The sequence below is a fragment of the Modestobacter lacusdianchii genome (genome assembly GCF_054177765.1).
On record NZ_JBJJTJ010000025.1, the window covers coordinates 1 to 55486 of the forward strand.

Genomic DNA, 55486 nt, shown 5'->3' on the forward strand with positions numbered 1-55486 from the left:
GGGCGGGGGCGCCGCGCCCCCGCCGCCGCCCCCGGCCCCCGCCCCCCCCCCCCCCCCCCCCCCCCCCCCCCCCCGGTGCGTCGCTGGTCAGCCGGGCTGACCGTCCCCGTTCAGGTCGGGCTGGGCCGCTCCGGGGTCTGCCGGCGGTGCGGCCGGCGTGGACGACTCGGGCGCCGGTGCGGACGACGAGCTCGCCGCGCCACCGGTGTTGCTGCGGGTCCGGCTGCTGGAGCTCCCGCCCTCGTCGTCGTCGTCGGACGACGACCGGGTCGGGGTGGGGGTGGCGTCCACACCGCGCCCGGCGTACTTCGGGTCGGCCGGCGGGAACTCCGCGGTCGCCTGGTTGCTCAGGATCGGCAGCATCGCGTCGCGCCAGATGGTGGCCGGCTTGCCACCGCCGTAGCCGCCGACGCTGTCGATGCCCAGCGGCCGGAAGACCATGACGCTGGCGGTGTACTCCGGGGTGGAGCCGACGAAGGTGACCGAGTCGTTGTTGTTCACCGTGCCGGTCTTGCCGGCGATCTGGTGGCCGGAGATGTAGGCGTTGTCGCCGGTCTGCAGCCGGTTGCCGGGCTCGACGTCCTTGCGCAGCATCTGGCTCAGCGTGTTCGCGATGCCCGGGTCGATCACCTGGCTGCACTGGTCGCCCTTGACCAGCGGCTGGCCGTCCTCGCCGGTCAGCGGCTCACCGTTGGTCCGGGTGATCGCCAGGACCGGCGTCGGCTCGCACTTGACCCCGCTGGCCGCGATGGTCGCGTAGGAGTTGGCCAGGTGCAGCGGGCTGACCGGTTCGGGGCTGTAGGGGAACGAGGCCTGGTTGCCCTCGATCCACTCCTCGGCCGGCTTCTGGTTCGGTGCGTCGAAGCGCATGCCGAGCCGCTGGGCCATCTCCACCGCCGGGGCCACCGAGCCGAGGGCGTCCTCGAGGGCCAGGAAGTAGGTGTTCGAGGACATGTACAGCGCCTGGGTCATGGTCAGCGTGTTCGGGTAGGAGCTGCCCACGTTGCCGACCTGGTACGGGACCTTCCGGCCGTCCTCGTAGGTGGTGTAGATCCGCGACCGGTAGGGCTCGGGGGTGGTGATGGTGTGGCTGGCCGGCAGGCCCTTCTCCAGGGCGGCGGCGGCGACGTAGGTCTTGAAGGTCGACCCGGAGCCCTTGCTGGGCGTCACGGCGAAGTTGACCGACTCGCAGCCGGCCGCCGGGTCGCCGCACCCGAAGGTGCGGTTGACGCTGAGCGCCAGGACGTGCCCGGTGCCCGGCTCGATCACGTCGTAGGCGCCGATCAGGTCGCTGGTCAGCCCGACGGTGTTCAGCACGGCCTGGTCACCGGCGGCCTGGACGTCCGGGCGCAGCGTGGTCTGGACGGTGTAGCCGCCGTTGTCCAGCTGGGTCTGGGTCATCCCCAGCGTGTTGATCAGGTAGCCCTGCAGGTAGTCGCAGAAGAACCCGCCGGTGACCGCCTGGGCGCAGCCGTTCGGCGGGTTGCCGCCGACGGCGAGCGGGATCGGCGCCGCCGTCACGTCGGCGAGCTCCTGGTCGGTGATGTGGCCGAGCTCGTGCATCCGGGCCAGCACCTGGTTGCGCCGGGCCGTCGCCGCGTCCACGTTGTTGATCGGGTCGGTGTTGCCCGGGCTCTGCACCAGACCGGCCAGCACGGCCGCCTGGGGGAGGGTCAGGTCGATCGCGTTGACGCTGAAGTACTTCTGCGCGGCGGCCTGGATGCCGTAGGCGCCGGCCCCGAAGTAGGCGATGTTCAGGTACCGGGTGAGGATCTCGTCCTTGGAGTAGGTCTCCTCCAGGGCGAGGGCCAGCCGCACCTCGCGCAGCTTGCGGCCCACCGTCTGGTCGTCGGCGGCCTCGCGCTCCTCGGGGGTGTCCGCGGTCTGCAGCAGGGTCTGCTTCACCAGCTGCTGGGTGAGCGTGGAGCCACCCTCCTCGACCTGACCGGCCGCGATGTTCTTGACCAGGGCGCGCATGGTGCCCTCGACGTCCAGGCCGTTGTGCTGGTAGAAGCGCGAGTCCTCGATGTCGACGAGGGCCTGCTTCATCACGTCGGAGACCTGGTCGGGGGTCACCGGGGTGCGGTTGTTCGTGTAGAACTCCGTGATCAGCGACCCGTCGGCGGCCAGCACCTTGGTGTTGCCGTTGGGCGTCTCGTCGGTGAGCTCGACCGGCAGGGCGTCGAGCAGGCTGGTGGAGTTGCGGGCGACGAGGCCCGGACCGCCCACCCAGGGCAGCAGCATGGCGGCGACGAGGGCACCGGCGACGACGATCGTCACGGCCAGCTTGACCAGGGCGCCCAGACGGGGGTTCGCAGACTCGGACATCGCAGGCCAAGGTACCTGTCCGCGGGCCCGGCGTCCGGTGCCTCCGACGCCGACGCGCGGGCGTGCCCGGCGGGGCCCGGCGCGTCGTCCGGGGCGTGCCGGGGAGTGTCCCCGATCACGCCCCGGACGAGGTCAGCCGTTGTACCGGTTGGCCCGCTTGAAGGTGCCCATGTCGTTGAAGCGGACGCCGTTGGCGGCGAGCACCGGGTGGATGTCCCGCTCCATGAGCTGGCGCACGTAGAACGGGTCGGCCACGTAGAAGTGGTGGATCGGGTGGGTGCTGCCGAAGTTGAGGCAGAACACCTGGAACGGCACCAGGTACCAGCGGTTGAACACCTGGGTCTGCTGCAGCACGTTGCCCTGCTCGACGTCGCCCTGGTAGTGCATGTTGCTGCTGATGAAGTGCAGGCAGAAGCCACGCCACACGTTCGGGCCGACCCAGACGACGGTCAGCACGGTGAGCGCGTGCAGCCAGCCCGCCGGCACGTCGGCGCCCAGCCAGGAGGCCACGTGCAGGCCGAGGAAGGCGTACCAGATGGTGATCGCCACCGGGGTCAGCCCGATGCTCGCCTTGAGGATGGTCTTCCGCCAGAGGGCGTCCTCGGCGTCCTGCGGCCGGGTGGTGACGATGCGGACCAGCGCCGGCACGTACGGGTCGAGCAGGCTGTAGAGCCGGACGGCGCCCCACGGCTTGCCGTTGGTGATCGACACCTCCTCGATGTCGTCGGGCAGGCCGGAGTACGCGTGGTGCCGCAGGTGCAGCCGGATCCGGTAGACCGGGTTGATCGTGTAGGGACGGATCGCCCAGACGCCGAACAGCAGCGCGTACCGCACGGCCTTGCGGCGGCGGAAGTAGAGGGCGTGGATCAGGTCGTGCTCGACCTCGTGCCCGACCGCGGCGAAGGCGGCGGAGACGAACAGCGTCACGTACCAGGGCAGGACGCCGGTCAGGTAGAGCGCGCCGCTGCCGACGAAGCCGAGGACGGCGACGCCGAACGCGGTGAGGCCGAGGGCGTCCTGGTGGCGGAGGACCGGGTGATCCCGGCGCAGCTCCTGCGACCGGCGGCGGATCGCCGAGGTGATGACCTTGGTGCGGGCCTTGTCGTCGGCGTCCATGCCGGTGAGGTCGACCGGGATCTCGACCGGCAGCTCGGCGGCGGGCGGGACGTCGACGGGGACGGCGGTGCCGGTGCCGAAGAGGCCGGCCGGCGACGTGGTCGCCGCGGTGCTGCGGTCGAGCTCGGGTGCGGTGCTCATGCCTGGTGTGTCATCCCTCCGACGGAACGGTCGGGCGGACGCTAACGGTGCGTCACGACCGGGACCAGGCCCCGGGCGACGCGGACACGAACGGGTGACGCACGGGACCTCCTCCTGTCCCGTGCGCCCCTCCCACCCCAGGGACGAGGAGGTCAGCCGGCCGCGGGTCGCAGCGGCAGGACGCGGCTGCGCGGGGTGCCCGTGCCGGTGTCGGCCTCGGCGGCGAGCAGCGCCTCGCCCATCAGCCGGAGCCCGTCGAGGTCGTGCACGTCGCCGGCCGCGGCCGGGACCGCGCGGATCGGCACCTCCGGGTGGGCGCTGGTGAACCGGTCGGCCAGCCGCTGCTCGCGCGCGGCGACCGTCATCCGCTCGGCGTGCACCCGCAGCGCCCCGGCGGCCAGCTCCGACCCCGGCCCACCGGCCTCGGCGACCGCCTCCGCGGCGGCCTCGGCGCGGGTGGCCGACAGCGCGGTCGTCGCCGGCGGGTGGGTGCGGTTGAGCACCAGCCCGGCCAGCGGCATCCCCTCGGTGGAGAGCCGGTCGACGAAGTAGGAGGCCTCCCGCAGCGCGTCCGGCTCCGGGGCGGCGACCACCACGAACGACGTCCCGGGCTGGCGCAGCAGCTGGTACGTGGCGTCGGCGCGCTCACGGAACCCGCCGAACATGGTGTCCAGCGCGGAGACGAAGGCGGAGATGTCGTTCAGCAGCTGCCCGCCGAGGATCTTGCTGATGATCCGGCTGAACAGCGAGAAGCCGGCGCCGACCAGTCGCACCCCGGCCCGCCCGCCGGCCCGCGCCGGGGCGGTGAGCAGCCGGATCATGGTGCCGTCGAGGAAGCGGGACAGCCGGTTGGGGGCGTCCAGGAAGTCCAGCGCCGAGCGGGACGGCGGGGTGTCCACGATGACCAGGTCCCAGTGGTCGCTGGCCCGCAGCTGCCCCAGCTTCTCCATGGCCATGTACTCCTGCGTCCCGCCGAAGGAGGACGACAGCGCCTGGTAGAAGGGGTTGTCGAAGATCACCTGCGCCCGCTCGGGCGTCGAGTGCGCGGACACGACGTCGTCGAACGTCCGCTTCATGTCCAGCATCATCGCGTGCAGCTCACCGGCGGCACCCGGCGTCTCGACCAGCCGCGGCTCGTTGTCCAGCTCCACCAGGCCCAGCGACTGGGCCAGCCGGCGGGCCGGGTCGATGGTCAGGACGACGACCTCCCGGCCGGCCTCGGCCGCGGCCAGCGCGAGCGCCGCCGACGTCGTGGTCTTGCCCACGCCACCGGAGCCGCAGCACACGATGATCCGGGTCGCCCGGTCCTCGACCAGGGCGGCGAGGTCGAGCGCCGGGGCCACCGCGGGGCGCCGCGGGGCGCTCACGCCGCCACCCCGGTCTGCAGCTGGCCCTCGAGCCGCTCGGCCAGCTCGAACAGGCAGCCCAGGTCGATCGGGGACGACGACAGCGGCAGCTCCACCACCGGGCGGCCCAGCGCCTCGACGTCCCCGCGGAGCGCGTCCTGCGCCACCCAGCGCCGGGCGTGCTCGACGGCCTCCGCGGCCAGCCCCTCGGCCACCTCCGGAGCGGCGGGGACCCCCGCGGCGGTCAACGCCGGCAGCAGGTCGGCGGCGGTCAGCCGGCCCTCGGCCGTGCGGGCGGTGCTCGCCGCCGGCAGCAGCGGCTCGGTGGCCATGTTGACGATCACCGACCCCACCGGCAGCTGCGCGGCGGTCAGCTCGGCGATCGCGTCGGCGGTCTCCTGCACCGGCATGTCCTCCAGCAGGGTCACCAGGTGCACGGCGGTCAGCGGCGAGCGGAACACCGCCATCACCCCGTCGCTCTGCGCCTTGATCGGCCCCGAGCGGGCCAGCCCGGCCACCTCGTTGGTCACGTTCAGGAAGCGGGTGATCCGCCCGGTCGGCGGAGCGTCGACCACGACCGCGTCGTAGACCGGTCGGCCGTCCTTGCCGCGACGGGTGACCGCCTCCTTGATCTTCCCGGTCAGCAGGACGTCCCGCAGGCCCGGGGCGATCGCGGTGGCGAAGTCGACCGCGCCCATCTTGCGCAGCGCGTAGCCGGCGCGCTTCAGGTTGTAGAACATGTCCAGGTACTCGAGGAAGGCCGCCTCGACGTCGATCGCCAGGGCCTTCACCTCACCGCCCCCGCGGGCGACCGCGACCCGGCGCTCCTCGTAGGGCAGCGGCGGGGTGTCGAAGAGCTGGGCGATGCCCTGCCGGCCCTCGGTCTCCACCAGCAGCACGTGCCGGCCGTCGGCGGCGAGGGAGAGCGCGAGGGCAGCGGCCACGGTCGTCTTGCCGGTGCCCCCCTTGCCGGTCACGACATGGCAGCGCACGGACGGGGGAGCGGAGGTCACCCCGCCGAGCCTACGAGCGGTGGACGATCCCGGCCTGTCCCGGCTGCGCTAGCGTCGCGGCATGAGCGAAACCACCCGCCGCACCTGGGAGTACGCGACCATCCCGCTGCTCACCCACAACACCAAGGCGATCCTGGACTCCTGGGGCGTCGACGGCTGGGAGCTGGTGACCGTCGTCCCGGGCCCGGGTGGCGGCGACCAGCTGGTGGCCTACCTCAAGCGCCCCACCAACTGAGGCCGACGACGATGAGCGCCCCCACGAACAGCTGGCACGCCCGCCTCGCCGAGCTCGGTGTGCGGCTGCCCCCGGTCGCGGCCCCGGTCGCCGCCTACGTGCCGGCCGTCCGCACCGGCCAGCTGGTGTTCACCTCCGGCCAGCTGCCCTTCGTCGACGGCGGGCTCCGCCGCACCGGCAAGGTGGGCGGCTCCGTGGACGCCGAGGACGCCGCCGCCGACGCCAAGGTCTGCGCGCTCAACGCGCTGGCCGCCATCGACGACCTCGTCGGGCTCGACTCCGTCGCCCGGGTCGTCCGGGTGGTCGGCTACGTGGCCAGCGCCGAGGGCTTCTCCGGCCAGCCGCGGGTCGTCAACGGTGCCAGCGAGTTCCTCGGCCGGGTGTTCGGCGAGGCCGGGCAGCACGCCCGCAGCGCCGTCGGCGTCGCCGAGCTGCCGATGAACGCCCCCGTCGAGGTCGAGCTCACCGTCGAACTGCGCTGATGGCCGTCCTCCGGACGGCACCGCGGCCACGTACCGGTGCCGACGCCGACGAGCGTGTCGCCGTGTCCCCGGCGGGGAGCCTCCGGCCCCCGCGCCGGGGCCACCGCCTCCTCCGTCGGCGTCCGTACCGGGGGTCCCCGGTCCGATGACCGGCGCGGTGCCGATCCGGCAGGCGGCGACGGTGTTGTTGCTGCGGGACGCCGCGGTCGGGCTGGAGGTCTACCTGCTGCGCCGCACCAAGGGCATGCCCTTCGCCGGGGGGATGAGCGCCTACCCCGGCGGTGGGGTCGACGAGCGGGACGGTGACACCGACCTGGCCTGGACCGGGCCGCCGCCGGCCGACTGGGCGGCCGCCTTCGGCTGCGACGAGCGGCTGGCCCGCGAGCTGGTCTGCGCCGCGGTGCGCGAGACGTTCGAGGAGGCCGGCGTGCTGCTCGCCGGCCCGGCGGACGGCGCCGGCGTCGTCCCCGACGTCTCCGGCGAGGACTGGGAGGCCCAGCGGCAGGCGCTGATGGCCCACGAGATGTCCCTCGCCGAGCTGCTCGCCGGCCGCGGCCTGGCGCTGCGCGCCGACCTGCTCCGCCCGTTCGCGCACTGGATCACCCCACCCCCGGAACGGCGGAGGTACGACACCAAGTTCTTCGCCGCTCTGCTGCCCACCGGCCAGGAGGCGCGGGACGTCTCCGGCGAGGCCGACGAGGCGGTGTGGACGACACCCGGAGCGGCGCTGGACGAGCACGCCGGCGGCACCCGCCCGATGCTGCCGCCGACGATCCACACCCTCGGTCAGCTGGCGGCCTTCCCGGACGCCGCCGCGGCCCTGGCCGGCTCGCCTCCGGCCCCGCTGGAACCGATCATGCCGACGTTCGCCGAGGGCCGCGACGGCCGCTGGGCGCTGCTGCCCGACGGCACCAGGATCCGGATGGTCGTGCCGCTCTCATCGTGATCCTCCGGATCACAGTGCGGCCAGGAGCCGGTGCCGGCTGCGCTGAGCCGTTTCCGTCGTCCTCGGCAGGACCCTCCGGGCCCGTCCCGAGTCCGCCCTCGCTGCGCTCGGGGTCCGTACCTGTGGCCACCTGGCAGTGAACGCGAGAGGCCCGGGACCTGATCGGTTCCGGGCCTCTGACGTTCAGTTCTGTGTCACCGCGCGCGGCGGCGGAGACGGTCCTCATCGAGGACGACGACCGACTTGCCCTGCAGCTGGATCCAGCCGCGGTGCACGAAGTCGGCCAGCGCCTTGTTCACCGTCTCGCGGGAGGCGCCGACCAGCTGGGCCAGCTCCTCCTGGGTGAGGTCGTGCTTGACCCGCAGGCCGTCGGTCTCCCGGCTGCCGAAGCGGTCGGCCATCTGCAGCAGCGCCTTGGCCACCCGGCCGGGGACGTCGGTGAAGATCAGGTCGGCGACCGAGTCGTTGGTGCGCCGGAGCCGCCGGGCCAGCACCCGCAGCAGCTGCTCACCGATCTCGGGGTGGGCGGTGATCCACGGCCGCAGCATCGTGTTGGGCATCTTGGCCAGCCGCACGTCGGTGACCGCGGTCGCCGTCGCCGTGCGCGGGCCCGGGTCGAACACCGACAGCTCGCCGAACTGGTCGGAGGGGCCCATCACGGCCAGGACGTTCTCCCGGCCGTCGGGTGCCCGGCGGGAGATCTTCACCTTGCCGGACAGGACGACGTAGAGGCTGTCGCCCGACTCGCCCTCGTTGAAGACCACGCGACCGCGGGGCAGCGTCACCGTCTCCAGACCGCTCGCGACCGGCTCGGCAGCCTCCTCCGACAGTCCCTGGAAGAGACCGGACTGGGCAAGGACCTCGTCCACGTGCACCTCTCGCAACGTCCTCACGGGTGCGATGGCGACCCGCGCTGTCGAAGAGTCTAGGGCCTGTGGCTCGGCTCACCAGTGCACTGCGTCACCGATCTGCCCACTCTGAGTGGCAGCTGGGTGTGCGGGGCTCCTGCCGGCCGGCCGGACGTGCCCGTTCTCAGACGCCGTCCGGCCCGGGACCGGGTGCCGGGGCACGCTCGGTGAGGACCGGCCGGGGGGCGCTCCGGGCTCGGCCACGGCGCCGGGCGCGCCAGCGGCCCATCGCCCGGCGGATGCCGGAGTTGGCGAGGGTGCCGACCTCGGCCGCCGTGGCGGTGCCGAGGAAGTCCTCGACCTCGCGCTGGGACGTCGGACGGCGCAGCGGCTCCTCGACGCGCTCCATGACCAGCAGGAACGCGATCAGCAGCGGGGGGAACAGGATCACGATGAGGGCGACCACGAGCACCTCCTCGGCGACGTCTCCGGGCGGGGAGGCCCGGGGGAGAGACGATGTCGTCGTGCGGTCGGGCACGGACCTGTCCGGCGTGCCACCTGCACCGAGTATGCCGGTCGCCCGCCGAACCGTCGTGACGGCACGGCCGGGCAGGTCGCATCGGCACGTCCGACGGCGTCGTCGCGGCAGGCCCGGACGGCGTCGTCGCGGCACGGCCTGACAGTGCCGACGCCTACCCTCACGTGCGTGTCCCGGTCAGCGACGTCACCCGATGCCCTCCCGGCCTACACCCGCCCCGCCCGTGCCCGCCGCCCCGGGCCGGTCGCGCGGCTGGGCGTGTCGCCCTTCGACCCGCAGGAGAGCGCGCTGGCCCGCACCCGCCGGGCCCGGCGGATGGCCCGCGAGCTGGCGGTGATCCACCCCGACGCGCACTGCGAGCTGGACTTCACCACGCCGCTGGAGCTGCTGGTGGCCACCGTCCTGTCCGCGCAGACCACCGACAAGACGGTCAACAAGGTCACCCCGGTGCTGTTCGCCCGCTACCCCGACGCCGCCGCGTACGCCGGGGCCGACCGGGCCGAGCTGGAGGAGGTGCTGAAGCCCACCGGCTTCTTCCGGGCCAAGGCCAACTCGGTGATCGGGCTGGGCCAGGCGCTGGTGGAGCGGTTCGACGGTGAGGTGCCCGGCCGGCTGGCCGACCTGGTGACGCTGCCCGGGGTGGGGCGCAAGACGGCGAACGTGGTGCTGGGCAACGCCTTCGGCGTCCCCGGGCTCACCGTCGACACCCACTTCGGCCGGCTGGTGCGCCGGTTCGGCTGGACGGCGGAGGAGGACCCGGTCAAGGTCGAGACCGAGATCGCGGAGATCGTCCCGAAGAAGGAGTGGACGATGTTCTCCCACCGGGTGATCTTCCACGGCCGCCGGGTCTGCCACGCCAAGAAGCCGGCCTGCGGGGCGTGCGGTCTGGCCGCGTGGTGCCCCTCGTACGGGATCGGGCCGCTGGACCCCGAGGCAGCCGCGAAGCTGGTCAAGACCCCGGCCGCATCGGACACCGAGTGAGCCGCGCCGCGCGGTCCCTGGTGGCCGTCCTCGCCCTCGGCGCGGCCCTGCTGGCGGGCTGCTCCTCCGACGAGCCGGACGACGTCGCGGCGCCCAGCTCGGCGAGCAGCGAGCTGCCCGACGTCGAGACCGACCTGACGCCCTGCCCCGAGCAGCCCGACGTGCCGGCCGCCGACAGCGACCTGCCGCCGACGGTCTTCGAGTGCTTCGGCGGCGGCACGCTCGACCTGAGCCGGGCCCCCGGGGTGCCCGCGGTGCTCAACCTCTGGGCCAGCTGGTGCGGGCCCTGCCGTGAGGAGCTGCCGCTGGTGCAGCAGCTCGCCGACGTCGCCGGTGACCAGGTGCGGGTGCTCGGGGTGGTCAGCGTCGACGGCGTGCCGCAGGCCGCCTCGTTCGCCGAGGACTCCGGCGTCACCTTCCCGAGCGCCTTCGACGCCGACGGCGAGGTGATGAGCTCGCTGGGGGTGAACAACCTGCCGCACACGGTCTTCCTCGCCGCCGACGGCTCCGTGGCCCACCTGCAGATCGGGCCGGTGCACTCGCTGGAGGAGTTCGAGCAGCTCGTCGCCGACCACCTGGACGTGCAGCTGTGACCGTCCCGGACAGCGAGCTGGCCGGCCTCCCGGAGCACCTGCAGCGGCTGGTGGCCAACGCCGGGCAGCTGCCGTTGTGGCACCGGCACGGGCAGCCGTCGGCCAGCGCGCGGCGCTCGGCCGTGCTGATCCTCTTCGGCGAGGGCCCGGCCGGCCCCGACGTGCTGCTCATCGAGAAGTCCGCGCACCTGCGCAGCCACGCCGGCCAGCCGGCCTTCCCCGGCGGCGGCGCCGACCCGGGCGACGACTACCCGGTGGGGACGGCGCTGCGCGAGGCCCACGAGGAGGCCGGTGTCGACCCGGCCGGGGTGCGGGTGCTGGCCACCCTGCCGGCGCTCTTCCTCGGCCCGTCGGACAACCTCGTCGTCCCGGTGCTGGGCTGGTGGGACGACCCGCGGGACGTGACCACCGGTGACCCCCGCGAGGTGGCGCGGGTGGCCCGGGTGCCGTTGAGCGACCTGGTCGACCCGGCCAACCGCTTCCGGGTGCGCCACCCGGCCGGCTACGTCGGCCCGGCGTTCGGCGTCGCCGACATGGTCGTCTGGGGGTTCACCGCGGCCCTGCTGGACGCCGTGCTCGAGGCGGCCGGGCTGGCGCGCCGGTGGGACGCCGACGACGTCCGGCCCCTGGCGGGCCTGGCGGCGGCCGGGCCGGCCGACAGCGAGGAGGAGCCGATCGACTCCGACCTCGCCGACCGCGCCGCGCCGACCGTGGCCGACGGCGCCGCCGGCGACGGATCCGCGCGTACGGTGCCAGGGCGATGAGCGCGACTGTGCCCCGCGCGGGAGCCGCGCGACGACCCGGCCGGCTGCTGGCCGGTCTGCTGCTGCCCCTCGCCGCGCTGCTGGCCCTGCTGACCGGCTGCAGCAACGAGCAGCCGACGCTGCCGGAGGCGACGCGCACCACCGGTGGCGAGGTGGGCGCGGTCCGCACCGCCGCGGACGGCGTCCAGGAGATCACCCTGGAGACCGGGGACGACTACGTCTTCACCCCGGACACCTTCACCGTCGCCCCCGGGCAGGTGCGGCTGACCGTGCGCAACGTCGGTGACCAGCTGACCCACAACTTCCTGTTCACCGCCGACGCCGGCCCGGAGACGATCACCGAGCAGATCCCCTACCTGGCCCCGGGGCAGAGCGAGACGATCGAGTTCGCCGTCTCCGTGCCCGGCGACCACCCCTTCGAGTGCAGCTTCCACACCGCGCTGGGGCAGGTCGGCACCATGACGGTGAGCGGCTGAGGGGCATGTCCGTCGTCGACGTCGCGCTGATCGTCCTGGCGCTGCTGTTCGCGCTCTCCGGGTTCCGCCAGGGCGTCATCGTCTCCGCGACGTCCTTCGTGGGGTTCTTCGGGGGCGCGGTGGTGGGCGCGCAGCTGTCCGGCCCGATCGCCGACGACCTCGCCGACTCGTCGGTGACCCGGGTGTTCGTGGCGCTGGTCGTGGTGCTCGCCGGCGCGCTGCTCGGTCAGCTGCTGGCCGGGCTGATCGGCCGCGCGGTGCGCAAGCGGGTCACCTGGGAACCGGCCGAGATGCTCGACGCCGTGGCCGGGGCGGTGCTCTCGGCGGCCGCCGTCCTGCTGGTGGCCTGGATGGTGGCCACCCCGCTGGCCAGCTCGCCGTTCCCCGGGGTGGCCAGCTCGGTGCGCCAGTCGGCCCTCGTGCAGGCCGTCGACCGCACGGTGCCCGACCAGGTGCGCACGCTGTACGACTCGTTGCGCGAGGCGATCGACCGCAACGGGCTGCCCGACGTGCTCGACCCGCTCACCCCGACCCAGGCGCGGGAGGTGCCCGAGCCGGACCAGGCGCTGCTGGCCAGCCCGGTGGTCGCCCAGGTGTCGGGGTCGGTGGTGCAGATCCGCGGCGTCGCCCAGTCCTGCTCCCGGCAGATCGACGGCTCCGGGTTCGTCTACGCCGACCAGCGGGTGATGACCAACGCCCACGTGCTGGCCGGGGTCAGCCGGCCCACGGTGATCGCCGAGGGGGAGAGCTACGAGGCGACGCCGGTCTACGTCGACGAGGACACCGACGTGGCGGTGCTCGCCGTCCCCGGCCTGCCGCAGGAGCCGCTCTCCTTCGCGGCGGCCCCGGCCGACACCGGCGACGACGCGATCGTCATGGGCTACCCCGGTGGCGGCCCGTTCTACGTGGGGCCGGCGCGGGTGCGCGACCGCGGCGAGATCAGCGGCCCGGACTTCCGGGCCACCCGCACGGTCCAGCGTGACGTCTACGCCCTCTTCGGCCAGGTGCGCGCCGGCAACTCCGGTGGCCCGCTGTTCGCACCGGACGGCACGGTGCTCGGCGTCGTCTTCGCCTCGGCGATCGACGACCCGGACACCGGCTACGCACTCACCGCCGCGCAGGTCGCCGAGGCCGCGGCCGCCGGCGTCGGTGCGGTCGCCGCCGCCGACACCGGCCCCTGCGAGTGAAAGGACCCCCGAGCCCCCCACCCCTCGCTCCGCTCGGGGCGGGCCCCTGCTCGGGGGCCGCCCGAGCACCTGATCGGACCGGCTAGCTGCTGGCCCAGTCGGCGATGGCGGTGGTGACCTCGGTGGGGGACTCCTCCTGCGGGAAGTGGCCGACGTCGGGCAGCTCCCGCCACTCGTACGCGCCGGCCACGTAGCGGCCTGAGCCGAGGGCGGTGGAGGGCAGGACGTAGGGGTCCAGTGCGCCGTGCAGCTGCAGGGTGGGCGCGGTGACCGGGGCGGCCATCCGCCGGGCGAAGCGCAGCCCGTCCGGACGCAGCTGGGACCGGCCGGCCCACCGGTAGTACTCCATCGCGCCGTAGGCGGCCTGCGGGATGCGGGCGGCCGCCCGGTACCGGCCCACCGCCTCGGCGAAGTCGGCGGTCTGCGCCCAGGAGGGCCCGGCCCAGCGGCGCATCAGCTCGGCGACCGGGTCGTCGTCGGCGCGGGTCAGCCGGCGCTCGGGCAGCCGGGGGAGCTGGAAGGCCAGGGCGTGGGCCAGTGCCCGGCGCTGGCGGGCATCGGTGACCGAGCCGCGCAGCCGCCGTGGGTGGGCCGCCGAGACGACGACCAGCCGGCGGACGCTCCGGGGGTGCAGGGCGGCCATCGTCCAGCCCACCAGACCGCCCCAGTCGGCGCCGACCACCACCGCCTCGGTCTCACCGAGCGCCCGGACGACGGCGGCGGCGTCGGCGGCGGCGGTGGGCAGGTCGTAGCCGCGTGGTGGCTTGTCGCTGGCCCCGTAGCCGCGCAGGTCGGGGGCGACCACCCGGAACCCGGCCGCGGCCAGCCCGGTCAGCTGGTTGCGCCAGGACCACCAGAACTGCGGGAAGCCGTGCAGCAGCAGCACCAACGGCCCCTCGCCCGCCTCGGCGGCGTGCAGCCGGACGCCGTTGGCGGAGATGTCCCGGTGCGCCCAGGGGCCGGGCAGCAGGACGCTGGTCGCGTCCGGCTGCCCGGCCACCGGCCCTGTCACGTCAGTGCGGTCGGGTCAGCGCAGGCGGGCGTGCGGGTCCTGCCGGACGACCTGGCCGTCCCGGACGGTCGGCAGGTCGTGCTGGCGCTGGCCGGGGGCCTCGCGGCGAGCCAGGTCGGGGAGGTCCGACAGCGTCTCGAGGGTCCTCTCGGGCTTCTCGATCTTCTTGAAGAACCGCAGACCGACCAGGCCGACGACGATCGCGGCGACGACGAGGAAGACGAACACGATGAGGAACGCCGCCCAGCGGGGGAGCCACAGGTCGAGGAGCTCGGCCACGAAGAAGAAGAAGAAGAAGGCCGCGAAGGCGAGCATCACGCCGGCGGCGGCGAACGCGGCCGCACCGACCCCGCCACGCTTGGCCGAGGTGGTGACCTCGGCCTTGGCCAGCTCGATCTCCGAGCGGATCAGGGTGGACATGTCGGCCATGGCGCTCTTGGCCAGGGTGCCGACCGACGGCTCGACCGGGCCGGCGGTGCGGCCGGCCAGCGGTGCACCAGTCGTCGAGACACTGTGGGCCACAGGTGGCTCCTCCCTCATCAGCGCCGATCGGCGACGCGGTTCCTCGGGTGATCGTGCCGCATGATCGCCCGCCCCGCCGTCCCGGACCCCCCGATGGAGTCCCCGACGCCCGGCCACCCGACGCCGGGGACCCTCGGTCGGCCCCTGCTGGACGCGCCTGCCTCAGTCCTCGCTGGGGGAGGACGGCAGCTTGGCGCTGATCAGGTCCATGACCGAGGAGTCGGTGAGGGTGGTGACGTCGCCGAGGTCCCGGTTCTCGGCGACGTCCCGCAGCAGTCGCCGCATGATCTTCCCCGAGCGCGTCTTCGGGAGCTCCTGCACGACCATGATCTGCCGCGGGCTGGCGATCGGCCCGATCTCCTTGCGCACGTGCTGGCGCAGCACCTTCACCAGGTCCTCGCCGGAGTCGACGGCGTCACCGCGCAGGATGACGAAGGCCACGATGCCCTGGCCGGTGGTCGGGTCGGTGGCGCCGACGACCGCCGCCTCGGCCACCGTCGGGTGACTCACCAGCGCCGACTCGACCTCGGTGGTGGAGATGCGGTGCCCGGACACGTTCATCACGTCGTCGACCCGGCCCAGCAGCCAGATGTCGCCGTCCTCGTCGAGCTTGGCGCCGTCGCCGGCGAAGTAGACGCCCTCGCCGTACCGGCTCCAGTAGGTCTCCTTGTACCGATCGTCGTCGCCCCAGATGGTGCGCAGCATCGACGGCCAGGGCTCGGTGAGCACCAGGTAGCCGGTGGCGCCGGGCTCGATCGGGTTGCCCTCCTCGTCGACCACCTTCGCGCCGATGCCCGGCAGCGGGCGCTGGGCGGAACCGGGCTTGAGCGTGGTGACGCCGGGCAGCGGGGTGATCATGTGGGCGCCGGTCTCGGTCTGCCACCAGGTGTCCATGATCGGGCAGCGGCCACCGCCGATGTGCTCGTGGTACCAGAGCCACGCCTCGGGGTTGATCGGCTCACCGACCGAGCCGAGCAGCCGCAACGAGGAGAGGTCGTACCCGGCCGGGACGCTCTCGCCCCACTTCATGAACGTGCGGATCGTCGTCGGGGCGGTGTACAGGACGGTGACGCCGTACTCCTGCACGATCTCCCACCAGCGGCCCTGGTGCGGGGTGTCCGGCGTTCCCTCGTACATCACCGAGGTGGCCCGGTTGGAGAGCGGGCCGTAGACGATGTAGCTGTGGCCGGTGACCCAGCCGACGTCGGCCGCCGTCCAGAAGACGTCGGTGTCGGGCTTGAGGTCGAAGACGGCGGAGTGCGACCAGCTGACCTGGGTCAGGTAGCCGCCGGAGGTGTGCAGGATCCCCTTCGGCTTCGCCGTCGTGCCCGAGGTGTACATGATGTACAGCGGGTGCTCGGCGTCGAAGGCCTGTGCCTCGTGCTCGGTCGACTGGCGGGCGACCAGGTCGTGCCACCAGACGTCGCGGCCCTCGGTCCACTCGACGTCCTGTTCGGTGCGCTTGACCACCAGCACGCTGCGCACGCCCTCGGTCTTGGTCAGCGCCTCGTCGACGTTGGGCTTCAGGGCGCTCGGCGCACCGCGCCGGTAGCCGCCGTCGGCGGTGACCACGACCTTCGCGTCGGCGTCGGTGATCCGGCTGGCCAGCGCGTCGGGGGAGAAGCCGCCGAAGACCACCATGTGGACGGCGCCGATCCGGGCGCAGGCGAGCATGGTGACCACGGTCTCCGGGATCATCGGCATGTAGATCGCCACCCGGTCGCCGGCCTGCACCCCGAGCTCGGTCAGGGCGTTCGCCGCGCGGCAGACCTCGTCCTTGAGCTCGGCGTAGGTGAGGGTGCGGGTGTCGCCGGGCTCACCGATCCAGTGGTAGGCGACCTGCTCGCCGTGGCCGGCGTCGACGTGCCGGTCGACGCAGTTGACCGCCACGTTGAGCTTGCCGCCGACGAACCACTTGGCGAACGGCGGCTCGCTCCAGTCCAGTGCCTGCTCCCAGGGCTGGGCCCAGTCCAGTCGGCGGGCGGCGTCCTCCCAGAAGCCGATCCGGTCGGCGGCCGCGCGCTCGTAGACGTCGGGGCCGACGTTGGCGGCCGCGGCCAGCGCCTCGGGCGGCGGGAAGCCGCCCTCGGGCAGTCGGCTGGACAGGTTCTGCTCGTCGGTCGTCTCGCTCACGCGCACCTCCGGGGTCCGGGCGCCGCCTCACCTCGTGGCGGCGCTGCCTCGGCACACAACCTATGGCCCCGGTCACCTCTCGTCAGGTCCGGCCCGCACGGCAGACTCGCGGGGTGACCGACGACGGAGCCCAGGCGGCGGTCGCCGCCCGGGTGCCCGGGGCGGCGGCGCTGGGGCTGCTGGCCCCGCCCGGGGCCGCCACCGTCGCCGCCGGACGGCTGGCCGACCCGGAGTGGACGGCGCAGGTGCTCACCGCGCGCGCCGTCCGCCAGCGCACCCAGGACCGGCGGGTGCTGGCGACGCTGTGGTGGTACTCGGTGTCCAGCGTGCTGCTCACCCCGGTGCTCGCCGGCCTGGCCACCGGCGTGCGGCTCTCGGCCGAGCTGGCCGACACCCGGCTGCACGTGGTCGGTGGCACCCCGGTGGCGGCGACCACCCGGGCCGGGCGGGGTGACCTCGGTCCGGAGCTGCGCGCCGCGCTGGCCGCGGTGGTGGCCGCCACCGCCGAGGCGGGGCAGATGCGCGAGCGGCCGCTGTGGGCGATCGCCACCGACTCGCTGGCGAACCGGCTGCTCGCGGTGGGCCGGGCGGTCGGCGACGTCGAGGCGGTCACCGCGCTGGCGGCGCCACTGGCCGCTGCGGTCGGCGACCCGCTGCCCAGGCCGCGGTACGTCGACGTGGCAGCGCCTGCCGGCCGCGCCGTCCGGTTCACCCGCCGGGCGTCGTGCTGCCTGCTCTGGCAGGTGCCGCACGAGGTGGTCTGCACCTCCTGCCCCCGCCGCGACCCGGTGCAGCGCCAGGTGCTGCTGGAGGACCTCGCCGAGCGGATGTGAGCCGAGCGGGACGGCGCCCGGCGACGGGACCGTGCGACACGGTCCGACGACCGGGCCCGGCCAGGGGGCCCGCCGGGTCGGCGGGCCCCGTCTCACGGGCGCCTCCGGGGGACGTCGCCGGTGACGGTCCTCGGACGCCGGCCCGTGGTGGCGTGGACCACACGGCCGGGTCTCAGCCGGACGAGGCCCGGGGTGCGGCGTCGCTGATCCGGGGGAACGGCGTGGTGGAGAAGACCGTCTCCACCGGCAGCCCGAAGAACTCCGCGATCCGCAGCGCCAGGTGCAGGCTCGGTGCGTACTCACCGCGCTCCAGGTAGCCCACCGTCTGGTAGTGCACGCCGAGGGCGTCGGCCAGCTCCCGCCGGCTGACGCCCTGCTCGGCCCGGAGCAGGGCGATCCGGTTGAAGACCCCGTCGTTCACCGCACCCACTGCAGAGCTGACTCCCGTGCCGCCTCGACCGTCGACCCCGACTGCCGCCGGGCCATCCGGCGCAGCACCCGTGGTGCGACCAGCAGCCCGGCCACCGCCCAGGCGCCGAGGACCAGCAGCATCGGGCCGGTCCGCCAGGAGTCTCCCAGCTCGCCGGCGACCGCCTCCGCGGGGAGGAAGGCCGAGCGCAGCCCGAGGCCGAGCCAGTAGACCGGGAAGACCTGCGCGACCGCCTGCACCCAGCCCCACATCGCCTGGATCGGGACGACGATGCCGGAGATCGCGGTGATCAGCAGGATCGGCAGCATGCCCCAGGTGCCCATCTTCTGGATGCCCGGCACCACCGAGCCCAGCACCATGCCCCACGGCATGGTGGCGAGCAGGCCGAGGACGACCAGGCCGAGGAGGGCCGCCCAACCGCCGGCGCTGTCGGGCGCCACCCCGTCGAACAGCAGCAGGCTCGGCACGAGCACGACCAGCAGGCTGGGCACCAGGGTCAGCGACTGCAGCGTCAGCTGACCGGTGACGTAGCCCTCCATGCCGTGCGGCAGCGCCTTGTGCCGCAGCAGCGTGCCGTCCTCCCGCTCCATCGCCAGCGAGTAGCCGGGACCGATCACCAGGCCGAAGGTGAGCAGCCCGCCCAGGATGCTGGGCAACGCGAACGTCGGGTAGAGCAGGCCGGTGTCGCCGACCTCGTTGTCCCGGTTGAACCAGAGGACGGCGAGGGTGACCACGCCGATGAACAGGTAGAAGCCCTGGTCCTGCGGGCTGCGGAGGCTCTGCACGAACTCCGTCCAGCCCCGGCGCAGGCCCTGGCGCACGGCCTGCCGGGAGGCGGTCACCGGGCCACCTCCGCCAGGTGCCGCTGCGGCCGGGACTCGAAGCGCTGCACCATCGCGATGTAGGTGTCCTCCAGGTCGGCCCGGCGCACCTCCAGGTCGGTCAGCTCGTCGCCGTGCTGGGCGAGCAGCCGGCGGACGAAGGGCACGACCTCGTCGGTGGCGTGCACGAAGCGCTCGCCGTCCCGGCACCAGCGCACCTCGCTGGTGCCGGCCACCTGCCGGGTGAGCGCCTCCGCGCTGCCGTCGGCGACGATCCGCCCGTCGGTGAGGATCAGGATCCGGTCGGCCAGCCGTTCGGCCTCGCCCAGGTCGTGCGTGGTGAGCAGGATGGACGTGCCCTCCAGGTCGGAGAGCCGGTGCACCAGGTCGTGGAAGTCCCGGCGGGCCTGCGGGTCGAAGCCCGCGGTCGGCTCGTCGAGGAAGAGCAGCTCCGGCCGGCCGATCAGCCCGACGGCGACGTCGAGCCGCCGGCGGCGCCCGCCGGAGAGGGTGGCGATCTTCCGGTCGGCCTCGTCGGTCAGCCCGACGGTGACCAGCAGGTCCTCGACGACCCACGGTCGCGGGTGTGCCGGCGTCGAGTAGGGCGCGTAGTAGCCGGCCAGGTAGGTGAGCAGCCGTCGCGGCGTCCAGCGGGGGTGGTCGCGCCAGGACTGCAGCACCACCCCGATCCGGGCGCGCCAGGCGTCGTCGCCGGTGGCCGGGTCGACGCCGAGCACCTCGACGGTGCCGGCCGAGGGGAGCCGGAAGCCCTCCAGGACCTCGATGGTGGTGGTCTTGCCGGCCCCGTTGGGGCCGAGCAGGCAGACCACCTCGCCGGGGTGGACGTCGAAGTCGACGCCGGTGAGCACCGGGTGGTCGCCGTAGCTCATCCGCAGGTCGCGGACCCGGACGGCGGGGGGATCGACGGTGTCGTGCGGAACGGGTGACGCGGTCATGGAGCACCACTCCTGCGCGCGGGGACGACGCTGATGCTCGGGAGAGTAGGAGTGCTATGGCGGTAGTACAAGTACTACATGCGCGGTCGTGCGCCGATGCCGCTCGGGTGGCGGTGGCCACGAGCCGGGCGGGCCGGGTGCCAGGGGGCTGGTGCCCTGGGGTGGGGGAGTCGAGCGGTCAGGCGCCGAGGGCGACGACGTCGCCGACGACCCAGACCGCCGGCGGGCGCACGCCCTCGTCGGCGATCGTCTGCGCCAGCCCGGCCAGCGTGGTGCGGAGCGTGCGCTGGGTCGGCATCGCCCCGTCGGTGACGACCGCGACCGGGGTGTCGGCCGGTCGGCCGTGCTCGACGAGCGCCGCGGCGATCGCCGGTGCGGTGTCCACGCCCATCAGCACCACGACGGTGCCGCGCAGCCGGCCCAGCGCCGCCCAGTCGACCAGCGAGGCCGGGTGGCCGGGGGGCACGTGCCCGGAGACCACCACGAACTCGTGGGTCATGCCCCGGTGGGTGACCGGCACCCCGGCCAGCCCCGGGACGGCGATCGCGCTGGTGATCCCCGGGACGACCTCCACCGGCACGCCCGCGGCGGCGCAGGCCTCGAGCTCCTCGTAGCCGCGGCCGAAGACGAACGGGTCGCCGCCCTTGAGCCGCACCACCCGGCGGCCGGCCAGCGCGTGGCCGACCAGCAGTTCGTTGATCTGCTCCTGGGCCATGGACCGCCCGCGCGGCAGCTTGGAGGCGTCGATGACCAGCACGTCGGCGGGCAGCGAGGCCAGCAGCGCCTGCGGGGCGAGGTGGTCGGCGACGACGACGTCCGCGCTGGCGACCGCCTGCCGGCCGCGCACCGTCACCAGCCCGGGGTCGCCCGGCCCACCACCGACCAGGACGACGCTGCCGGCGGCCACCGAGGGGGCCCGGGAGGCGCGGTCGGCGATGGAGCCGTCGGTCAGCCCGGCGAGCACCGCATCCCGGACGCCGACGGCCCGCTGCGGGTCGCCGCCACCGTGCACGCCGACCACGAGGTCGCCCTGCCGGCCGACGGCGGGGGTCCAGACGCTGGAGGCGGAGCGGTCGTCGGCGCGGGCGCAGAACACCCGGTCGCGCTCGGCCTCCGCGGCCACGGCGGCGTTGACCGCGGGGTCGTCGGTGGCCGCGACGGCGTACCAGGCGCCGGCCAGGTCACCGGGGACGTAGCGCCGCGGGTGCCAGGTGACCGAGCCGGGGGCGACCAGCGCCTCCAGCGCCGGGGTGACCTCGGGGCTGACCACGGTGACCTGGGCGCGGGCCTCGAGCAGGCCGGCGACGCGGCGGTGGGCGACCTGGCCGCCCCCGACGACGACGACCCGCCGGTCGGCCAGCCGCAGGCCCACGGGGTAGACGCTCGCCGGGTCGGGGGTGCCGGACGTGTCTCGGGTGCTGGTCACTTCTCGGTGACGCCCGCCGAGTCGAAGGTCGCGACGTCGCGCAGGGCGCGGGCCGCGCTGGCCACCAGGGGGAGGGCCAGCAGGGCGCCGGTGCCCTCGCCGAGCCGGAGGTCCAGCCCGAGCAGCGGGCGCAGGCCCAGTGCCCGCAGCGCGAGGGCGTGGCCGGGCTCGGCGGAGGTGTGGCCGGCCAGTGCGTGCTCCAGCGCCGCCGGGCAGAGGGCGGCGGCGACCAGGGCGGCCGAGCCGGCGATCACGCCGTCCAGCAGGACCGGCACCCGGGCCGCGGCGGCCCCGAGCACGAAGCCGGCCAGCGCGGCGTGCTCCAGGCCGCCGACCTCGGCCAGCGCGGCCAGCGCCTGCTCGGGCGAGGCCGGGCGGGCCGGCACCCGGGCGGCGGCGCGGGTGACGACGTCGACCTTGCGGGCCAGCGTGGGGTCGTCGACGCCGGTGCCGCGCCCGGTGGCCTCGGCCGGGGCGGCACCGGTGAACGCGCAGACCAGCGCGGCCGAGGCGGTGGTGTTGGTGATCCCCATGTCGCCGGTGACCAGGCACCCGTGGTCGGCGGCGAGCGAGGTGGCCACCTCGATGCCCACCTCGACCGCCCGGCGGGCCTCGTCGAGGGTCATCGCCGGGCCGAGGGCCAGGTCGGCGGTGCCCCGGCGGACGTTGCGCTCCAGCAGCTGCGCGGCCGGACCGACGGGGGTGGCCACCCCGACGTCGACCACGACGACGTCGGCCCCCAGCTGGGCGGCGAAGGCGTTGACCACCGCGCCGCCGGCCGCGAGGTTGGCGACCATCTGTGCGGTCACCTCCTGCGGCCAGGGAGTGACGGCCTGGGCGTGCACCCCGTGGTCGCCGGCGAACACCGCGACCGCCGGGGGGGTGGGCAGCGGCGCGGGGCACTGCCCGGTGGTGCCGGCCAGCTGGGCGGCGACGTCCTCCAGCACGCCGAGCGAGCCCGGCGGCTTGGTCATCCGGTCCAGGCGCTCGCGCGCGGCACACTCGGCGGCCACGTCACGCGGCCGGACGGCGGCGATCGTGGCGCCCAGCAGCGTGCCGGGGAACGGGGACGGATCGGTGCTCAGCGGGTCTCCTCGGGGGTCTGGACCTCGGCAAGGATCTCAGCCAGCACTGACGCGAACGCACGGGAGGTCCCGGGGTCGCGGACGGCGACCCGCAGGTGGTCCCCGTCCAGGCCGGGGAAGGTGTCGCCGCGGCGCACCGCCCAGCCACGCTCGCGCAGCCGCTCGCGCACCCGGGCACCACCCGGGACGCGCACCAGCACGAAGGCGCTCGCCGGCTCACCGACCACCTCGACGCCCGTGGGCAGCGCGGCCAGCAGAGCGGCCCGGTGCACGGCGAGCCGGCGGGCCACCTCGTCGGCCTCCGCCCGGGCCGCCGGGGTGGTGCAGGCCGCCAGCGCGGCCAGCGCCGGGGTGGACACCGGCCAGTGCGGCTGCTGGGCGGCCAGGGCGGCGACCAGGTCGGCCGGACCCAGCGCGTAGCCGACCCGCAGCCCGGCCAGGCCCCAGGTCTTGGTCAGGCTGCGCACCACCAGCAGGCCCGGCAGGTCGGTGCGGTGCGCCAGTGACTCGGTCTCGCCCGGCACGGTGTCGGCGAACGCCTCGTCGACCACGAGCACCCGGCCCGGGCGGGCGAGTGCGGCCAGGGTGGCGTGCGGGTGCAGCGCGGACGTCGGGTTGGTCGGGTTGCCCAGCACCACGAGGTCGGCGTCGTCCGGGACGCCGGTCAGCCGGTCGTACGGCGGGTCGAGCAGCAGCCGCTCCACCGGGTGCCCGGCGGCGCGCAGCGCGGCCTCCGGCTCGGTGAACGACGGGTGGACGACGACCGCGCGGCGCGGGCGCAGCGCCCGGGCGAGCAGGGTGAAGGTCTCGGCGGCCCCGGCGGTGAGCAGCACCTCGGCCTCGTCCCGGCCGTGCGCGGCGGCGACCGCGGCGCGGGCCGGGCGCGGGTCGGGGTAGCCGGCGCTGGCGTCGACCGCCCGGTGCAGCACCGCGCGCAGCCAGGCGGGCGGGGCGTCGGCGCGCACGTTGACCGCGAGGTCGACCAGCCCGGGGGCGACCTCGGCGTCGCCATGGTGCCGGATGTCGATGTCGGAGTGCCGGAGGTCGGTGTCATGGTGCCGGAGGTCGATGTCGTGGTGCCGGAGGTCGGGGTCGTCGTACCGGAGGTCGGTGTCGTGGTGCCGGAGGTCGGTGTCGTGGTGCCGGAGGTCGATGTCGTGGTGCCGGAGGTCGATGTGGTGGTGCCGGGGGTCGGCGTCGGCGCGCACCGCGACCGCGACGGTCACCCGGCCGTGCGAGGTCTTGGCGACCAGCAGCTCGCCGCCGTCCAGCAGGGCCGCGGCCTCGGCGACCGAGGCGGTGCCGACCGCCGAGGCGACCCGGTCCGACGGCGTCGGCACCGGCACGGCGGCCAGCGCGGCGGCCGGGTGCCCGGTGAGCGGCCAGCCCCGGCGGGCGGCGGCCTCCCGCAGCGCCGGCTCGGCGGCCCGGGTGTCCAGCGTGGCCAGCCGCACCGGTCCGGCGGTGGGCGGCAGCACCGCGTCGACGGCGGCCAGCACGTCCTCGGCGGTCGCGCCGGTGGACGTGCCCACGCCGACGGTCAGCACGAGGGGGCGCCGATGCGGTCGGGGAGCAGCGCGCCGACGTCCGTGGGGTGGGCGTCGCCGGAACACGGCGGTTGACCTGGCGGCGGGCTGCCGGCAGCGGCGGGCGCCCCGCGCCCGGCGTGCACCGCGGGCAGCGGTCGCTCAGCCACGGGCGTCGAGGGCGCCCAGCGGCACGCGCGCCGCCGCGGCGACGAAGCGGGAGGCCATGCCGGGCGACCCGGCCCAGTTCAGGTGCAGGTAGGAGGCGTGCACGCCGCCAGCGACGAAGCCCTCCGGCCCGTCGGCGTTCCACTGCCAGGCCGGGGTCGCGCCCGCGGCCGGGCCGGCGGTGGTGCGGTGGAACTCGTGCCCGCGCACCCGCGTGCCGGCCGGGGCCAGCACGCTGTCGGTGAGCGCGACCGCGGCCCGGTAGCCCAGCGTCAGCCGGGGGTGCATCGCCGTCGTGGTGGGCAGCACGCCGCACATCGGCTCGCCGTCCAGCTCCTGGGAGAGGTACAGCAGCCCGGCGCACTCGGCCGCGATCGGGGCCCCGGACCGGGCGAGCTCGGCGATCGCCGTCCGCAGCCCGACGTTGGCGCTCAGCGCGCTGGCGTGCACCTCGGGGAAGCCGCCGCCGACGACCAGCGCCCGGGTGCCGGCGGGCAGGGCGTCGTCCCGCAGCGGGTCGACGGTCACCACCTCCGCACCGGCCGCGGCGAGCAGCTCGGCGGTCTCGGCGTAGCCGAAGGTGAACGCCGGCCCGCCGGCGACGGCGACCACCGGGCGGCCCTCGACCCGGGTCACCTCGGCGGCCGCGTCCCACGGCTCGCCGGTCAGGTCGGGCGCGGTGCGGGCCAGCCGGAGGACGGCGTCCAGGTCGACGCTCGACTCCACGACCGCGCCCAGCGCCCGCACCGTGCGCACCGCCTCGGCCGACCGCTCGGCTGCGGGCACCAGGCCCAGGTGCCGGGACGGCGTCTGCAGCTCGGTGATCCGGCGGACCGCGCCCAGCACCGGCACCCCGGCCGCGCCCAGCGCCTCGCGCAGGATCGACTCGTGCCGGTCGGAGCCGACCCGGTTGAGCACGACGCCGCCGATCCGCACCGTCGGGTCGAAGGTGGCGAACCCGTGCACGAGCGCGGCGACGCTGCGCGCCTGCGAGGCGGCGTCGACGACGAGCACCACCGGGGCCTGCAGGTGCGCGGCGACCTGGGCGGTGGAGCCGTAGCCGGGTTCGACGCTGGCGTGCGCAGCGCCGTCGAACAGCCCCATCACGCCCTCGACCACCGCCACGTCGGCACCACGGGCGCCGTGCAGGAACAGCGGGGTGATCCGGTCGTCGCCGACCAGCCACGTGTCCAGGTTGCGGCCCGGCCGCCCGGCGGCGAGACCGTGGTAGCCGGGGTCGATGTAGTCCGGGCCCACCTTGTGCGGGCTGACGGCGAGCCCACGGGCGGTCAGCGCCGCGATCAGCCCGGTCGTGATCGACGTCTTCCCCGCGTTCGACGACGGCGCCGCGACCACGATCCGCGGGATGTGGGTGCTCACGCCGTCCCCCCGGTGTTGATCATCGGCTCGTTGCCGGTGACACGCCGGAGAACGGCGTTGCGCCGGGCAAGACGCCCATGATCAACGAGGAAGCCGACGACGACGACCCGCGGGACGGTGGTCACCACTCGATCCCCCGTTGGCCCTTCTGGCCGGCGTCCATGGGGTGCTTGACCTTGGTCATCTCCACGACCAGGTCGGCGGCCTCGACCAGCGCGGGTGGGGCGTCGCGGCCGGTGATGACCACGTGCTGGCTGCCCGGGCGGTTCGTCAGGGTCTCCACGACGTCCTGGACGTCGACCCAGCCCCACTTCAGCGGGTAGGTGAACTCGTCGAGCACGTAGAAGCGGTGCGCCTCGGCGGCCAGGTCGCGCTTGATCTGCGCCCACCCCTCGGCGGCGTCGGCGGCGTGGTCGGTCTCGTCGCCGTGCTTGCGCGACCACGACCAGCCCGAGCCCATCTTGTGCCAGACGACCGGCCCGCCCTCGCCGGTGGTCTCGTGCACCCGGCCCAGCGCGGTCAGCGCGTTCTCCTCGCCGACCTTCCACTTGGCGCTCTTGACGAACTGGTAGACCGCGATCGACCAGCCCTGGTTCCACGCCCGCATCGCCATCCCGAAGGCGGCGGTGGACTTGCCCTTCATCTCACCGGTGTGCACCGCCAGCAGCGGCCGGTTGCGGCGCTGCCGGGTGCTGAGTCCGTCCTGCGGCACGACCGCGACCTGTCCCTGCGGCATCAGGCGGCCTCTCGCACCGTGCGGGCCAGCGACTCCGCGCCCAGCTCCTCGAGCCGCATCGTCCGAGCGCCCAGGGCCGTGCCCAGCGAGGCAGCCAGGCCCAGCCGCACCGGCCCGGACTCGCAGTCGACGACGATGCCCGCCGTCCCGGCCGTGGCCAGCAGCCCGGCGGCCCGGCGGGCATCGGCGAGGTGGTCGCCACCGCGGGGGCCGGTCGCCCGGCCGTCGGTGACGACGACGAGCAGCGGACGGCGCCGCGGGTCGCGCACCCGCTCCAGCCGGAGCGTCTCGTGCGCCCGCAGCAGCCCGGCGGCCAGCGGCGTCCGGCCGCCGGTGGGCAGGCTGGTCAGCCGGGCGGCCGCGGCCTCCACCGACCACGTGGGCGGCAGGGTCAGCTCGGCGTCACCGCCGCGGAAGGTGATCAGCCCGACCTTGTCCCGGCGCTGGTAGGCGTCCATCAGCAGCGAGAGGACGGCGCCCTTCACCGCGGCCATCCGGGACCGGGCGCCCATCGAGCCGCTGGCGTCGACGACGAACAGGACGAGGTTGCCCTCGCGACCCTCGAGCGTGGCCTGGCGCAGGTCGGCGCGCTCGACCCGCAGGCCGGTGCCGCTGCGCCCGCGGGCCCGCTGGTGGGGTGCTGCGGCGAGCACGGTGTCGACCAGGTGCAGCTTCGTGACGGTGCCCTCCGGCCGCGTCGAGCCCACCACCCGGCCGCGCTCGCTGCGGGCCCGCGACCTCCGGCCGGCCGTGCCCGCGCCGATGCCGGGCACCTCCAGCCGCTGCACCCGGAACGGCGCATCGGGCGCGACGGCCGCCTTCTCCGGCGCGGGCGCGGCCTCGGTGTGCCCGCCACCCTCACCCCGCGGCGCCGTCGTCGGCCCCTGCTCACCGCCGTCCGGGCCGGCGCCGTCGTCCGAGGGGCCGAAGTCGCGACTTTGGCCCCCGGGGGTGCCGTGGCCGTCCGTCGGGTCACTGCCGGGCGGGCCGTTGCCGTCTGGGCCGTTGCCGTCTGGGCCGTCGTCCGTCGGGCCGTCGTCGGTGGGGTCGGTGCCCTCGGGTGGGGTGAGGTCGTCGTCGGGCGGGGAGTCGGGGCGGGAGTCCTCGAGGGCCTGCTCCAGGGTGTCCTCGTCCAGGCCGGGGGCGTCGAAGGGATTGCGCCGGCGGCGGTGGGGGAGGGCGAGCCGGGCGGCGACCCGGACGTCGTCCTCGGTGACGTCGGTGCGGCCGCACCAGGCGGCGTGCGCGATCGCAGCGCGGGCGGTGACCAGGTCGGCGCGCAGCCCGTCGACGTCGAAGGCGGCGCAGACGCTGGTGACCTGGCGCAGTGCGGCGTCGCTCAGCACCACCCGGGGCAGCAGGGCGCGAGCGGTGGCGATCTGGTCGGCCAGCTCGCGCTCGGAGGCGGCCCAGGCGGCGGCGAATCCGGCCGGGTCGGCGTCGTAGCCGAAGCGGCGGCGGACCACCTCGGCGCGCAGGTCGGCGTCCCGGGGGGCGGCCACCTCGACGGTGAGGCCGAACCGGTCGAGCAGCTGGGGGCGGAGCTCGCCCTCCTCGGGGTTCATGGTGCCGACCAGCAGGAACCGGGCGGCGTGCCGCACGGAGACGCCCTCGCGCTCGACGTAGGCGCGACCCAGGGCGGCGGCGTCCAGCAGCAGGTCGACCAGGTGGTCGTGCAGCAGGTTGACCTCGTCGACGTAGAGCACGCCGCGGTGCGCCCCGGCCAGCAGCCCGGGCTCGAAGCTCTTCACGCCCTCGGTGAGCGCGCGCTCCAGGTCCAGCGAGCCGACCAGGCGGTCCTCCGAGGCGCCGACCGGCAGCTCGACCAGCTTCGCCGGACGCGTGACCGCGGGCGAGTCGGCGGGGTGCGGGCCGTCCGGGCACTCGGGGTCGGGGGCGGCGGGGTCGCAGGCGAAGCGGCAGCCGGTGACGACGTCGACCGGGGGCAGGACGGCGGCCAGGGCGCGCACCGTCGTCGACTTCGCCGTGCCCTTCTCGCCGCGCACCAGCACGCCGCCGACGGCGGGGGAGACGGCGTTGAGCAGCAGGGCCAGCCGCATGTCGTCCATGCCGACGACGGCGCCGAAGGGGTAGGTCATGAAGAGACCACAGGTCCTCTCCCCGGGTGTCCACGCCCGGAGGTGGCGGGAAGCGACGGCGGGAGTTCCTGACTCCCCGGCCGGGACCGGGTCACAGTGGCGGGACCGCGCCGGAGTCGCACCGGGCTTCCTCCACTGCCGTCGCAGTTGGACCGTCATTCGACCACGGGCTCCCGGGGTGGGACCAGGGGCGTGTCTCTTGACGGATCGGAAAGTGATGCGCCACTCTTTCCGACATGGAAAGCATGGGGATCGGCCGGGACGACGCCACCGCCCAGCTGGCCGCGCTGCAGGCCGACCGCGCCGCGCTGGCCGACCGGGTCGTGCCGCCCTGGTGGTACGACGTGACGCTCGGGCTGCTGCTGTTCGGCTTCCTGTCCTCCTACGCCCTCGATTCCCTCTGGGTGACCTTGCCGGCGCTGGTCGTGTTCGGTGGGGCGCTGGCGGCCATGGTGTCGGCGTACAAGCGGATCACCGGCGTCTGGGTGAACATCGACGCGCGTTCGATGGCCGTCTGGACCGGGATCGTCCTGGTCGTCCTCGTACCGGCGTTCGTGCTCGCCGACGGCCACGGCCACCACTGGGTGATGGTGCCCGCGGGCGCAGTGCTCGGGGTCGCGGTGGCACTGATGGGCCGCCGCTGGAGCCGCGCCTACGCCGCTGAGCTGCGGGGCCGGCAGTGACCGGCGGTCCGCTCGACGTGGACGGGCCGGTGGCCGACCGCGACCAGGCGGCCGCACACCTGGCCGGGTTGCAGTCGGACCGGGCCGCGATGGCCGACCGGGCGATGCAGCCCTGGTGGTACGACGCGCTGCTCGGGCTGCTGGTCTTCGGCCTGCTCGCCGCGCTGGCCGCTGACGACCCCTTCCTGACCATCGGCGCCGTCGTCGTGTTCTCCCTCGGACTGCGCTGGCTGATGGCCACCTACCAGCGGCTCACCGGCTTCTGGGTCAACGGGCTGCGGCCCGGGGCGACGCAGAAGGCGATCAGGGTCTGGTTCGTCCTGTACGCGCTCACGGTCGGACCGGCGCTCGTGCTCGCCCTCGGGTTCGACGTCCGGTGGCCCCTGGTGGTCGTCGGCGCGCTGATGGGGCTGAGCATCGCGCTGATCAGCCGGTGGTGGACCCACATCTACATCGCCGAGCTGCGCGGGGAGCTGTGACCGCCGTCGAGCCGCGGTTCGACGCGGTCGTCCACGCCCCGCCGCGGCTGCAGATCTGCGGGCTGCTGGCGGTCGTCGACACGATGGAGTTCGCCGCCGTCCGGGACGCGGTACAGGTGAGCGACTCGGTGCTGTCCAAGCACGTCAAGCAGCTGGAGGAGGCGGGTTACGTGCAGGTGCGCAAGGCCACCATCGCCTCCCGGCAGCGCACCAGCCTGGCGCTGACCAAGGCCGGTCGCGCCGCCTTCGACGCGCACGTCGCCGAGCTCCGCCGCATCGCCGGCCTCTGACCCCCAGCCCCACGAACTCCAGCGCGGGAGCGCACGGGGGACGCGTGCTCTCGCGCGCGAAAGCGCGCGTGCTCGTCCGCGCGAAAGCGCGCGTGCTTGTCCGCGCGAAAGTGCGCGTGCTTGTTCGCGCGAAAGTGCGCGTGCTCAGCCGCGCGAGAGCGCGTGTGGGTTCGCGCGCGGAAGTGCGCCGCTCGGGAGGTGGGCGGAGCGGGGGGCACGGTCGGGCGGGTCGGACCGGGTCGGGCAGAGTGCGGGCGTGGCGGACCGGCGGCGGGTGCTCGACTGGGCCGCCGTCCTGGCCGTCGGGGTCGGGGTCACCGCGGCCTTCGAGCTGCTCGGCGTCCCGTCGGCCGCGCTGTTCGGCGGCCTGGTCGCCGGGCTGGGCCGGGCACTGCTGGGCCGCACCCCGCTCGCGCTGCCCGGGCGGGCCGGCACCGCGGCGCAGGCGGTCATCGGCGTCTCGATCGGCGCGCTGGTGCAGACCGACACCCTGCGCACCGTCGCCGAGCACTGGCTGCCGGTGCTGGGCATCACCGTCGCCACGCTCGGCGTCAGCCTGGTCGCCGGCCAGCTGATGCGGCTGCAGCGCGGGATCAGCCCGGTCACCGGCGCCTTCGCGATGATCGCCGGCGGCGCCTCCGGCATCGCCGCGATGGCGCGCGACCTGGGCGCGGACGAGCAGGTGGTCGCCGTCCTGCAGTACCTGCGGGTGCTGCTCATCGTGGTGGCGATGCCGATCGTGGCCACCACGCTCTACGGCGCCTCCGGCGAGAGCGGGTCGGCGCCGGCCGTCGACAGCCCCGGCTGGCCCGCCGGGCTGCTGTTCACCGCGGTCTGCGTCGTCCTCGGGTTGCTCCTGGGTCGGCTCAGCCGGCTGCCGGTCGGCGCGCTGCTCGGGCCGCTGGCGGTGGCCGCGGTGCTGGACGTGAGCGGTCTGGCGCACGGGGCGTCGGTGCCCGGCCCGGTGGAGGCGGCCGGGTTCCTGGCCATCGGGCTGCAGGTGGGGCTCGGCTTCACCCGGTCGAGCCTGGCGCTGGTCGGCCGGGCGCTCCCGCTGGCCCTGGTGCTGATCGTCGGCGCGGTCGTCGCCTGCGCCGGGCTGGGCGTGCTGCTCTCCCGCACCGCCGGGGTGACGCTGCTGGACGGCTACCTGGCGACCACCCCCGGCGGCCTCTACGCGGTGCTGGCGACCGCGACCGGCAGCGGCGCCGACGCCACGTTCGTGCTCGCCGTCCAGGTGCTGCGGCTGTTCGTGATGCTCTTCTCCGCGCCACTGCTGGCCCGGCTGCTGCGGCCGCGCGCGGGGTGACGGACGGGCCGATCGCGCGCCTACCCTGGTCCGGGTGCGCCAGCCGAGCCAGGGAGGACCGCTGCCCGAGGAAGCCATGACCACGACCGACGCCGTGGTCCCACCGGCCGAGGACGACGCCGTCCTGCTGTTCGTGGGTGGCCCGCTGGACGGCCGGGTGGAGATCCGCGAGGCCCGGCACGGTGAGCCGCTGCCGACGATCACCCACGTGCACCTGCACGGCGGGCCCAAGGTGGTGCACCGGTACGACCTGCAGTCGCTGACCGGCTCGGCCGGGGTCTACCACCTGCGTCCGCGCACCCAGCGGGACGACGACCAGCCGGCCTGAGGCGCCGGGTCACCGGCGGAAGCGGCGGACCCCCTCGGCGACCGCGTCGAACTGGCGCCGGTCCAGGGCCGCGCCCTCCCGCCGGACGTCGGCCGGGTCGATCCGCAGCACCCGGTCGACCCGCACCTCGCTGGGCCGGCCCTGGCGGTCCCAGCCGCCGGTGCCCACGTCCACCCAGTGCCGGCCGTGCCGGGCCTCGTCGGCGGCGTCGAGGTCGTGGTCCTTGCTGCTGAGCATCAGCGCGAGCAGCCCGTCGCCGTCCCGGCCGATGACCAGCACGGGGCGGTCCTTGCCGCGGCCGTCGCCCTCCTCGAAGGGCACCCAGGCCCAGACGACCTCGCCGGGGTCGGGGTGCGGGTCGTCCCGCGGGGCGTAGTCGAGCTCGACCGGGCCGGCGTACTCGGTGGCCTGGCCCGAGCCGCGGCGCGGCGGTGCGGCCGGGGGGAGCGGCGCGCGTTCCGGCACGACGGCGTCGTGCGCCGCGTCGGTCCACGGCGCGAGGTCGGCGGGCGCGCCCACCCACGAGGTCACCGGCGGGGGCTGCGCACCCCGGCCCTGCCTCCGCGTGCCGCTCGGGCGGACGACGTCCGCCAGTCGACCCAGTGCCCTGCGCCAGCTGCTGCCCGCCACCCCCGGCACGCTAGGCGATGACCCTCCCGGCGTGCCCACGCGGGACACGCCGGATGCCGTCACGAGACCCCGCGGGTCTCCTACCAGCAGAACGACACGCGTGTGATCCTGGTGACGGATGGTGCGCGACAGGGGACGAACCGGTCACAACGACGGTTGGGACGGCCGTCGCGGGGCCACACTCGTACCGGCGGCCCGCCCACCGGTCCGCCACGGGGGAGAGGGTCGAGATGACCACAGTGCAGCCGGTCAACCCGGCCGAGGTCCTGGTCTCGCCGGTCGTGCGGGCGAGTGCCCTGGCGGCCTGGCAGCTGGTGGAGGACGCCCGCTACCGGACGCCGGAGCGCCGTCGCCGCAACGAGCGCCGGCGGCTGCTCGCCCAGCGCGCGGTGGCCGACCGCAAGGCCGAACGGGAACGCCGCTCCAGCTGGTGAAGGCCCCCCCTCGCCGCGCTCCGCACGCGGCGGGCCCCTGAGAGGGGGCCGCGAGTGGGGAGGGGATCGGGATGAAGGGCCCCCTTGCCCCCACGCTTCGCAAGCTCAGCGCGGGGGCAAGGGGGCCTAGAGCTCCTGGGCGAGCTCCGCGCGGATCGTCGCGTCGTCGGGCAGCGGGGTGTCCAGCCGGCAGTGCTCCCGCAGCACCTCGCCGAACGGCGTCATGGTCGAGCGGTCGACGTGTGTGGCCGGGTCCCAGAGGCCGGAGCGCATGACCGCCTTGCCGCACTGGAAGTAGGCGCGCTGCACCTGCACGACCAGCACCGAGCGCGGCGCCCGGCCGAACTCGGTCAGGTCGACGCCCAGGTCGTCGGGGCCGACCAGCGACGTCGTCCCGAACACCTTGAGCGTCTCCTCGGCGCCCGGCACGAAGAACAGCAGCGCCGCCCGCGGGTTCTCGGTGAGGTTGCGCAGGCTGTCGACCCGGTTGTTGCCGGTGCGGTCGGGCAGCGCCAGGCGGTGCTCGTCGAGCACGTGCACGAAGCCCGGGTCACCGCCGCGCGGGCTGACCTCCGGCCACCCCTCGGCGGTGGCCGTGGAGAGCGTGGCGAAGGGGGAGAGCCCGATGAACGCCGCGCAGTGCCGGTCGATCCGGTCGATCTCCTTGTCCAGCACCAGCTGGCTGGGGGCGCGGTAGCCGGCCAGCACCGCTCGGTCGGCAGCGTCAGGGGCGGCGGCGTCGGCGACGGTCACCGTTCGACGGTAGCTGCCGCTGGGTAGCCTGCCCCCTCGTGCCCGAGGTCTGGAGTGCTCCCGTCCGTTTCGCCGAGTGCGACCAGCAGGGCGTCGCGTTCAACGCCCACTACCTGACCTGGGCCGATGAGGCGCTGAACGCCTGGTGGGCGGGGGTCGGCCTGCCGTACGGCGCGCTGGACGCCTGGGGGATCGAGTACTACGTCAAGGCCAGCGCACTGGACTGGGTGTCCTCGGCCCGGTACGGCGACACCGTGGCCGTCGACGCCGAGCTGGACCGGTTGGGCCGCACCAGCCTCACCGTGCTGTTCACCGTGCGGGTGGGCGAACGGGTCTGCTGCACCGTGCGCACCACCTACGTGGCCACCGCCGACGGCCGCCCCACACCCTGGCCGGACGACGTCCGGGCGCGGGTCAGCGCGGGCTGAACCCGCTCGCCAGCACCGGCAGCCCGGCCGGCGGGCCGGACTCCACCAGCCGCCAGAGCGCGTCGGTGTCGGCGTGCTCGGCGATCAGGTCCCCGAGCACGTCCAGCCGGGCCTCCCGGACCGCGGCGAAGTCGGTGCCGGGTGCGACGGTGAATCGGCGGCCGGCGATCTGGGCGACCTCGGTGAGGAACGCCCGGCGGAAGCCGTCGGACTCCAGCGCGCCGTGCCACGTCGTCCCGAAGACCGCGCCGGCGCGGGCGCCGTCCAGGAACGGCTCGGCGCCGTCGTCGACGACCGCGATGCCGTGGTGGATCTCGTAGCCGCGCACCGGCTGGCCGAGCGCCGTCCCGGCCGGCCGGCCGAGGGTCTTCTCCCGGGCGAACGTGACGTCGGTGGGCAGCAGGCCCAGCCCCGGGACGACGCCGGCCCGGGACTCCACGTCGTCGGTGATCGTGCGGGCCAGCATCTGGTGGCCGCCGCAGATGCCGAGCACCGGACGCCCCTCGGCGGCCCGGCGGGAGACGGCGTCGGCCAGCCCGGTCTCCCGCAGCCACCGCAGGTCGGCCACGGTCGAGCGGGTGCCGGGCAGCACCACCAGGTCGGCGTCGGCCAGCTCCTCGGGCCGGCTGGCGTACCGCAGCAGCACCCCCGGCTCGCTGGCCAGCGCGTCGAGGTCGGTGAAGTTGGACAGCCGGGGCAGTCGGGCGACCGACACCCGGAGCACGTCCGCACCGTGCGGCGGCCCGGCCGGGGCACGCACGGCGTCGACGCCCAGAGAGTCCTCGACGTCGAGCTCCAGGCCGGTGCGCCAGGGCAGCACGCCCAGCGTCGGGCGGCCGGTGAGCGCGGTCAGCTGATCGAGCCCCGGGGCGAGCAGCCGGGCGTCGCCGCGGAACTTGTTGACCAGGAACCCGGCCACCAGCGCCTGGTCGGCCGGCGGCATCAGCGCGACCGTGCCGTAGAGCGCGGCGAAGACCCCGCCGCGGTCGATGTCGCCGACCACCACGACCGGCAGCCGCGCGGCGGTGGCCAGCCCCATGTTGGCGATGTCGTCGGCCCGCAGGTTGATCTCGGTGGGGGAGCCGGCCCCCTCGCAGACCACCACGTCGAACCGGGACCGCAGGTCGGCCAGGCAGGCCAGCGCCTGCTCCAGCAGCGCCGCCTTCATCGGCCGGTAGGACAGCGCCGTCACGTCGGCGACGGGCCTGCCGAGGACGACCACCTGGCTGGCGTTCTCCCCGCCGGGCTTGAGCAGCACCGGGTTCATCGCGGCCTCGGGCTCCACCCGGGCGGCCGCGGCCTGCATCACCTGCGCTCGGCCGATCTCCGCGCCGTCCACGGTGACCATCGAGTTGTTGCTCATGTTCTGCGCCTTGAACGGCGCCACCGACACGCCCTGGCGCACCAGCCAGCGGCAGATGCCGGCGGTGACCACCGACTTGCCGGCGTCGGAGGTGGTGCCGGCGACCAGGAGCGCGCCACCCGTGCGGTCGCTCCGCGACCAGCCGTCCCGGCCGACGGTCACGCGGCGGTCGGGGCGTCGCCCCAGCCGGCCTTCTCCTGGCCGGAGAGCGCGGCGATCGCCTCCATCACCTGGTCGGTGACCTCCCGCCGTGCCTTGCCCTTGCCGGCCATGCCGCGGTGCTCCGGGAAGGTCAGCGGCTCCCCGAAGGTCACCGAGACCCGCTGCGGCCGGGGCCACCGCGCGCCGACCGGCTGCACCTTGTCGGTGCCGCGCACGGCGACGGGGACGACGGGGCAGTCGGCGGTCAGCGCCAGCCAGGCGACACCGGTCTTGCCGCGGGCCAGCCGGCCGTCACGGGAGCGGGTGCCCTCCGGGTAGATGCCGAACGCGCCACCGGCCCGCAGCACCTCCATCGCGGTGTCCAGTGCGGCCTGGGCCGCCCGGGAGGCCTCCCGCTCGACCGGCAGTGCGCCCAGGGCGGTGAACAGCGTCCGGGACACCCAGCCGCTGAAGCCGGTGCCCCGCCAGTACTCCGCCTTCGCCAGGTAGGCGACCTTGCGTGGGGCCACCAGGGGGATGCCGATGCTGTCGATGAACGACAGGTGGTTGCTGGCCAGGATCACCGGGCCGGTGAGCGGCACGTTCTCCCGGCCGACGACCGTGGGCCGGAAGACCACGAAGACCAGTGGCCGCAGCACGAACCGCACGAGCAGGTAGAACACCGCCGCCGTCCCCCTCCCTCGTCCGGCCCGGCCGCGCACGGGCGCCGGGCGATCCCGGCATCCTCTCCTGTGCGCGCGGGACCGGGGAGGGCGGGTGCGTCAGACCGTGCTGCGGGCCGGCGGGCAGGCGTCGTGCAGGATCTCGCGCACGTCGTCCGGCAGCGGGGTGGAGCCGCTGGCCGACTCGACGATGGCGACCGCGACCTCGCGCACCTTGCGGTGGGTGTGGCTGGAGATGTGCGCCAGCAGGTCGAAGGCGACCTGGTCGCTGCAGCCCATGAGCAGCATGAGGACGCCCTTGGCCTGCTCGATCGAGGCCCTGCTGGCCATGGCGCTGCGCAGCTGCTCCACCTCGGTCTCCAGGTGGCGGAGCTGCTCACCGGCGGCTGGCCGACTGTCGGTCAGGTCGAGCACCAGCCCCGTGAGGGCGGTGACCGAGCCGTGGTGGTCGACCTCGGGCTCGCAGACCAGCAGGACCGGGTGGCTGGAGCCGTCGCCCCGCAGCACCCGGTGCTCCCGGGCGAACGGTGACCCGGTCTCGCTCGCGGTGAGCAGGGCCTCCTGGACAGCGGGCCGGTCGTCGGGGTGGACGGCGGAGAGCAGCGCCGTGACCGATGGCCTGAGCGAACCGGGCGTGGACTCCAGGAGGGCGTGCAGCTCCGGGGACCACCACCACTGCTCGGTGGTCAGGTCGCCGCGGAAGCGGCCGGCGGCGCCGTTCGTGGCGGAACGGCCGGAGCTGGCGGCCACGTGCGTGAGGTGGCGGGAAGTGGCTGAGGTGACGGACATCGCGATCGACCGGTTTCTCTGCTGGCGCACCGTGCTGTCGTCGGTGGGGGGCGGCGTGCCGTGTATTCGACCGACGCCCCGATCGGGCCCAGGGGACTCGACCGCTCCTACAGCGGCCAAGCTACCGCCCGGCTCCGCGCCGTGCACGGTCGCCGGGGTGTCGCCCCGCGGCTCCGACCTGCGGTGACGCGATGTCAGCGCCTGGTCACGGTGTGGCTCGTCGGCGGCGGGGCAGCTGGCTCAGCGCGGCCAGGACGGCGGCCGTCGTCCACACCGCCCGGGACAGCCGCACCGCCCGGCCGACGTCGTCCCGCACCGGCGGACGGCCGTCGCCGAGGGTGGGCCGCTCCTCCACGCGCGTGCCGTAGACGTTGCGCCCGCCGAGCCGCAGCCCCAGCGCACCGGCCAGCGCTGCCTCGCAGCGACCGGCGTTCGGGCTGGGGTGCGCCGCACCGTCCCGGCGCCACACCCGCCAGGCCGCTCCCGCCGAGCCCCCGGCCAGCGGGGCCGCCGCGACGGTGAGCGCGGCGGTGAGCCGGGCGGGCACCCAGTTGACGACGTCGTCGAACCGTGCGGACGCCCAGCCGAAGCGGGCGTACCGGGCCGACCGGTACCCGACCATCGCGTCCAGGGTGTTCACCGCGCGGTAGCCCAGCAGCCCGGGCAGCCCGGCGACCGCTCCCCAGAACAACGGCGCCACCGCGGCGTCGGAGGTGTTCTCCGCGACCGACTCGACGGTGGCCCGCACCAGCTCCGGTTCACCCAGCCCGCTCGGGTCGCGGCCGGCCAGGCTGGACAGGTGCGCGCGGGCGGCGGGCAGGTCACCGCCGGCGAGGTGCTGGCCCATGGTGTCCGCCGCGCGACCCAGCGAGGTGCCGCCGAGCACCGCCCAGGTGGCCAGCGCGGTCGCCGCGGTACGGGCCGCCGGGTGCGGCGCGGTCAGCCGGGACGCCGCCGTCCCGGCCGCGACCGCTGCTCCGACGCAGAGCCCCGCGTAGGCGACCCCCGCGGCGCGGGAGTCGCGCCAGACGCGTCGCTCCAGCGCGGCGGCGGCCTGCCCGAAACCGGCGACCGGGTGGCCGCGGCGGGGGTCGGCGAACAGCAGGTCGGCGGCGGCGCCGAGGGCCAGCCCGGCGGCGGTCGCGCGGCTCACCGGGCGCCCCTCCTGCGGTGAGCTAGAGCCCTGCCCCCGGTGAAGGGCAGGGCTCTAGCGGCGGCGGAGGACATCGACGGCCACTGTAGGGAGGCGCGGCCGGCGGGTGTCCCTAGGATCGACGGTCATGCGCCTGCCCGGCCGTTACGACGGCGTCGCCCGGCCGATCGTCACCTACGGCAGCAACCCCGTGCTGCACCGCGCGTGCGCCCCGGTCACCGAGTTCGACCGGCCCCTGCGGCACCTCGTGCTGGACATGTTCGCCAGCATGACCGCCGCCGACGGGGTCGGGCTGGCCGCCAACCAGATCGGTGTCGACGCGCGGGTCTTCGTCATCGACTGCCCGGACGCCGCCGGCGAGGACGTCGTCGGTTACGTGATCAACCCGGTGCTCACCCTCCTCGAGCCGGTGGGGGACGAGCCGGCGGTCGAGCTGACCGAGGAGGGCTGCCTGTCCGTCCCCGGCCCCTACGCCGAGCTGGAGCGGGCCTTCCGCGCCCGGGTCGACGGGGTCGACCTGCAGGGCGAGCCGACCGCGATCGAGGCGACCGGCATGGCCGCCCGCTGCCTCCAGCACGAGGTCGACCACCTCGACGGCACCGTCTACGTCGACCGGCTGCCGGCGGACGTGCGCGATCGGTTGCTCGCCGAGGCGGCCGGCCCCGAGGGCGACCTGCCCGCGTGAGGGCCGAGGGAGCATCGCAGGGAGCGCCAGCGACCGAGGAGCGGACCGGGGCCGGTCCGCACGCCCTGGGCAGCTGGGCGTGAGCGGGGCAGTCGTGACCGTCGTCGGCGTCGGTGCCGACGGGTGGGACGGGCTGTCCCCGGTGGCCCGGCGGGCGATCGCGGCCGCCGAGGTGCTGCGCGGCAGCGCCCGGCAGCTGGCGCTGGTGCCCGGCGAGGTCACCGCCGAGCGGGTGCCGTGGCCCTCGCCGATGACCCCGGCGCTCGCCGCGCTGCCCACCGACCACCCCGGCCGGCGGGTCGTGGTGCTGGCCAGCGGGGACCCGATGCTCTCCGGCGTCGGCACCTCGCTGGTGCGGTTGTTCGGGGCGGACGCCGTCCAGGTCCTGCCGCACCCCTCGTCGGTCACGCTGGCCTGCGCGCGGCTGGGCTGGGCGGTGGAGGAGACCACCGTCGTCACCGTGGTCGGCCGGCCGGTCTCGCTGGTCCTGCCGCACGCCACCCCCGGCCGGCGGTTGCTGGTGCTCGGCTCGGACACCCGCACCCCCGCCGACCTCGCCGCGCTGCTCGCCGGGTCCGGCTACGGCGCCAGCCGGCTGACCGCCCTGGCCCAGCTCGGCGGCGACGCGGAGCGGCGGTTCACCGGCACCGCCGCCGGCTGGCCGCACCCGGAGACCGACCCCCTGGTGCTCATCGCCGTCGAGGTCGTCGCCGACCCGGGCGCCGTGCCGCTGCCGACCGTGCCGGGCCTGCCGGACGACGTCTACGACTCCGACGGCCAGCTGACCAAGCGCGACGTCCGGGCGGTGACGCTGGCCCGGCTGGTTCCGTTGCCCGGCCAGCTGCTCTGGGACGTCGGCGCCGGGGCCGGCTCCATCGGCATCGAGTGGATGCGGGTGCACCCGGCCTGCCGGGCGGTCGCCGTGGAGGTCGATCCGGAGCGCGCGGCGCGGATCGTGCGGAACGCCGACCGGCTCGGCGTCCCCGGCCTGCAGGTCGTGACCGGCTCGGCGCCCGACGCACTCGTCGACCTGCCGACCCCGGACGCCGTCTTCGTCGGGGGCGGCGCGACCACCCCGCTGCTGCTGGACACCGTCTGGGCGGCGCTCCCGCCCGGCGGCCGGCTGGTGGTGAACGCGGTGACGCTGGAGAGCGAGGCGGTGCTCGCCGAGTGGCACGGCCGTTGCGGCGGCTCGCTGACCCGGCTGTCGGTCGCGCACGCCCAGCCCGTCGGCGGCTTCACCGGCTGGAAGCCCGCCATGCCCGTCACCGTCTGGAGCGTCACCCGATGACCGCCTGCGCTCTCGCGCGTTCGAGCACCCGCGCTTCCGCGCGATCGAGCACTGGGAGTGCGCGGTGACCGTGCACTTCATCGGGGCCGGCCCGGGGGCCGCCGACCTGGTCACCGTGCGGGCGGCGCGGCTGATCGCATCGTCGCCGGTCTGCCTGTACGCCGGCGCGCTGGTGCCGCGCGAGCTGCTGGACACCGCACCCGCCGGGGCCCGGCTGGTCGACACCGCCGACCTGGACCTCGACCAGATCACCGCCGAGCTGGTGGCCGCGCACGAGGCGGGCCTGGACGTCGCCCGGCTGCACTCCGGCGACCCGTCGGTGTACAGCGCGATGGCCGAGCAGATGCGCCGGCTGGACGCGGCCGGGGTGCCCTACGACGTCGTGCCCGGCGTGCCGGCGTTCGCCGCGGCGGCCGCCTCGCTGAAGCGCGAGCTCACCGTGCCGGGGGTGGCGCAGACCGTCGTCCTGACCCGGACCTCGGCACGGTCGACGCCGATGCCACCGGGGGAGACCCTCGCCGCCTACGCGGCGACCGGCGCGACCCTGGTGCTGCACCTGGCCGTGCAGCGGATGGACGTCCTCGCCCCGGAGCTCGCCGCGCACTACGGCGCGGACTGCCCGGTGGCGGTGGTCGCCAAGGCCAGCCGGGACGACGAGCTGGTGCTGCGCGGCACGCTCGCCGACATCGCCCAGCAGGTGGCCGAGGCCGGGGTACGGCGCACGGCGGTGGTGGTCGTGGGCCGGGTGCTGGCCGCCGAGCAGTTCCTGGACAGCCACCTCTACTCCACCACCCGCCCGCGGTGAAGGTCGAAGGACCCCATCGCCCCCCACCGCTCGCAGGCTCGCGGTGGGCCCCTGCGATGGGGCCGTCAGGCGCGGCCGACGATGGTGCCGGCGCGGTCGATCACCACGACGTCGACCTCGACCGGCGCCTCGCGGAGCACGCCCTCCGCCGTCCGGCGGGCGCCGGCGGCGACCAGGTCACCCAGGGGCAGCCCGGCGGCCTGGCACTGGTGCAGCGCGTCGAGCGCGGTGTTCGCCGTCCGGACGCCGTCGACCAGCTCAGCGCCGGCGCCGGCCTCGGCGACCAGGCCGGCCAGCGCGGCGAAGGAGACCTGCGACCGGGCCGAGTGCAGGTCGAGGTGGCCCTCGGCCAGCTTGGCCAGCTTGCCGATGCCGCCGGCCACGGTCAGCCGCGGCACGGGGTGGCGGCGCAGGTACTTGAGCACCGCGCCGGCGAAGTCGCCCATGTCCAGCAGCGCGTCCTCGGGCAGGCCGTGCAGCTCCTGCGCCACCCGCTCGCTGGTCGACCCGGTGCACCCGGCCACGTGCTCCCGCCCGGCGGCGCGGGCCACGTCGATGCCGCGGCGGATCGAGTCGATCCAGGACGAGCACGAGTACGGGACGACGACCCCCGTCGTCCCCAGGATCGACAGCCCGCCGAGGATGCCCAGCCGCGGGTTCCAGGTCTTCCGCGCCAGCTCGGCGCCGTTCTCCACCGACACCTCGACGACGACGTCGCCGGTGCCGCCGTGCTCCCGCGCCACCGCCGCCACGTGCTCGCGGATGAACTGCCGGGGCATCGGGTTGATCGCCGGCTCGCCCACCGCCAGCGGCAGGCCGGGCTTGGTCACCGTGCCCACGCCCTCGCCGGCCCGGAACACCACACCGCTGCCCGGCGCGCCGTGGGTGACCCGGGCGCTCACCAGCGCGCCGTGGGTGACGTCGGGGTCGTCGCCGGCGTCCTTGACGATGCTCGCGCGAGCCTCGCCGTCGGTCAGGTGCTCCGTGGCCAGGGCGAAGGCCGGGTGCTTGTCGCCCGGCAGGTCGATCGACACCGGGTCGGGGAACTCGCCGGTGAGCAGCGCGGTGTAGGCGGCGGTGGTGGCCGCGGTCGCGCAGGCGCCCGTCGTCCAGCCGTGCCGCAGCCCCGCGCTGCCGTCCCTGCTCACGGCACCATCCTCCCTGGTCGTGCCACTCGCCGAGATGCGCCTCGATGCGGTGTCCGGCCGAGTGGTCACCGCAGCCGGCCGTTCCTCGGTGCGGGGGCGGCGTGACCGGTCAGGTGCTGGTGCTCGGCGGGACCGGGGAGGCCCGCCGGCTGGCCGCCGCGCTGGTCGAGCGGGACGTCGGCGTGCTGTCCTCGCTCGCCGGGCGGGTCACCGACCCGGTGCTGCCCGTGGGGGAGGTGCGGATCGGCGGCTTCGGCGGCGTGGACGGGCTGGCCGCCTGGCTGGCCGAGCACCGGCCGCGCGCCGTGGTCGACGCCACCCACCCGTTCGCCGCGCAGATCACCGCATCGGCGGCGACCGCCGCGGCCGGGCACGGCGTCCCGCTGCTGCGGCTGCAGCGGCCGGGCTGGACGCCGCAGCCGGGGGACACATGGCGACATGTCGACTCGTTGGCCGCGGCCGCCGAGGCGGTGGCGGGGTACCGCAGCGTCTTCCTCACCACCGGCCGGCAGGGGGTCGGCGCGTTCGCCGCACTGCCCGGCCGGGTGCTGGTGCGCTCGGTCGACCCGCCGGACGAGCCGCTGCCGGCCGGGGCGACCCTGCTGCTGGACCGCGGCCCGTTCAGCGTCGCCGACGAGCTGGCGCTGATGCGCGAGCACGAGGTGGACGTCGTCGTCACCAAGGACTCCGGCGGGCACCTGACCGAGGCCAAGCTGACCGCCGCCCGCGAGCTGGGCCTGCCGGTGGTGCTGGTGCGCCGGCCTCCGCTGCCGGCGGGGGTGGCGACCGTGGCGACCGTCGAGGAGGCACTGGCCTGGCTGGACGAGCGGCTCAGGCCGCCGGGTGCCGCTGGAACGCCCAGGCGGTGATCCACACCGTGCCGACGGCGAGGACGAGCGACCCGGGCACGTGGGCGGCCATGGCGCCGGCGTCGCCGACCGCGGCCTGCACGAAGCCGGCCACGAACACGGCAGCGGCCACGACCACCGGCCACCGGGCCCCGCCGGCGCGGGCGTGCAGCAGCGTCGCGACCACGAGCAGGGCGCCGACCACGTGCAGGGCGATCGCGCCGGCGCCGTGGGCGTCCATCGCGTCGGCCTCGCTCATCACCTGCCCCGCGGTGGCGAACTGCCAGAGCAGCACGACCACGGACGCCACCGCCGCGGCCCGGACGGCGCGGATCGGTCCCGCCTCGCGAGTGGCGGTGGGCACGGGCTGGGTGCGGGTCATCGCGAGGTCCCTCCGGAGGAGAAGTACTTGAAGGTTCATACAAGCAGGTCCGGTGGCTGACCGGTAGAGGCCGGCCGGCTGCTGCTCCTCGACCTCGACGGCACGCTGGTCGACTCGACCCCCGGCACCTGGGCGTCGATCCGGGTCGCCGTGGTCCGGTACAGAGGAGCGCGGCTCGGTTCTGTCGGACCCCGGGTGCACAGTGGGGGACGACGCGAGGAGGTGGCCGGCGGTGATCGGTGGAGCACGGGCAGCCGACCTGGACCTGGTCGACGTGGAGAGCGCCCTGCTGCGCGCTGCGGTCGGCGACTACGCGGCCGAGGCGGCCGTGCTGCTGCTGGCCAACTCCGGGTCGTGGCTGTCCCGGCTGCAGGTCGCCGGGCTGATCGACATCGCCCTGGACGAGGACGCCGCCGACGGTGGTCCGTGGGCGGCGGTGCTGTGGGGCGAGCTGGACCACGCGCTGCGCACCGGGGCGATCGCCGGAACGGGTGGTGAGCTGCGCCTGCTGCGGGCCGCGGCCAGCCTCGCCGACGGGCAGCCGGTCGACCTCGCCGACCTGACGGCGGGGGTCGACCGGGCCGAGCTCACCCTGCTGCTGGCCGCCGTGGCCCATGCGGCCGGCAGTCACGAGCAGGCCGATGACACCCGGGCTCCCGACGGCCTGGCGCACGAGGGTGCTCTCCTCGGCCCGGTGGTGGCCTGGCCGGTCCGCGACTGAGAGCCGCCTCGGCGCGCCCGGCGGGAGTCTGGACAACAACTAGTAACTGAGTGCATAGTCGGGCGCATGGCGCTCGGGCACGTCCTCCTCGGCCTGCTCGCGCAGGGCGAGCGGCACGGCTACGACCTCAAGCGGCAGTACGACGCCCGCTTCCCGATGGCCAAGCCGATCGCGGCTGCGCAGGTCTACGCGACGCTCGAGCGACTGCTCCGCGACGGACTCGTCGCCATGGGTGAGACCGAGCGGGCCGGCGGCCCGGACCGGACGGCGTACGGCATGACCGCGGCCGGCCGGCAGGAGCTGGACGAGTGGCTGGCCCAGGTCGAGCCGCCGAGCCCCTTCGTGTCCAACCCGCTGGCGGTCAAGGTGACCCTCGCTCTCCTCGTCGCCGGGGACGAGGCCGCGGCCGGTTACCTGCACCGCCAGCGCGCGGCCCACCTGGCCCGGATGCGCGAGTACACCCGCATCACCACCCACCCCGAGACGTCCCTGGCCGGCGTCCTGGCGGCCGACTACGCCCTCAACCACCTCGACGCCGACCTGCGGTGGATCGACACCGCGCTGGCCCGCGTCGCCACCCTCGCCGAGGAGCTCGAGCCATGACGTCCACCCCGCACGACAGCGGCACCGACGAGGACCTGCTGGTCGCCGGTCGCGCGCTGGTCCGCTCCTACGGGCACTCCCCGGCGCTGCGCGGGATCAGCGTGGGCACCCGGCGCGGGGAGGTGCTGGCGATCACCGGCCCGTCCGGATCGGGCAAGTCCACCCTGCTGCTGTGCCTGGCCGGCATCCTCCGCCCGGACGCCGGCGAGGTCTGGTTCGCCGGCCGCCGGATCGACACCGACAGCGAGGCCGAGCGCTCCCGGCTGCGCCGCACCCGGTTCGGCGTGCTGTTCCAGTACGGGCAGCTGGTGCCCGAGCTGACGGCCGCGGAGAACGTGGCGATGCCGCTGCTGCTGGCCGGGGTCAAGCGGCGTCCGGCGCTCACCGCCGCCGGCACCTGGCTCGACCGCTTCGGGGTCGCCGACCTGGCCACGCACCGGCCGACCGAGATGTCCGGCGGCCAGGCGCAGCGGGTCGCGATGGCCCGCGCGCTGGTGACCGAGCCGGAGGTGCTCTTCGCCGACGAGCCGACCGGCGCGCTGGACACCCTCGCCGGGGAGCAGGTGCTCACCCAGCTGGTCCGGGTGACCCGGCAGGCCGGCACCACCGTCCTGATGGTCACCCACGACGCGAAGGTCGCCGCGTACGCCGACCGCGAGATCGTCATCCGGGACGGCATGGCCGACGACGGCGCCCCCACCTCCGCGCTGCGCGGCGCCCTCGGCCGGGCCGGCGCCCGGTGACCACCGTGGAGCGCAGCCAGGCGGACACCCGGACGATGCGCCGGTCGACCCTGCTGTGGCTGGCCACCGTCGGCGGGCGGGCCGACCGCACCCGGATCACGCTGACCGCGGTCGGCGCCGCCGCCGGCGTGGTGGCGCTGCTCGCGGCCGCCACCGTGGCGAGCATCGGCCCGGACGACGGGCCCTACACCAGCGAGCTGCTCAACGAGCCCGGGCTGCACGTCGGCGTGGTCATCGCCCTGGTGCTGCTGTGCGTGCCGGTGCTGGCGTTCACCGGCCAGTGCGCCCGGATCGGCGCACCGGCCCGGGACCGGCGGCTGGCCGCGCTCCGGCTCACCGGCGCGACCCCGGCGGACGTCGCCCGGGTGGCCGCCACCGAGACCGGCGTGGCCGCGACGCTGGGCGCCGTCCTGGGGCTCGCCGTGTACCTGGCCGGCCGGGTCCTGCTGGACGACCCGGTGACGGCCGCCTACGGACGGCGCACCGAGCTCACGCCTGGCAGCTACCTGCTGGAGGAGGTCACCGGTCCGGTGCTCCGGCTGCCGACCGACGTCCTGCCGCCGGCCTGGCTGATCGCCCTGCTCGTCGCCGCGGTGCCGGCTGCCGCCACGGCCTTCGCCCTGGCCGCGCTGCGGCGGGTGACGACGACGCCGTTCGGGGTCGTGCGCCGCCAGCAGGTGCGGCCGGTGCAGGTGGTCCCCGCCGTGCTGTTCACCACCGGCGCCCTGGGCATGGCGCTGTTCGCCGTCCTGACCCGGGTCACCGGGCTGGACCGGGCCAGTCCCGAGGTGATCGCCGTCGTCGTCCTGGTGCTGTTCCTCGCCACCGGCGCCGGCCTGGTGGCGGGCACCGCGGGGATGTCGGCGCGAACAGGGGAGCTCCTGGCCCGGCGCACCGGACGCCCGGCGCTGCTGATCGCCGCCCGGCGGCTGGTCGCCGCGCCGTTCGCCGCGAGCCGGAGCAACGCCGCGCTGCTGCTCGTCGTCCTGCTCGCCGCGGCCATCCAGGGCTTCCGCGCGCACACGCTGCTGTCCCAGCGGCAGAGCGGCAACGAGTTCTACGCCCGCGCGCTGGACACGGTCGACCTCGCCCTGGTCGTCGCCGGCGTCATCGCCGCGGCCGGCCTGCTGGTCGGCACCATCGAGGGCGTGCTCAGCCGGCGGCGGGCGGCAGCCGCGCTCACCGCCGCGGGGGTGCCCCGCGGTGTGCTCGGCCGGGCACTGCTGCTGGAGGTGCTGGTGCCGATCGTCCCGGCGACGCTGCTGGCCGCCGCCGCCGGCATCCTGGCCGCCCGCGGGGTGCTGGGCACCACCGTCCGGGAGGTCGTCTACTCGACGACCGGCACGGAGCTCCGGGTGACCGAGCTGCCCGTGCCGGTGCCCTGGACGGCGCTGGCGGTCATCGTCGGTGGGACGACGCTCGCGACCGCGGCCCTCACGCTGGTCGCGCTGCCGATCCTGCGCCGCAGCGCCGACCCGGGTGAGCTGCGCACCGCCTGAGGCTGCCCCCGGGTCCGCCCCGACCGGTGAGGGCGGACCCGGGAACCCACCGACCGGTCAGTCGGTGCCGGCCACCTGGTGCCGGAACCGGTCGCGGCGGGTGTGCAGGTCCCAGAGCAGGTCGGCCAGCACGGCCGGGTCCTTGTCCGGGCTGCCCGGCTCGATCTTGCCCGGGATGACGAGCTGCGAGACCTGGATGCCCTCCTCACCCAGCACCTCGTGCAGCAGCTGGGCGTAGGCGGCCTGCCCGGCGAACGCCACCGACGTCCCGGTGACGTTGCGACCAGGGGTCACGGCGGAGCCGCCGTTGACGAACAGGATCGTGCCCCGGTTCGCACCCAGGAAGCGCATGCCCGGCAGCACCTGGTGCACCGCGGCGACCGGGCCGTAGACCGAGAACTCCACCGGGCCGACGAGGTCGGCCGGGGTGGTCTCCAGCACCGGGCGCATGAAGTCCTTCTGCGGCAGTGGGCTGTACTGCAGCACCTCGATCGGCCCGAGGGTCTCGGTCGCCTGCTCCAGCGCCCGGGCCAGTGAGCCCGGGTCGCGGACGTCGGCGGCGAACCCGCGCGCCTGCACGCCGTCGGCGGCCAGCTCCTCGGCCAGCGCGTCCAGCTTCGACTGGGAGCGGGAGAGCAACGCCACGGCGAAGCCCTCCGCCCCGAACCTGCGGGCCACTGCCGCACCGAGCCCGCGCCCGGCGCCGATGATCGCGATCGTCGTCATGCCAGGTGCAAGGCGGCCGGGCACCGATCTGTTTCGGGCACCGGCGGCGGACCGTGACGAGGACGGACGGGTAACCGGGCCGTTCCCGGGCTACCCACGGGCAGTGACGAGCCGAGCCACGCTCCCCGATGCGCTGCAACTGCTGCGGGACCAGGTCGCCGCTGCGCCGCTGGGCCTGGACACGGTCGGCCGGGACGCCGCCGCACGCACCGCGCACGCCGTCGTCGACCAGGTCGACGACTACCTGCTGCCCCGCCTCCGAGACCTCGACGCCCCGCTGCTCACCGTCGTCGGCGGCTCCACCGGCGCGGGCAAGTCGACGCTGGTCAACAGCGTGCTGCAGGCCCGGGTGACCACGCCCGGCGTGCTGCGCCCGACCACCCGGTCGCCGGTGCTGGTCTGCGCGCCGGCCGACCGGGCCGCCTTCGCCGGTGACCGGGTGCTGCCGGGGCTGACCCGCACCACCGGTGGCGAGGCCGGTCCGGGTGGGCTGCAGCTGGTCACCCACGAGGGCCTGCCGCCGGGTCTGGCGCTGATCGACGCCCCGGACGTCGACTCGGTGGTGGAGGCCAACCGCGACCTGGCCGGTCAGCTGCTCGCCGCCGCCGACCTGTGGGTGTTCGTGACCACCGCGGCCCGCTACGCCGACGCCGTCCCCTGGGACCTGCTGCGCACGGCGCAGGAGCGGGGCACCGCGCTGGCCGTCGTCCTGGACCGGGTGCCGCCGGAGGCGGTGCGCGAGGTCGCCGACGACCTGGCCGGGATGCTGCAGCGGGCGCAGCTGGCCGGTGCCCGGCTGTTCGTGATCGAGGAGCGCCCGCTGGTCGACGGCTTCCTGCCCGAGGACCAGGTCGCCCCGCTCCGCGACTGGCTGCACGGGCTGGCGGCGGACGCCGAGCAGCGGGCCGCCGTCGTCCGGCAGACGCTGGCCGGGGCGCTGGAGAGCCTGGGCGACCGGGTCGAGGTGGTCGTCGCCGGCGTGGAGGAGCAGGCGGTCGCCGCCGAGGCGCTCGATGCCGCGGCCGACGCCGCCTACGCCCGGGCGCGGGCCGCGGTCGACGAGGCGGTCGGCAACGGCAGCCTGCTGCGCGGGGAGGTGCTCTCCCGCTGGCAGGAGTTCGTCGGCACCGGCGAGTGGATGCGCAGCCTGCAGGGCCAGGTCGGCCGGATCCGCGACCGGGTGACCGCCGCGTTCACCGGCCGCGCGACCCCGGCCGCCGATCTGACCGGGGCGCTGGAGTCCGGCGTCGAGCTGCTGCTGCGCGCCGAGGCCGACCGGGCGGCGGAGACGACGGTGACCAGCTGGCGCACGCTGCCCGGCGGCATCTCCCTGCTCGACGGCCGCGAGATCGAGCTGGACGGCGTCTCGCCCTCCTTCGCCGGCGCCTCGGCCGACGAGGTGCGCGCCTGGCAGGGCCACGTGCTGGACCTGGTGCGCAGCGAGGGGGCGGGCAAGCGGTCCCGGGCCCGGCTGCTCTCCTGGGGCGTGAACGGGGCGGGGGCGGTCGTGATGGTCGCCGTCTTCGCGTCCACCGCGGGGCTGTCGGGGGCGGAGGTGGTGGTCGCCGGCGGCACGACCGCGATCGGCCAGCGGGTGCTGGAGGCGGTGTTCGGGGACGCCGCGGTGCGGGAGCTGGCCGCGCGGGCCCGGGCCGATCTCGACGCCCGCGCCGCGCGGCTGCTGCGCACCGAGCAGGACCGGTTCGACGCGCTGCTCGACGACGCCGCCCCGCAGCCGGGTGCGGCTGCCGAGCTGCGCGCCGCGCTCGCCGCGCTGGCCGACGCCCGGCGGGCTGCCGCGTGAGGCGCCGGGAGCTCTCCCTGACCGATCGGCTGACCGCGCTGCGCGAGGCCGTCGAGGTCGCCGAGGGCCGGCTCGAGGTGCCCGAGGTGGGCAGCGCCCGCGCACTGCTGGCCAAGGCCGGCGCCCGCGAGGCGCTGGGCGACGCCACCGTCGTCGCGCTGGCCGGGGCGACCGGGAGCGGGAAGTCCACGCTGTTCAACGCGCTGTCCGGCGCGGAGGTGAGCACGCCTGGCGTCCGCCGGCCGACCACCGGCGTCGCGCACGCCAGCGTCTGGGGCCCGGACGGTGCGGACCGGCTGCTCGACTGGCTGCAGGTGCCCCGACGCCACCGGGTCGAGCGCGCCGACCCGGCGCTGGACGGGCTGGTGCTGCTGGACCTGCCCGACCACGACAGCATCCGGCTGGAGAACCGGCTGGAGGTCGACCGGCTGGTCGAGCTGGTCGACGTGCTGGTCTGGGTGCTCGACCCGCAGAAGTACGCCGACGCCGCCGTCCACTCCCGCTACCTGGCGCCGCTGGCCGGGCACGCCGGGGTGCTGGTCGTCGTGCTCAACCAGGTCGACCGGCTCGACGAAGCCGCCGCCCGGGCCTGCCTGGCCGACCTGCGTGGGCTGCTGGACCGGGAGGGGCTGGCCGCGACCCCGATCGTGCCCACCGCCGCGCGCACCGGCGCCGGGCTGCCGGAGCTGCGCACCGAGCTGGCCCGCCGGGTCTCGGCACGCCGGGCCGCCACCGACCGGCTGGCCGCCGACGCCCGGGGCGCGGCGCAGGCGCTGTCGGCCCACTGCGCACCGGCCGCCGGGGACGACCGCAGCCGTGACCCCGCCGAGCGAGCGGGGCTCACCGCTGCCCTGGCCGATGCCGCCGGCGTGCCCGCGGTGGTCACCGCCGTGGAGCGCTCGGCCCGCCGCCGCGGCAACCAGCACACCGGCTGGCCCGTGCTGCGCTGGACGTCGAAGCTCAGGGCCGACCCGCTGAGCCGGTTGCACCTGGGCAGCGAGGCCGCGCGCAGCTCCCTCCCGCAGGCCGGGGCCGTGCAGCAGGCGGCGCTGGGTGCGGCGCTGCGCCGGGCCCGGGACGCTGCCGGGGCCGGCCTGCCGCAGGCCTGGCGCGACGAGCTCCGCCGCACCGCGGAGTTCTCCGAGGAGCGGCTGGCCGACCAGCTCGACCGCGCCGTCACCGGAGCCGACCTCGGCCCGGACCGCACCCCCCTGTGGCAGCGCGCCGTCGGCGGGCTCCAGTGGGTGCTGGCGCTGGTCGCGCTGGCCGGGGCGCTGTGGCTGCTCGGTCTGGTCGGGCTGGGCCTGCTCCAGCTGGACGACGTCGTGCCGCTGCCCCGGGTCGAGGGCATCCCGCTGCCCACGCTGCTGCTGGTCGGCGGCCTGCTCGCGGGCCTGCTGCTGGCGCTGGTCGCCCGGCCGCTGGTGCGCGCCGGCGCCCGGCGGCGGGCTCGACAGGTGCGGCGGCGGCTGCTGGACCGGGTGGGGGAGGTGGCCGAGGTCGAGGTGGTCGAGCCGCTCGGGGAGGCCCGCGCCGACCACGCCCGCTTCTGCGCCGCGGTGACCCGCGCGGGGAGCTGAGCCGATCGCGGCAGGGTGGAGCCGCCTGCGCACGCGGCTCGACCCTGCCGCCGGCGGGTCAACCCGCGGCAGCCGGGACGGACGGCTCGGTGGCCGGCTCGGGAGCCGGGCGGCGGGCGTGCAGGGCCAGTCCGGCGACCGCCAGCAGCGCCAGCACGATCACGGCCACGCCGTAGACCTGCGCGGTCCGCTCCAGCCCGACGTGCCCGGCGGTGACGCCGGCGGCGATCGCCGGCACGCTGAAGGCCAGGTAGCTGGCGGTGAACACCGCCGACAGCAGCGCGGCCCGCTGGCCGGGGGCGACCCCCTGGGTGACGGTGGCCATCGCGCCGAGGAACGCCGCCCCGAAGCCGAAGCCGGAGACCACGGCGGCGACGAAGAACAGCGGCAGCGAGCCGGTGGTCAGCGCGGTCACGGTGCCGGCCACCCCGCCGGCGAAGACCAGGGCGCCGACGACCATCGACCGGGCCGGCGCCACGGTGCGCAGGGACAGGGAGCCGACCAGGCCGGTCCCGTTCAGCGCCAGGATCACCAGGCTGCCGACCACGTGGTCCTGGACGTCGAAGACGCCCGACACCAGCGACGGGCCGAGCGAGGCGTACAGCCCGCCGAGTGCCCAGGTGGCGACCAGGCAGGGCAGGACGACGAGGAACGCGCGGCGCTGCGAGGCGGGCACCTGCACGCTGGGCCGCAGCGACCGCACAGCGCCGGGCAGGCGGGGGGAGGACTCCGGCAGGAACACCCACACCCCGGCCGCAGCGGCCAGGCACAGCACGGTGAGCGCGCCGAAGACCCAGTCGGTCGGCGCGGGGAGGAACTCCACGGCCAGCCCGGCGCTCACCGCACCGACCGAGAGCCCGACCGCGGGGGACGCCGAGTTGACCAGGGCGCCCAGCGGCCGGTCGGGGCGCTGCAGGTCCAGCAGCGCCGCACCGAACGCGCCGGTCAGCGCCCCGGTGGCCAGCCCCTGGACGATGCGGGCCAGCAGCAGCCACTCGACCCCGTCGGCGGTCAGGAACAGCACCATGGAGACGGCCTCGAGCAGCAGCGCGGCGGCGAGCACCGGGCGGCGCCCCACGTGGTCCGACAGCGCCCCGACCACGAGCAGCGACAGCAGCAGGGCGAAGGCGTAGACGCCGAAGACCACGGTGATCAGCCCGGACCCGAAGCCGAACTCCGCCGCGTAGACCCGGTACAGCGGCGAGGGCACCCCGGACGCGGCGAGCATCAGGGTCAGCAGGACGGCGACCGTCCAGAACGCGGCGGGGCGGGCGAGCTCGCGGCGGGGCACGCACCGATGCAAGCACCAACGAGCTGGTCGTGTTCCGGGGGCGGCCATGTCGGCGAACACGGCCGCCGCCCCGGAGCCGTCAGCCCGGGTAGCGGCGGGAGGTGAACACCTGACCGGACGGCGTCACCCGGGTCTGGGTGGAGCCCACCATCACCAGGCAGCGCATGTCGACCGTCTCCGGGTCGAACTCGCCGAGGGTGGTCACGGTCAGCGTCTCCTGTGGCCCGCCGACGTCCCGGCCGACCACGACGACGGTCTCCGGCGGCTTCACGTCCAGCAGCACCTTCGTCGCCTCGCCCAGCTGGTGCGGCCGGGCCTTCGACCGCGGGTTGTAGAGGGCGATCACCAGGTCAGCGGTGGCCACGGCGCGCAGCCGGTCCAGGACGACGTCCCAGGGCTTGAGGACGTCGGACAGCGAGATCACCGCGAAGTCGTGGCCGAGCGGGGCGCCCACCTTCGAGGCCACCGCCTGGGCGGCGGTGAGCCCGGGCAGCACCCGCACCTCGACGTCCGGGAAGCCCTCGGCCGCCACCTCCAGCACGGCAGCGGCCATGGCGAAGACGCCCGGGTCACCGCTGGAGACGACCGCCACCCGGCGTCCGGACCGCGCGAGCTCGAGGGCGTGCGCGGCACGTTCGGCCTCCACCCGGTTGTCGCTGGGGTGCCGGGTCTGCCGCGGGTTGGCCGGCACCCGGTCCAGGTAGGGGCCGTAGCCGATCAGGTCGTCGGCTCCGGCCAGCGCCTCGGCGGTCTCCGGCGTCGTCCAGGCGCGCTTGCCCGGGCCCAGCCCGACGACGACGACCTCGCCGGTGCGGGGCAGGGTGTCCTCGGTGCGCTCGGGGTCGTTGCCCGGGCCGGTGAGCTGGCTGGGCAGCAGGGCCAGGGAGAAGTACGGCACGGTCTCCGGGTCGACCTCGGCCAGCGGCGCCACCCGCTGCCGGTCGGTGGTGGCGCGCTCGACGTACACCGCCCGGTCGAGCACCCCGGCGGCGTCGAACGCCTCGCGCACGCGTGCGAACGTGCGGCCGAGCTTCATCACCGCGGCCGAGTCGGTCGTGGCCAGCCACTCGGCGAGCTCGTCGGCGGGCAGGGTGCCGGGCAGCACGGTGAGCACCTCGTCCCGCTCCACCAGCGGACGGCCGAGCACCGCGGCGGCGCCGCTGACGCTGGTCACGCCGGGCACCACCTCGGTCGGGTACCGGTGGGCCAGCCGCTTGTGCATGTGCATGTACGAGCCGTAGAAGAACGGGTCGCCCTCGGCCAGCACCACGACGTCCCGGCCGGCGTCCAGGTGCGCGGCCAGCCGTGCGGCGGCCGACTCGTAGAACTCGTCGATCGCGCCCTGGTACCCGCCGGGGTGGTCGGTGGTCTCGGTGGTGACCGGGTAGACCAGCAGCTCCTCGACCTGGCCCTCGCGCAGGTACGGCGCGGCCAGCCCGCGGGCGACCGAGCGGCCGTGCTGGGCGGCGTGGAAGGCCACGACGTCCGCCGCGCCGATCAGCCGGGCGGCCTTCACCGTCACCAGCTCCGGGTCGCCGGGCCCCAGGCCGACCCCGTACAGCCGCCCCGTCCCCGCCGAGGGGCCGAAGTCGCGACTTCGGCCGCTCATTCCGCGGTGCTCGCGATCGCGTTGACCGCGGCGGCGGTGATCGCGCTGCCGCCCCGGCGGCCGCGGACGACGAGGAACTCCAGGTCCGAGGCGGTGAGCGCCTCCTTGGACTCCACCGCCCCGATGAAGCCCACCGGGATGCCGATCACCGCGGCCGGGCGGGGCGCGCCGTCGCGGACCATCTCCAGCAGGTGGAACAGCGCGGTCGGGGCGTTGCCGATCGCGACGACGGCGCCGTCGAGCCGGTCGCCCCACAGGTGCATGGCGGCCGCGGTGCGGGTGGTGCCCATCTCCCGGGCCAGGTCGGGGGTGCGCGGGTCGTTGAGCGTGCAGACGACCTCGTTGAACGCCGGCAGCCGCTTGCGGGTGACGCCGGAGGCGACCATCTGGGCGTCGCACAGCACCGGGGCGCCGGACTCCAGCGCCTTGCGCCCGGCCCGGACGACGTCGGGGGAGAACGCCACGTCGGACACCAGGTCGACCTGCCCGCAGGCGTGGATCATCCGCACCGCCACCTGCGCGACGTCCTCGGGCAGGCCGGAGAGGTCGGCCTCGGCGCGGATGGTGGCGAAGGACTGCCGGTAGATCTCGGCGCCGTCGTGCTCGTAGTCGTACATCAGTCCTTCTCGATCCGGATGTCGTAGCCGGACGGCGTCGCGACGACGTCGACGACCCCGCCCTGTGGTCGGCCGCAGCGGCGTTCGCAGCCGGCCCAGTGCTGTCGGGCGCCGCCGGCCGGCAGCGCCCGGGAGGCGACGGCGGCCGCGGCGTCGGCGCGCACGTCGGCCAGCGACTTCGCGCACCCCGGTCGGCCGGCGCAGCTGGTCACCTGCAGCCAGGGGCTCGCCTCGTCGAACACGATCCCGGTGCGGAAGAGGTCGACGGCGGCGTCGTCCACCGCGTCCTCGGCCAGGTCGGGGACGACGACGCTGCGCCACGGGGTCAGCTGCACCTCCGCGGCGAGCCGGGCGAGCAGCTCGGCCTGGTCGGCGGAGACCCGCCCGAGCGGGACGACGCCGATCAGCGCCGTCCGCCCGTCGACCTGCGTCGCCGCCCCGACCGGCCCGACCGCCGACGCCGCCGGCACGGCCACGGGGCGGCGGTGTTCGCCGACGCGGCCGGGGAGTCGGGCGGCGACGCGGGCCGGGCCGTCGGTCAGCTCGGCCAGCCGCCAGGCGGTCGAGGTCTGGGCGGTGCGCTCGGCGAGGAAGGCGCGGGCGGCGTCCAGCGCGAGGGGCACCGCGTCGTCCGGGGTGCTGCGCAGGCCGGAGTCGACCCCACCGAGCAGCAGGGCCACGGTGGTGGGGGAGAGGGCCAGCAGGCCGACGTCCCCGCCGAGGCCGGCGACGTCGCCGCGGCCGTCGTCGAAGGTGGCCAGGAAGCGGCCGGGCAGGTCGGCCAGCGCCGGGTCGGCGCGCAGCCCGGCGTCGAAGGCGACCACCCACGGCCGGACGTCGACGTGCCCGTCACCGGTGAGGCCCGACAGGGTGCTGGCCAGCACGTTGCGCACCCGCTCGTGGGTGGCGCTGGGCAGCAGCCCGGCGGCGGCGAGCCGGTCGCCCAGCGCGGCCTCGGCGCCGTCGGGCAGGCCCCGCAGCTGCAGGTTGCCGCGGCTGGTCAGCTCCAGGTGCCCGTCGCCGAGCTCCCGGGCGGCCGCGGCGAGCACCTGCAGCTGGTCGGCGGTCAGCACCCCGCCGGGGACGCGCACCCGCGCCAGGCCACCGTCGGCAGCGGCGTGGGTCTGCAGCGCACCGGGGCAGGCGTCGGCGCGCTCGCGCGGGGGCACGGTGGCGGGGGAGGACGACATGGCGTCCGCGAGGCTACTTCCCGTCGGCCACCGTGCCCCGCGCCCGCCGTCAGCGGCTGGTCGCCTGGTCGAACGACATCCACACGGCGCGACGGTCACCGCGGGTGCGCACCCGGGCCATGGCCGTCACCCGGCGCTGCTGGTCCTCGGTGGCCCGGTGCTCGATCACCGCGAGCTCGGCCTCGCGCATCGCCCGCTCGGCGGCCTGCTCGGCCGGCGTCTCGGGCAGCTGCTGGCCGGTCTCGTCGTCGTCCGGGGTGGCGTCTGCGGCGGCCCGGTACGGGCTGTCGGGAGGCAGGTTGCCGCTGACCCGGCCGTAGGCGCCCAGTGTGAGCAGCACCAGGCCGGCGACGACGGAGA

General features: G+C 75.6%; 59 protein-coding genes and 1 riboswitch (1 of these 60 cut by a window edge). Of the genes, 26 read left to right on the forward strand and 33 right to left on the reverse strand.

The genetic code is table 11. The features are described from left to right. Positions 1–87 precede the first annotated feature (87 nt). The 4 genes from ACJTNH_RS16085 to ACJTNH_RS16100 form a co-directional block, all read right to left on the reverse strand. On the reverse strand, positions 88–2328 hold the full coding sequence (locus ACJTNH_RS16085) for a transglycosylase domain-containing protein (protein ID WP_458177404.1): 2241 nt from the start codon (positions 2326–2328) through the stop codon (positions 88–90). Between the two features lie 132 nt (positions 2329–2460). Then, entirely contained in the window at positions 2461–3585 is a 1125-nt protein-coding gene (locus ACJTNH_RS16090; RefSeq protein WP_458177406.1) for a fatty acid desaturase, read from the reverse strand. 152 nt (positions 3586–3737) lie between these two features. After that, positions 3738–4952: an ArsA family ATPase gene (locus ACJTNH_RS16095; protein WP_458177408.1), complete on the reverse strand. Its 1215-nt coding sequence runs from the start codon at positions 4950–4952 to the stop codon at positions 3738–3740. Continuing rightward, the gene (locus tag ACJTNH_RS16100; RefSeq protein ID WP_458177410.1) at positions 4949–5908 is read right to left on the reverse strand and encodes an ArsA-related P-loop ATPase; all 960 of its coding nucleotides are present in this window, start codon (positions 5906–5908) and stop codon (positions 4949–4951) included. Before ACJTNH_RS16100 ends, ACJTNH_RS16095 begins: the two co-directional genes overlap by 4 nt. 97 nt (positions 5909–6005) lie before the next feature. Between ACJTNH_RS16100 and ACJTNH_RS16105 the strand changes: the two genes are divergently transcribed. The 3 genes from ACJTNH_RS16105 (at position 6006) to ACJTNH_RS16115 (ending at position 7607) form a co-directional block, all read left to right on the forward strand. After that, positions 6006–6179, forward strand: a complete 174-nt coding sequence (locus ACJTNH_RS16105) for a hypothetical protein (protein WP_458177412.1) — start codon at positions 6006–6008, stop codon at positions 6177–6179. 11 nt (positions 6180–6190) lie between these two features. Further along, positions 6191–6661 (forward strand): RidA family protein, encoded by a 471-nt coding sequence (locus tag ACJTNH_RS16110; RefSeq protein ID WP_458177413.1) that lies wholly within the window; start codon positions 6191–6193, stop codon positions 6659–6661. 145 nt (positions 6662–6806) lie between these two features. Next, a complete protein-coding gene (locus ACJTNH_RS16115; RefSeq protein ID WP_458177415.1) occupies positions 6807–7607 on the forward strand; it encodes an NUDIX hydrolase in 801 nt (266 codons plus the stop codon). Between the two features lie 194 nt (positions 7608–7801). Here ACJTNH_RS16115 and ACJTNH_RS16120 read toward each other — a convergent pair whose 3' ends face one another. Together ACJTNH_RS16120 and ACJTNH_RS16125 are read right to left on the reverse strand one after the other, a co-directional pair. Beyond that, positions 7802–8500 carry a Crp/Fnr family transcriptional regulator gene (locus ACJTNH_RS16120; protein ID WP_458177417.1) on the reverse strand — a complete coding sequence of 233 codons (699 nt, stop codon included), beginning with the start codon at positions 8498–8500 and terminating at the stop codon, positions 7802–7804. Positions 8501–8639: 139 nt separating this feature from the next. Beyond that, entirely contained in the window at positions 8640–8921 is a 282-nt protein-coding gene (locus ACJTNH_RS16125; protein ID WP_458177419.1) for a hypothetical protein, read from the reverse strand. Positions 8922–9161: 240 nt separating this feature from the next. Between ACJTNH_RS16125 and nth the strand changes: the two genes are divergently transcribed. Genes nth through ACJTNH_RS16150 form a run of 5 tightly spaced genes read left to right on the forward strand, consistent with a single transcriptional unit; the run spans position 9162 to position 12994 of the window. After that, complete coding sequence (gene nth / locus ACJTNH_RS16130) at positions 9162–9974, forward strand: endonuclease III (protein ID WP_458177421.1); 813 nt, start codon at positions 9162–9164, stop codon at positions 9972–9974. Further along, positions 9971–10567 carry a TlpA family protein disulfide reductase gene (locus ACJTNH_RS16135; RefSeq protein ID WP_458177423.1) on the forward strand — a complete coding sequence of 199 codons (597 nt, stop codon included), beginning with the start codon at positions 9971–9973 and terminating at the stop codon, positions 10565–10567. The genes nth and ACJTNH_RS16135 overlap by 4 nt, the downstream gene beginning before the upstream one ends. After that, a complete protein-coding gene (locus ACJTNH_RS16140) occupies positions 10564–11331 on the forward strand; it encodes an NUDIX hydrolase (protein WP_458177425.1) in 768 nt (255 codons plus the stop codon). The genes ACJTNH_RS16135 and ACJTNH_RS16140 overlap by 4 nt, the downstream gene beginning before the upstream one ends. Beyond that, positions 11328–11807, forward strand: a complete 480-nt coding sequence (locus ACJTNH_RS16145) for a cupredoxin domain-containing protein (protein ID WP_458177427.1) — start codon at positions 11328–11330, stop codon at positions 11805–11807. Before ACJTNH_RS16140 ends, ACJTNH_RS16145 begins: the two co-directional genes overlap by 4 nt. Before the next feature lie 5 nt (positions 11808–11812). Next, a complete protein-coding gene (locus ACJTNH_RS16150; RefSeq protein ID WP_458177429.1) occupies positions 11813–12994 on the forward strand; it encodes a MarP family serine protease in 1182 nt (393 codons plus the stop codon). A gap of 82 nt (positions 12995–13076) precedes the next feature. Here ACJTNH_RS16150 and ACJTNH_RS16155 read toward each other — a convergent pair whose 3' ends face one another. From ACJTNH_RS16155 to acs, 3 genes are all read right to left on the reverse strand, one after another. Then, positions 13077–13994 carry an alpha/beta fold hydrolase gene (locus tag ACJTNH_RS16155; RefSeq protein ID WP_458177431.1) on the reverse strand — a complete coding sequence of 306 codons (918 nt, stop codon included), beginning with the start codon at positions 13992–13994 and terminating at the stop codon, positions 13077–13079. Positions 13995–14021: 27 nt separating this feature from the next. Beyond that, positions 14022–14528, reverse strand: a complete 507-nt coding sequence (locus tag ACJTNH_RS16160) for a phage holin family protein (RefSeq protein WP_458177433.1) — start codon at positions 14526–14528, stop codon at positions 14022–14024. Between the two features lie 162 nt (positions 14529–14690). Next, positions 14691–16661, reverse strand: coding sequence for an acetate--CoA ligase (gene acs, locus ACJTNH_RS16165; protein WP_458177435.1), 1971 nt, complete (start codon positions 16659–16661; stop codon positions 14691–14693). 113 nt (positions 16662–16774) lie between these two features. On the opposite strand from acs, the gene ACJTNH_RS16170 reads away from it, so the two are divergent. Next, entirely contained in the window at positions 16775–17494 is a 720-nt protein-coding gene (locus tag ACJTNH_RS16170; RefSeq protein WP_458177437.1) for a (2Fe-2S)-binding protein, read from the forward strand. Between the two features lie 172 nt (positions 17495–17666). Here ACJTNH_RS16170 and ACJTNH_RS16175 read toward each other — a convergent pair whose 3' ends face one another. The 10 genes from ACJTNH_RS16175 to ACJTNH_RS16220 form a co-directional block, all read right to left on the reverse strand. Beyond that, positions 17667–17915, reverse strand: coding sequence for a helix-turn-helix transcriptional regulator (locus ACJTNH_RS16175; RefSeq protein ID WP_458177439.1), 249 nt, complete (start codon positions 17913–17915; stop codon positions 17667–17669). Beyond that, the gene (locus tag ACJTNH_RS16180; protein WP_458177441.1) at positions 17912–18766 is read right to left on the reverse strand and encodes an ABC transporter permease; all 855 of its coding nucleotides are present in this window, start codon (positions 18764–18766) and stop codon (positions 17912–17914) included. The genes ACJTNH_RS16175 and ACJTNH_RS16180 overlap by 4 nt, the downstream gene beginning before the upstream one ends. Then, positions 18763–19701, reverse strand: coding sequence for an ABC transporter ATP-binding protein (locus tag ACJTNH_RS16185; protein WP_458177443.1), 939 nt, complete (start codon positions 19699–19701; stop codon positions 18763–18765). Before ACJTNH_RS16185 ends, ACJTNH_RS16180 begins: the two co-directional genes overlap by 4 nt. Positions 19702–19879: 178 nt before the next feature. Continuing rightward, positions 19880–21127, reverse strand: a complete 1248-nt coding sequence (cobA, locus tag ACJTNH_RS16190; RefSeq protein ID WP_458177445.1) for a uroporphyrinogen-III C-methyltransferase — start codon at positions 21125–21127, stop codon at positions 19880–19882. Next, entirely contained in the window at positions 21124–22212 is a 1089-nt protein-coding gene (cobT, locus tag ACJTNH_RS16195) for a nicotinate-nucleotide--dimethylbenzimidazole phosphoribosyltransferase (RefSeq protein WP_458177534.1), read from the reverse strand. Before cobT ends, cobA begins: the two co-directional genes overlap by 4 nt. Next, complete coding sequence (cobC, locus tag ACJTNH_RS16200; RefSeq protein ID WP_458177447.1) at positions 22209–23744, reverse strand: Rv2231c family pyridoxal phosphate-dependent protein CobC; 1536 nt, start codon at positions 23742–23744, stop codon at positions 22209–22211. The genes cobT and cobC overlap by 4 nt, the downstream gene beginning before the upstream one ends. 156 nt (positions 23745–23900) lie before the next feature. Further along, complete coding sequence (locus ACJTNH_RS16205; RefSeq protein WP_458177449.1) at positions 23901–25286, reverse strand: cobyrinate a,c-diamide synthase; 1386 nt, start codon at positions 25284–25286, stop codon at positions 23901–23903. Continuing rightward, a complete protein-coding gene (locus ACJTNH_RS16210; protein WP_458177451.1) occupies positions 25283–25411 on the reverse strand; it encodes a hypothetical protein in 129 nt (42 codons plus the stop codon). The genes ACJTNH_RS16205 and ACJTNH_RS16210 overlap by 4 nt, the downstream gene beginning before the upstream one ends. Further along, a complete protein-coding gene (gene cobO / locus ACJTNH_RS16215) occupies positions 25408–25998 on the reverse strand; it encodes a cob(I)yrinic acid a,c-diamide adenosyltransferase (protein WP_458177453.1) in 591 nt (196 codons plus the stop codon). The genes ACJTNH_RS16210 and cobO overlap by 4 nt, the downstream gene beginning before the upstream one ends. 23 nt (positions 25999–26021) lie before the next feature. Beyond that, positions 26022–28121 carry a putative cobaltochelatase gene (locus ACJTNH_RS16220; RefSeq protein WP_458177455.1) on the reverse strand — a complete coding sequence of 700 codons (2100 nt, stop codon included), beginning with the start codon at positions 28119–28121 and terminating at the stop codon, positions 26022–26024. 40 nt (positions 28122–28161) lie between these two features. Next, positions 28162–28293: riboswitch (cobalamin riboswitch) on the reverse strand. Between the two features lie 64 nt (positions 28294–28357). Between ACJTNH_RS16220 and ACJTNH_RS16225 the strand changes: the two genes are divergently transcribed. From ACJTNH_RS16225 to ACJTNH_RS16245, 5 genes are all read left to right on the forward strand, one after another. Then, positions 28358–28804 (forward strand): hypothetical protein, encoded by a 447-nt coding sequence (locus tag ACJTNH_RS16225; RefSeq protein WP_458177457.1) that lies wholly within the window; start codon positions 28358–28360, stop codon positions 28802–28804. Continuing rightward, complete coding sequence (locus ACJTNH_RS16230) at positions 28801–29283, forward strand: hypothetical protein (protein WP_458177459.1); 483 nt, start codon at positions 28801–28803, stop codon at positions 29281–29283. Before ACJTNH_RS16225 ends, ACJTNH_RS16230 begins: the two co-directional genes overlap by 4 nt. Continuing rightward, positions 29280–29573: a transcriptional regulator gene (locus tag ACJTNH_RS16235; RefSeq protein WP_458177461.1), complete on the forward strand. Its 294-nt coding sequence runs from the start codon at positions 29280–29282 to the stop codon at positions 29571–29573. The genes ACJTNH_RS16230 and ACJTNH_RS16235 overlap by 4 nt, the downstream gene beginning before the upstream one ends. Positions 29574–29829: 256 nt before the next feature. Beyond that, positions 29830–30882, forward strand: coding sequence for an AbrB family transcriptional regulator (locus ACJTNH_RS16240; RefSeq protein ID WP_458177463.1), 1053 nt, complete (start codon positions 29830–29832; stop codon positions 30880–30882). A 34-nt stretch (positions 30883–30916) separates the two neighbouring features. Further along, entirely contained in the window at positions 30917–31210 is a 294-nt protein-coding gene (locus tag ACJTNH_RS16245; protein ID WP_458177465.1) for a hypothetical protein, read from the forward strand. Positions 31211–31219: 9 nt separating this feature from the next. Here ACJTNH_RS16245 and ACJTNH_RS16250 read toward each other — a convergent pair whose 3' ends face one another. Beyond that, complete coding sequence (locus ACJTNH_RS16250; RefSeq protein ID WP_458177467.1) at positions 31220–31741, reverse strand: type II toxin-antitoxin system PemK/MazF family toxin; 522 nt, start codon at positions 31739–31741, stop codon at positions 31220–31222. A gap of 329 nt (positions 31742–32070) precedes the next feature. Between ACJTNH_RS16250 and ACJTNH_RS16255 the strand changes: the two genes are divergently transcribed. Next, complete coding sequence (locus ACJTNH_RS16255; protein ID WP_458177469.1) at positions 32071–32274, forward strand: hypothetical protein; 204 nt, start codon at positions 32071–32073, stop codon at positions 32272–32274. Between the two features lie 126 nt (positions 32275–32400). Here ACJTNH_RS16255 and ACJTNH_RS16260 read toward each other — a convergent pair whose 3' ends face one another. Beyond that, positions 32401–33027: an MSMEG_1061 family FMN-dependent PPOX-type flavoprotein gene (locus ACJTNH_RS16260; protein WP_458177471.1), complete on the reverse strand. Its 627-nt coding sequence runs from the start codon at positions 33025–33027 to the stop codon at positions 32401–32403. Between the two features lie 38 nt (positions 33028–33065). On the opposite strand from ACJTNH_RS16260, the gene ACJTNH_RS16265 reads away from it, so the two are divergent. After that, positions 33066–33455 (forward strand): acyl-CoA thioesterase, encoded by a 390-nt coding sequence (locus tag ACJTNH_RS16265; protein ID WP_458177473.1) that lies wholly within the window; start codon positions 33066–33068, stop codon positions 33453–33455. Here the strand turns inward: ACJTNH_RS16265 and ACJTNH_RS16270 are convergent. The 4 genes from ACJTNH_RS16270 to ACJTNH_RS16285 all read right to left on the reverse strand — a co-directional run bounded on the left by ACJTNH_RS16270 (position 33442) and on the right by ACJTNH_RS16285 (position 37584). Next, positions 33442–34980 carry a cobyric acid synthase gene (locus ACJTNH_RS16270; RefSeq protein ID WP_458177475.1) on the reverse strand — a complete coding sequence of 513 codons (1539 nt, stop codon included), beginning with the start codon at positions 34978–34980 and terminating at the stop codon, positions 33442–33444. The two genes, ACJTNH_RS16265 and ACJTNH_RS16270, sit on opposite strands and share 14 nt — an antisense overlap. Then, complete coding sequence (locus ACJTNH_RS16275; RefSeq protein WP_458177477.1) at positions 34977–35642, reverse strand: lysophospholipid acyltransferase family protein; 666 nt, start codon at positions 35640–35642, stop codon at positions 34977–34979. Before ACJTNH_RS16275 ends, ACJTNH_RS16270 begins: the two co-directional genes overlap by 4 nt. A 99-nt stretch (positions 35643–35741) precedes the next feature. Next, positions 35742–36392 (reverse strand): PAS and ANTAR domain-containing protein, encoded by a 651-nt coding sequence (locus ACJTNH_RS16280; protein WP_458177479.1) that lies wholly within the window; start codon positions 36390–36392, stop codon positions 35742–35744. A gap of 244 nt (positions 36393–36636) precedes the next feature. Then, positions 36637–37584 (reverse strand): cobalamin biosynthesis protein, encoded by a 948-nt coding sequence (locus ACJTNH_RS16285; RefSeq protein WP_458177481.1) that lies wholly within the window; start codon positions 37582–37584, stop codon positions 36637–36639. A 127-nt stretch (positions 37585–37711) separates the two neighbouring features. On the opposite strand from ACJTNH_RS16285, the gene def reads away from it, so the two are divergent. The 3 genes from def to cobM all read left to right on the forward strand — a co-directional run bounded on the left by def (position 37712) and on the right by cobM (position 40365). Beyond that, positions 37712–38269, forward strand: a complete 558-nt coding sequence (def, locus tag ACJTNH_RS16290; protein ID WP_458177483.1) for a peptide deformylase — start codon at positions 37712–37714, stop codon at positions 38267–38269. Between the two features lie 79 nt (positions 38270–38348). Beyond that, complete coding sequence (cbiE, locus tag ACJTNH_RS16295) at positions 38349–39560, forward strand: precorrin-6y C5,15-methyltransferase (decarboxylating) subunit CbiE (RefSeq protein WP_458177485.1); 1212 nt, start codon at positions 38349–38351, stop codon at positions 39558–39560. A gap of 64 nt (positions 39561–39624) precedes the next feature. After that, a complete protein-coding gene (cobM, locus tag ACJTNH_RS16300; protein ID WP_458177488.1) occupies positions 39625–40365 on the forward strand; it encodes a precorrin-4 C(11)-methyltransferase in 741 nt (246 codons plus the stop codon). A gap of 65 nt (positions 40366–40430) precedes the next feature. On the opposite strand, the gene ACJTNH_RS16305 is transcribed toward cobM, so the two are convergent. Then, positions 40431–41513 (reverse strand): cobalt-precorrin-5B (C(1))-methyltransferase, encoded by a 1083-nt coding sequence (locus ACJTNH_RS16305; protein WP_458177490.1) that lies wholly within the window; start codon positions 41511–41513, stop codon positions 40431–40433. 101 nt (positions 41514–41614) lie between these two features. Between ACJTNH_RS16305 and ACJTNH_RS16310 the strand changes: the two genes are divergently transcribed. After that, positions 41615–42382, forward strand: coding sequence for a cobalt-precorrin-6A reductase (locus ACJTNH_RS16310; protein WP_458177492.1), 768 nt, complete (start codon positions 41615–41617; stop codon positions 42380–42382). Here the strand turns inward: ACJTNH_RS16310 and ACJTNH_RS16315 are convergent. Further along, positions 42345–42743, reverse strand: coding sequence for a hypothetical protein (locus ACJTNH_RS16315; protein ID WP_458177494.1), 399 nt, complete (start codon positions 42741–42743; stop codon positions 42345–42347). The two genes, ACJTNH_RS16310 and ACJTNH_RS16315, sit on opposite strands and share 38 nt — an antisense overlap. A 232-nt stretch (positions 42744–42975) precedes the next feature. Between ACJTNH_RS16315 and ACJTNH_RS16320 the strand changes: the two genes are divergently transcribed. The 4 genes from ACJTNH_RS16320 to ACJTNH_RS16335 all read left to right on the forward strand — a co-directional run bounded on the left by ACJTNH_RS16320 (position 42976) and on the right by ACJTNH_RS16335 (position 46309). Further along, positions 42976–43464 carry a hypothetical protein gene (locus tag ACJTNH_RS16320; RefSeq protein WP_458177496.1) on the forward strand — a complete coding sequence of 163 codons (489 nt, stop codon included), beginning with the start codon at positions 42976–42978 and terminating at the stop codon, positions 43462–43464. 66 nt (positions 43465–43530) lie between these two features. Next, positions 43531–44067 (forward strand): PadR family transcriptional regulator, encoded by a 537-nt coding sequence (locus ACJTNH_RS16325; RefSeq protein ID WP_458177498.1) that lies wholly within the window; start codon positions 43531–43533, stop codon positions 44065–44067. Next, positions 44064–44810, forward strand: a complete 747-nt coding sequence (locus ACJTNH_RS16330; RefSeq protein ID WP_458177500.1) for an ABC transporter ATP-binding protein — start codon at positions 44064–44066, stop codon at positions 44808–44810. Before ACJTNH_RS16325 ends, ACJTNH_RS16330 begins: the two co-directional genes overlap by 4 nt. Before the next feature lie 5 nt (positions 44811–44815). After that, on the forward strand, positions 44816–46309 hold the full coding sequence (locus ACJTNH_RS16335) for a hypothetical protein (RefSeq protein ID WP_458177502.1): 1494 nt from the start codon (positions 44816–44818) through the stop codon (positions 46307–46309). A gap of 57 nt (positions 46310–46366) precedes the next feature. Here ACJTNH_RS16335 and ACJTNH_RS16340 read toward each other — a convergent pair whose 3' ends face one another. Beyond that, positions 46367–47035, reverse strand: a complete 669-nt coding sequence (locus tag ACJTNH_RS16340) for an SDR family NAD(P)-dependent oxidoreductase (RefSeq protein WP_458177504.1) — start codon at positions 47033–47035, stop codon at positions 46367–46369. A gap of 103 nt (positions 47036–47138) precedes the next feature. Here ACJTNH_RS16340 and ACJTNH_RS16345 point away from each other — a divergent pair, with 103 nt between their 5' ends. Together ACJTNH_RS16345 and ACJTNH_RS16350 are read left to right on the forward strand one after the other, a co-directional pair. Beyond that, positions 47139–48839, forward strand: coding sequence for an ABC transporter (locus ACJTNH_RS16345; protein WP_458177506.1), 1701 nt, complete (start codon positions 47139–47141; stop codon positions 48837–48839). Beyond that, positions 48836–50419: a GTPase gene (locus ACJTNH_RS16350; RefSeq protein WP_458177508.1), complete on the forward strand. Its 1584-nt coding sequence runs from the start codon at positions 48836–48838 to the stop codon at positions 50417–50419. Before ACJTNH_RS16345 ends, ACJTNH_RS16350 begins: the two co-directional genes overlap by 4 nt. A 58-nt stretch (positions 50420–50477) precedes the next feature. Here the strand turns inward: ACJTNH_RS16350 and ACJTNH_RS16355 are convergent, their stop codons facing one another. The 5 genes from ACJTNH_RS16355 to ACJTNH_RS16375 form a co-directional block, all read right to left on the reverse strand. Continuing rightward, entirely contained in the window at positions 50478–51710 is a 1233-nt protein-coding gene (locus ACJTNH_RS16355) for an MFS transporter (RefSeq protein ID WP_458177510.1), read from the reverse strand. Between the two features lie 79 nt (positions 51711–51789). After that, positions 51790–53319 carry a precorrin-2 C(20)-methyltransferase gene (locus ACJTNH_RS16360; protein WP_458177512.1) on the reverse strand — a complete coding sequence of 510 codons (1530 nt, stop codon included), beginning with the start codon at positions 53317–53319 and terminating at the stop codon, positions 51790–51792. Next, complete coding sequence (locus ACJTNH_RS16365; RefSeq protein WP_458177514.1) at positions 53316–53936, reverse strand: precorrin-8X methylmutase; 621 nt, start codon at positions 53934–53936, stop codon at positions 53316–53318. The genes ACJTNH_RS16360 and ACJTNH_RS16365 overlap by 4 nt, the downstream gene beginning before the upstream one ends. After that, positions 53936–55126 carry a precorrin-3B synthase gene (gene cobG / locus ACJTNH_RS16370; RefSeq protein ID WP_458177516.1) on the reverse strand — a complete coding sequence of 397 codons (1191 nt, stop codon included), beginning with the start codon at positions 55124–55126 and terminating at the stop codon, positions 53936–53938. Before cobG ends, ACJTNH_RS16365 begins: the two co-directional genes overlap by 1 nt. 49 nt (positions 55127–55175) lie before the next feature. Further along, on the reverse strand, positions 55176–55486 hold the 3' end of the coding sequence (locus tag ACJTNH_RS16375) for a DUF4383 domain-containing protein (protein WP_458177518.1). 376 nt of this gene lie beyond the right edge of the window; only the last 311 of its 687 coding nucleotides appear in the window; its start codon lies off the right edge, out of view; it ends in the stop codon at positions 55176–55178.

Bases quoted from the DNA above. Each gene is read 5' to 3' on its own strand.
- ACJTNH_RS16085 (WP_458177404.1), bottom strand. From the start codon at position 2,328: ATGTCCGAGTCTGCGAACCCCCGTCTGGGCGCCCTGGTCAAGCTGGCC.
- ACJTNH_RS16090 (WP_458177406.1), bottom strand. From the start codon at position 3,585: ATGAGCACCGCACCCGAGCTCGACCGCAGCACCGCGGCGACCACGTCG.
- ACJTNH_RS16105 (WP_458177412.1), top strand. From the start codon at position 6,006: ATGAGCGAAACCACCCGCCGCACCTGGGAGTACGCGACCATCCCGCTG.
- ACJTNH_RS16110 (WP_458177413.1), top strand. From the start codon at position 6,191: ATGAGCGCCCCCACGAACAGCTGGCACGCCCGCCTCGCCGAGCTCGGT.
- ACJTNH_RS16115 (WP_458177415.1), top strand. From the start codon at position 6,807: ATGACCGGCGCGGTGCCGATCCGGCAGGCGGCGACGGTGTTGTTGCTG.
- ACJTNH_RS16145 (WP_458177427.1), top strand. From the start codon at position 11,328: ATGAGCGCGACTGTGCCCCGCGCGGGAGCCGCGCGACGACCCGGCCGG.
- ACJTNH_RS16150 (WP_458177429.1), top strand. From the start codon at position 11,813: ATGTCCGTCGTCGACGTCGCGCTGATCGTCCTGGCGCTGCTGTTCGCG.
- ACJTNH_RS16185 (WP_458177443.1), bottom strand. From the start codon at position 19,701: ATGACCGCGTCACCCGTTCCGCACGACACCGTCGATCCCCCCGCCGTC.
- ACJTNH_RS16220 (WP_458177455.1), bottom strand. From the start codon at position 28,121: ATGACCTACCCCTTCGGCGCCGTCGTCGGCATGGACGACATGCGGCTG.
- ACJTNH_RS16225 (WP_458177457.1), top strand. From the start codon at position 28,358: ATGGAAAGCATGGGGATCGGCCGGGACGACGCCACCGCCCAGCTGGCC.
- ACJTNH_RS16255 (WP_458177469.1), top strand. From the start codon at position 32,071: ATGACCACAGTGCAGCCGGTCAACCCGGCCGAGGTCCTGGTCTCGCCG.
- def (WP_458177483.1), top strand. From the start codon at position 37,712: ATGCGCCTGCCCGGCCGTTACGACGGCGTCGCCCGGCCGATCGTCACC.
- ACJTNH_RS16315 (WP_458177494.1), bottom strand. From the start codon at position 42,743: ATGACCCGCACCCAGCCCGTGCCCACCGCCACTCGCGAGGCGGGACCG.
- ACJTNH_RS16325 (WP_458177498.1), top strand. From the start codon at position 43,531: ATGGCGCTCGGGCACGTCCTCCTCGGCCTGCTCGCGCAGGGCGAGCGG.
- ACJTNH_RS16330 (WP_458177500.1), top strand. From the start codon at position 44,064: ATGACGTCCACCCCGCACGACAGCGGCACCGACGAGGACCTGCTGGTC.
- ACJTNH_RS16340 (WP_458177504.1), bottom strand. From the start codon at position 47,035: ATGACGACGATCGCGATCATCGGCGCCGGGCGCGGGCTCGGTGCGGCA.
- ACJTNH_RS16360 (WP_458177512.1), bottom strand. From the start codon at position 53,319: ATGAGCGGCCGAAGTCGCGACTTCGGCCCCTCGGCGGGGACGGGGCGG.
- ACJTNH_RS16365 (WP_458177514.1), bottom strand. From the start codon at position 53,936: ATGTACGACTACGAGCACGACGGCGCCGAGATCTACCGGCAGTCCTTC.
- cobG (WP_458177516.1), bottom strand. From the start codon at position 55,126: ATGTCGTCCTCCCCCGCCACCGTGCCCCCGCGCGAGCGCGCCGACGCC.